The 56,420-nt window shown below is 59.5% G+C and carries 54 protein-coding genes and 4 pseudogenes (1 of these 58 running past the window's edge); 23 read left to right on the forward strand and 35 right to left on the reverse strand.

What is annotated here, in order from left to right; all coding sequences use genetic code 11:
- Positions 1–190: 190 nt before the first annotated feature.
- Both AB4N73_RS12320 and AB4N73_RS12325 read right to left on the reverse strand, forming a co-directional pair.
- Entirely contained in the window at positions 191–643 is a 453-nt protein-coding gene (locus AB4N73_RS12320) for a DMT family transporter (RefSeq protein ID WP_041477232.1), read from the reverse strand.
- Positions 644–646: 3 nt separating this feature from the next.
- On the reverse strand, positions 647–1,132 hold the full coding sequence (locus AB4N73_RS12325) for a DMT family transporter (RefSeq protein ID WP_457262626.1): 486 nt from the start codon (positions 1,130–1,132) through the stop codon (positions 647–649).
- 113 nt (positions 1,133–1,245) lie between these two features.
- Here AB4N73_RS12325 and AB4N73_RS12330 point away from each other — a divergent pair, with 113 nt between their 5' ends.
- Entirely contained in the window at positions 1,246–2,181 is a 936-nt protein-coding gene (locus AB4N73_RS12330) for a LysR family transcriptional regulator (protein WP_095182150.1), read from the forward strand.
- Positions 2,182–2,382: 201 nt separating this feature from the next.
- On the opposite strand, the gene AB4N73_RS12335 is transcribed toward AB4N73_RS12330, so the two are convergent.
- The 3 genes and pseudogenes from AB4N73_RS12335 to AB4N73_RS12345 form a co-directional block, all read right to left on the reverse strand.
- Complete coding sequence (locus tag AB4N73_RS12335; RefSeq protein ID WP_370695145.1) at positions 2,383–3,204, reverse strand: methyl-accepting chemotaxis protein; 822 nt, start codon at positions 3,202–3,204, stop codon at positions 2,383–2,385.
- Between the two features lie 36 nt (positions 3,205–3,240).
- Positions 3,241–4,065 (reverse strand): annotated as a pseudogene (locus tag AB4N73_RS12340) (cache domain-containing protein); the annotation flags it as partial.
- Positions 4,066–4,267: 202 nt separating this feature from the next.
- Positions 4,268–5,584, reverse strand: coding sequence for a Na+/H+ antiporter family protein (locus tag AB4N73_RS12345; RefSeq protein ID WP_206421852.1), 1,317 nt, complete (start codon positions 5,582–5,584; stop codon positions 4,268–4,270).
- 1,553 nt (positions 5,585–7,137) lie between these two features.
- On the opposite strand from AB4N73_RS12345, the pseudogene AB4N73_RS12350 reads away from it, so the two are divergent.
- A pseudogene (locus tag AB4N73_RS12350) lies at positions 7,138–7,284 on the forward strand (HAMP domain-containing protein); the annotation flags it as partial.
- Between the two features lie 102 nt (positions 7,285–7,386).
- Complete coding sequence (locus AB4N73_RS12355) at positions 7,387–8,142, forward strand: methyl-accepting chemotaxis protein (protein WP_370593523.1); 756 nt, start codon at positions 7,387–7,389, stop codon at positions 8,140–8,142.
- A 202-nt stretch (positions 8,143–8,344) separates the two neighbouring features.
- Here the strand turns inward: AB4N73_RS12355 and AB4N73_RS12360 are convergent, their stop codons facing one another.
- Genes AB4N73_RS12360 through AB4N73_RS12375 form a run of 4 tightly spaced genes read right to left on the reverse strand, consistent with a single transcriptional unit; the run spans position 8,345 to position 10,946 of the window.
- A complete protein-coding gene (locus tag AB4N73_RS12360) occupies positions 8,345–9,658 on the reverse strand; it encodes a sensor histidine kinase (protein WP_150741221.1) in 1,314 nt (437 codons plus the stop codon).
- Entirely contained in the window at positions 9,655–10,323 is a 669-nt protein-coding gene (locus tag AB4N73_RS12365) for a response regulator transcription factor (protein WP_016775412.1), read from the reverse strand. Before AB4N73_RS12365 ends, AB4N73_RS12360 begins: the two co-directional genes overlap by 4 nt.
- A 3-nt stretch (positions 10,324–10,326) precedes the next feature.
- Complete coding sequence (locus AB4N73_RS12370; RefSeq protein WP_016775413.1) at positions 10,327–10,638, reverse strand: PepSY domain-containing protein; 312 nt, start codon at positions 10,636–10,638, stop codon at positions 10,327–10,329.
- Positions 10,638–10,946 (reverse strand): PepSY domain-containing protein, encoded by a 309-nt coding sequence (locus AB4N73_RS12375; protein ID WP_016775414.1) that lies wholly within the window; start codon positions 10,944–10,946, stop codon positions 10,638–10,640. Before AB4N73_RS12375 ends, AB4N73_RS12370 begins: the two co-directional genes overlap by 1 nt.
- A gap of 290 nt (positions 10,947–11,236) precedes the next feature.
- On the opposite strand from AB4N73_RS12375, the gene AB4N73_RS12380 reads away from it, so the two are divergent.
- From AB4N73_RS12380 to codA, 4 genes are all read left to right on the forward strand, one after another.
- Entirely contained in the window at positions 11,237–12,316 is a 1,080-nt protein-coding gene (locus AB4N73_RS12380; protein WP_460143513.1) for a patatin-like phospholipase family protein, read from the forward strand.
- Between the two features lie 85 nt (positions 12,317–12,401).
- Positions 12,402–12,758 carry a 6-carboxytetrahydropterin synthase QueD gene (gene queD, locus AB4N73_RS12385; protein WP_460143514.1) on the forward strand — a complete coding sequence of 119 codons (357 nt, stop codon included), beginning with the start codon at positions 12,402–12,404 and terminating at the stop codon, positions 12,756–12,758.
- 305 nt (positions 12,759–13,063) lie between these two features.
- Positions 13,064–14,317, forward strand: coding sequence for a cytosine permease (gene codB, locus AB4N73_RS12390; RefSeq protein WP_460143515.1), 1,254 nt, complete (start codon positions 13,064–13,066; stop codon positions 14,315–14,317).
- Between the two features lie 14 nt (positions 14,318–14,331).
- Positions 14,332–15,567 (forward strand): cytosine deaminase, encoded by a 1,236-nt coding sequence (codA, locus tag AB4N73_RS12395; RefSeq protein ID WP_460068226.1) that lies wholly within the window; start codon positions 14,332–14,334, stop codon positions 15,565–15,567.
- A 129-nt stretch (positions 15,568–15,696) separates the two neighbouring features.
- Here codA and AB4N73_RS12400 read toward each other — a convergent pair whose 3' ends face one another.
- Positions 15,697–16,677 (reverse strand): diaminopimelate epimerase, encoded by a 981-nt coding sequence (locus AB4N73_RS12400; RefSeq protein ID WP_460143516.1) that lies wholly within the window; start codon positions 16,675–16,677, stop codon positions 15,697–15,699.
- A 244-nt stretch (positions 16,678–16,921) separates the two neighbouring features.
- Here AB4N73_RS12400 and AB4N73_RS12405 point away from each other — a divergent pair, with 244 nt between their 5' ends.
- Positions 16,922–18,073: an MFS transporter gene (locus AB4N73_RS12405; protein ID WP_150634866.1), complete on the forward strand. Its 1,152-nt coding sequence runs from the start codon at positions 16,922–16,924 to the stop codon at positions 18,071–18,073.
- A 92-nt stretch (positions 18,074–18,165) separates the two neighbouring features.
- Here the strand turns inward: AB4N73_RS12405 and AB4N73_RS12410 are convergent, their stop codons facing one another.
- The 13 genes from AB4N73_RS12410 to AB4N73_RS12470 form a co-directional block, all read right to left on the reverse strand.
- Positions 18,166–20,592, reverse strand: coding sequence for a TonB-dependent siderophore receptor (locus AB4N73_RS12410; RefSeq protein WP_460143517.1), 2,427 nt, complete (start codon positions 20,590–20,592; stop codon positions 18,166–18,168).
- A gap of 98 nt (positions 20,593–20,690) precedes the next feature.
- Positions 20,691–21,674 carry a FecR family protein gene (locus AB4N73_RS12415; RefSeq protein WP_460143518.1) on the reverse strand — a complete coding sequence of 328 codons (984 nt, stop codon included), beginning with the start codon at positions 21,672–21,674 and terminating at the stop codon, positions 20,691–20,693.
- A gap of 88 nt (positions 21,675–21,762) precedes the next feature.
- Complete coding sequence (locus tag AB4N73_RS12420) at positions 21,763–22,254, reverse strand: sigma-70 family RNA polymerase sigma factor (protein ID WP_122746864.1); 492 nt, start codon at positions 22,252–22,254, stop codon at positions 21,763–21,765.
- Between the two features lie 85 nt (positions 22,255–22,339).
- On the reverse strand, positions 22,340–22,945 hold the full coding sequence (locus AB4N73_RS12425) for an anthranilate synthase component II (protein ID WP_460143519.1): 606 nt from the start codon (positions 22,943–22,945) through the stop codon (positions 22,340–22,342).
- Positions 22,926–24,449, reverse strand: a complete 1,524-nt coding sequence (locus tag AB4N73_RS12430; RefSeq protein ID WP_460143520.1) for an anthranilate synthase component I family protein — start codon at positions 24,447–24,449, stop codon at positions 22,926–22,928. Before AB4N73_RS12430 ends, AB4N73_RS12425 begins: the two co-directional genes overlap by 20 nt.
- Before the next feature lie 156 nt (positions 24,450–24,605).
- Entirely contained in the window at positions 24,606–25,217 is a 612-nt protein-coding gene (locus AB4N73_RS12435) for a glutathione S-transferase family protein (RefSeq protein ID WP_460143521.1), read from the reverse strand.
- 91 nt (positions 25,218–25,308) lie between these two features.
- On the reverse strand, positions 25,309–26,121 hold the full coding sequence (gene murI / locus AB4N73_RS12440; RefSeq protein ID WP_460143522.1) for a glutamate racemase: 813 nt from the start codon (positions 26,119–26,121) through the stop codon (positions 25,309–25,311).
- 31 nt (positions 26,122–26,152) lie between these two features.
- Complete coding sequence (locus tag AB4N73_RS12445; RefSeq protein ID WP_163032909.1) at positions 26,153–26,755, reverse strand: LysE family translocator; 603 nt, start codon at positions 26,753–26,755, stop codon at positions 26,153–26,155.
- 87 nt (positions 26,756–26,842) lie between these two features.
- A complete protein-coding gene (locus tag AB4N73_RS12450; RefSeq protein WP_460143523.1) occupies positions 26,843–27,556 on the reverse strand; it encodes a glutamine amidotransferase-related protein in 714 nt (237 codons plus the stop codon).
- Between the two features lie 45 nt (positions 27,557–27,601).
- A complete protein-coding gene (locus AB4N73_RS12455; RefSeq protein ID WP_460143524.1) occupies positions 27,602–28,780 on the reverse strand; it encodes a 4-hydroxybenzoate 3-monooxygenase in 1,179 nt (392 codons plus the stop codon).
- Between the two features lie 82 nt (positions 28,781–28,862).
- Positions 28,863–29,240, reverse strand: a complete 378-nt coding sequence (locus AB4N73_RS12460) for a c-type cytochrome (RefSeq protein WP_460143525.1) — start codon at positions 29,238–29,240, stop codon at positions 28,863–28,865.
- Positions 29,241–29,857: 617 nt separating this feature from the next.
- Entirely contained in the window at positions 29,858–30,028 is a 171-nt protein-coding gene (locus tag AB4N73_RS12465) for a hypothetical protein (protein ID WP_157115956.1), read from the reverse strand.
- A gap of 113 nt (positions 30,029–30,141) precedes the next feature.
- On the reverse strand, positions 30,142–30,582 hold the full coding sequence (locus tag AB4N73_RS12470; protein ID WP_016775423.1) for a carboxymuconolactone decarboxylase family protein: 441 nt from the start codon (positions 30,580–30,582) through the stop codon (positions 30,142–30,144).
- 189 nt (positions 30,583–30,771) lie between these two features.
- On the opposite strand from AB4N73_RS12470, the gene AB4N73_RS12475 reads away from it, so the two are divergent.
- Positions 30,772–31,131: a hypothetical protein gene (locus AB4N73_RS12475; RefSeq protein ID WP_460143526.1), complete on the forward strand. Its 360-nt coding sequence runs from the start codon at positions 30,772–30,774 to the stop codon at positions 31,129–31,131.
- Between the two features lie 159 nt (positions 31,132–31,290).
- On the opposite strand, the gene AB4N73_RS12480 is transcribed toward AB4N73_RS12475, so the two are convergent.
- The 3 genes from AB4N73_RS12480 to AB4N73_RS12490 all read right to left on the reverse strand — a co-directional run bounded on the left by AB4N73_RS12480 (position 31,291) and on the right by AB4N73_RS12490 (position 34,533).
- Positions 31,291–32,853: a sensor domain-containing diguanylate cyclase gene (locus tag AB4N73_RS12480; RefSeq protein WP_460143591.1), complete on the reverse strand. Its 1,563-nt coding sequence runs from the start codon at positions 32,851–32,853 to the stop codon at positions 31,291–31,293.
- A 187-nt stretch (positions 32,854–33,040) separates the two neighbouring features.
- Complete coding sequence (locus AB4N73_RS12485; RefSeq protein ID WP_460143527.1) at positions 33,041–33,814, reverse strand: aldolase; 774 nt, start codon at positions 33,812–33,814, stop codon at positions 33,041–33,043.
- 11 nt (positions 33,815–33,825) lie between these two features.
- Entirely contained in the window at positions 33,826–34,533 is a 708-nt protein-coding gene (locus tag AB4N73_RS12490) for a haloacid dehalogenase type II (protein ID WP_460143528.1), read from the reverse strand.
- A gap of 109 nt (positions 34,534–34,642) precedes the next feature.
- On the opposite strand from AB4N73_RS12490, the gene AB4N73_RS12495 reads away from it, so the two are divergent.
- The gene (locus tag AB4N73_RS12495; protein WP_425643840.1) at positions 34,643–35,500 is read left to right on the forward strand and encodes a LysR family transcriptional regulator; all 858 of its coding nucleotides are present in this window, start codon (positions 34,643–34,645) and stop codon (positions 35,498–35,500) included.
- A gap of 177 nt (positions 35,501–35,677) precedes the next feature.
- Here AB4N73_RS12495 and AB4N73_RS12500 read toward each other — a convergent pair whose 3' ends face one another.
- Positions 35,678–36,346, reverse strand: a complete 669-nt coding sequence (locus tag AB4N73_RS12500) for a ribonuclease T2 (RefSeq protein WP_252884537.1) — start codon at positions 36,344–36,346, stop codon at positions 35,678–35,680.
- 164 nt (positions 36,347–36,510) lie between these two features.
- Between AB4N73_RS12500 and AB4N73_RS12505 the strand changes: the two genes are divergently transcribed.
- The 8 genes from AB4N73_RS12505 to AB4N73_RS12540 all read left to right on the forward strand — a co-directional run bounded on the left by AB4N73_RS12505 (position 36,511) and on the right by AB4N73_RS12540 (position 42,820).
- Entirely contained in the window at positions 36,511–36,981 is a 471-nt protein-coding gene (locus AB4N73_RS12505; protein ID WP_041477268.1) for a hypothetical protein, read from the forward strand.
- Positions 36,982–37,083: 102 nt separating this feature from the next.
- Entirely contained in the window at positions 37,084–38,781 is a 1,698-nt protein-coding gene (locus AB4N73_RS12510; protein WP_460143529.1) for a copper resistance system multicopper oxidase, read from the forward strand.
- 11 nt (positions 38,782–38,792) lie between these two features.
- Entirely contained in the window at positions 38,793–39,662 is an 870-nt protein-coding gene (locus AB4N73_RS12515) for a copper resistance protein B (protein ID WP_460143530.1), read from the forward strand.
- 32 nt (positions 39,663–39,694) lie between these two features.
- The gene (gene copC / locus AB4N73_RS12520) at positions 39,695–40,069 is read left to right on the forward strand and encodes a copper homeostasis periplasmic binding protein CopC (protein ID WP_041477271.1); all 375 of its coding nucleotides are present in this window, start codon (positions 39,695–39,697) and stop codon (positions 40,067–40,069) included.
- Between the two features lie 3 nt (positions 40,070–40,072).
- Positions 40,073–40,942 carry a copper homeostasis membrane protein CopD gene (copD, locus tag AB4N73_RS12525; RefSeq protein ID WP_460143531.1) on the forward strand — a complete coding sequence of 290 codons (870 nt, stop codon included), beginning with the start codon at positions 40,073–40,075 and terminating at the stop codon, positions 40,940–40,942.
- A 58-nt stretch (positions 40,943–41,000) separates the two neighbouring features.
- A complete protein-coding gene (locus AB4N73_RS12530; protein ID WP_406226861.1) occupies positions 41,001–41,786 on the forward strand; it encodes a transporter substrate-binding domain-containing protein in 786 nt (261 codons plus the stop codon).
- A 177-nt stretch (positions 41,787–41,963) separates the two neighbouring features.
- Positions 41,964–42,398, forward strand: coding sequence for a YeeE/YedE family protein (locus AB4N73_RS12535; protein ID WP_423662343.1), 435 nt, complete (start codon positions 41,964–41,966; stop codon positions 42,396–42,398).
- A gap of 2 nt (positions 42,399–42,400) precedes the next feature.
- A complete protein-coding gene (locus AB4N73_RS12540) occupies positions 42,401–42,820 on the forward strand; it encodes a DUF6691 family protein (RefSeq protein WP_460143532.1) in 420 nt (139 codons plus the stop codon).
- Between the two features lie 58 nt (positions 42,821–42,878).
- Here AB4N73_RS12540 and rimA read toward each other — a convergent pair whose 3' ends face one another.
- The 4 genes and pseudogenes from rimA to AB4N73_RS12560 all read right to left on the reverse strand — a co-directional run.
- The gene (gene rimA, locus AB4N73_RS12545; protein WP_460143533.1) at positions 42,879–43,688 is read right to left on the reverse strand and encodes a S6 modification regulatory phosphodiesterase RimA; all 810 of its coding nucleotides are present in this window, start codon (positions 43,686–43,688) and stop codon (positions 42,879–42,881) included.
- A 139-nt stretch (positions 43,689–43,827) separates the two neighbouring features.
- Positions 43,828–44,700 (reverse strand): methyl-accepting chemotaxis protein, encoded by an 873-nt coding sequence (locus AB4N73_RS12550; protein WP_370695147.1) that lies wholly within the window; start codon positions 44,698–44,700, stop codon positions 43,828–43,830.
- 33 nt (positions 44,701–44,733) lie between these two features.
- Positions 44,734–45,762: pseudogene (locus AB4N73_RS12555) on the reverse strand (methyl-accepting chemotaxis protein); the annotation flags it as partial.
- A gap of 422 nt (positions 45,763–46,184) precedes the next feature.
- A pseudogene (locus AB4N73_RS12560) lies at positions 46,185–46,321 on the reverse strand (Lrp/AsnC family transcriptional regulator); the annotation flags it as partial.
- A 266-nt stretch (positions 46,322–46,587) separates the two neighbouring features.
- Between AB4N73_RS12560 and dusA the strand changes: the two are divergent.
- Positions 46,588–47,562, forward strand: coding sequence for a tRNA dihydrouridine(20/20a) synthase DusA (gene dusA, locus AB4N73_RS12565; protein WP_236169400.1), 975 nt, complete (start codon positions 46,588–46,590; stop codon positions 47,560–47,562).
- Positions 47,563–47,589: 27 nt separating this feature from the next.
- Positions 47,590–48,009: a DUF2388 domain-containing protein gene (locus tag AB4N73_RS12570; RefSeq protein WP_236169401.1), complete on the forward strand. Its 420-nt coding sequence runs from the start codon at positions 47,590–47,592 to the stop codon at positions 48,007–48,009.
- On the opposite strand, the gene AB4N73_RS12575 is transcribed toward AB4N73_RS12570, so the two are convergent.
- Positions 48,010–48,843 (reverse strand): undecaprenyl-diphosphate phosphatase, encoded by an 834-nt coding sequence (locus AB4N73_RS12575; protein WP_236169402.1) that lies wholly within the window; start codon positions 48,841–48,843, stop codon positions 48,010–48,012. It abuts the gene before it with no gap.
- Positions 48,844–49,416: 573 nt separating this feature from the next.
- On the opposite strand from AB4N73_RS12575, the gene AB4N73_RS12580 reads away from it, so the two are divergent.
- From AB4N73_RS12580 to AB4N73_RS12590, 3 genes are all read left to right on the forward strand, one after another.
- The gene (locus AB4N73_RS12580; RefSeq protein ID WP_095182403.1) at positions 49,417–50,157 is read left to right on the forward strand and encodes a winged helix-turn-helix domain-containing protein; all 741 of its coding nucleotides are present in this window, start codon (positions 49,417–49,419) and stop codon (positions 50,155–50,157) included.
- Positions 50,158–50,434: 277 nt separating this feature from the next.
- On the forward strand, positions 50,435–51,094 hold the full coding sequence (locus AB4N73_RS12585; protein WP_460094997.1) for a winged helix-turn-helix domain-containing protein: 660 nt from the start codon (positions 50,435–50,437) through the stop codon (positions 51,092–51,094).
- A gap of 390 nt (positions 51,095–51,484) precedes the next feature.
- Positions 51,485–52,879: an undecaprenyl-phosphate glucose phosphotransferase gene (locus tag AB4N73_RS12590; protein WP_406226863.1), complete on the forward strand. Its 1,395-nt coding sequence runs from the start codon at positions 51,485–51,487 to the stop codon at positions 52,877–52,879.
- A 322-nt stretch (positions 52,880–53,201) separates the two neighbouring features.
- Here the strand turns inward: AB4N73_RS12590 and AB4N73_RS12595 are convergent, their stop codons facing one another.
- The 3 genes in view from AB4N73_RS12595 to AB4N73_RS12605 are tightly spaced (each overlapping or abutting the next) and all read right to left on the reverse strand, a layout consistent with a single transcriptional unit that may run on beyond the window.
- A complete protein-coding gene (locus AB4N73_RS12595; protein ID WP_460143534.1) occupies positions 53,202–55,280 on the reverse strand; it encodes a YjbH domain-containing protein in 2,079 nt (692 codons plus the stop codon).
- On the reverse strand, positions 55,277–56,038 hold the full coding sequence (locus tag AB4N73_RS12600) for a capsule biosynthesis GfcC family protein (RefSeq protein ID WP_323621287.1): 762 nt from the start codon (positions 56,036–56,038) through the stop codon (positions 55,277–55,279). Before AB4N73_RS12600 ends, AB4N73_RS12595 begins: the two co-directional genes overlap by 4 nt.
- Positions 56,035–56,420, reverse strand: the 3' portion of a protein-coding gene (locus AB4N73_RS12605) for a YjbF family lipoprotein (protein ID WP_460143535.1). It continues 280 nt past the right edge of the window; only the last 386 of its 666 coding nucleotides appear in the window; the start codon falls outside the window, past its right edge; its stop codon occupies positions 56,035–56,037. The genes AB4N73_RS12600 and AB4N73_RS12605 overlap by 4 nt, the downstream gene beginning before the upstream one ends.

Here is a 56,420-nt window from a genome sequence, read left to right on the forward strand (position 1 = left end):
GCAAACCGGAGCCGCTGCGCCAGGATCGGTCCCGCAGCGAAGGAACCCCGAGCCCCAGCGAGCGGGCCGAACGCCGGGGCCAAGCCTTTTGGTTACTTTTTGGCGTCTGAAAAAGTGACCCGCTGTAAGAGCGGAACCGTAATCAGCAACACCCGCAGCAACGGATATGTACACAGTCAAACAAATAAAATCACTGCGCCTGCCGCGAACTCCGATACATAAACACCAAAGCCACCGCCAGGCACACCATCGCCAACATCCGACTCGGAGACAAGCCGATCGCCGGATTCCCCAACCAGCCAAAATTGTCGATCAACATCCCCATCCCCAACTGCCCGACAATCACCGCCACCGTCGCCACAGCCGTTCCGACCACCGGCACCGCGCCAACCATCACCATCATGTACACCACACCAAACAGCGCCCCGGTCAACTGCCACTTCGGCACCTCAAGCAGACTCACCGCCTGCGCCGGCTCGAAAAACAGAATCAACAACCCGGTCACCACCGCGCCCACCGCAAAGGTCAGCAGACTGCTACGCAGCACCCCCACCGTTTCACCCAGACGCCCATTGATCGCGGCCTGCACACTCAACACCGCACCGGCCAATACCACCACCACCAACAAAATCACCAGACCCATCACTCACCCCCGCGCAATCAGAACCAAAGCCACCACAATCAAGCCCAACGCCAGCCAGCGCTCGCCGTTGACCTTCTTGCGCGTCGCGCCGAACCAGCCGAAATGGTCGATCAGCACACTCTTGCCGACCTGACCGGACAAAATCGCGATCATCGTCATGGCAATGCCGATATGCGGCGTCGCCAGCGTCAGCACCACCACGTAGATCGGCCCGAGAAACCCGCCGATCAACTGCCAGCGCGGCAACTCGGTCAGCGCCGGACCTTTCTGTGGGCCGGCGAACAGCAAGAGCAAAAACAGGATCGCCGAACCCACGCCGAAGATGCTCAACGTCGCCCACAAATGCCCGACCTGCTCACCCAGCGGCCCGAGCAATCCGGCTTCTACCGACAAGCCCATGCCAGCGAGAATCACCAGCGGCAGCAACAGCAGACGCAACACCGATTTTTTCACCGGTGCAGCAACCACCCCTTCATCCAACGTCTGCATACATAACCTTCCACGCTCAAAAACAATGGCGCGGATTATCGGCTGGCGCCGCTGTGCGATAAATGGGAGCATCCGGACAACACTTTTGCGCAACACGCACAGCGAGACACGGCATGCACGGGCTCAACGAACTCGGATTCAAAGCGTTAAGGCTGTTTGTGGCGGTCCTCGACCACGGCAGTTTTTCCGAAGTCGCCCGCCGCGAAGGGGTCGCGCCCTCCTCGATTTCGCGGCAGATCCAGTTGATGGAACAGGCGCTGAACCAGCAATTGCTCTACCGCCACACCCGCGCCGTCACCCCGACCGAAGCCGGGCGCACGCTCGGCCACCATGCGCGGTTACTGCTGGTGCAATTGGAAGAGGCCGAACAGGCGTTGCAGGAACAGCAAAGCGAACCCACCGGACTGGTGCGCATCAACGCGCCAGTGGTGTTTGGCCAACGCCATCTGACGCCCTGGCTGGGCGAGCTCTGCGCGCGCTATCCGAAGCTGCAACTGGATATCCAGCAAACCGACCATTACGTCGACCCGCTACAGGAAGGCGCCGACCTGCTGTTTCGCATCGGCGCGCTGCACGATTCGAGCATGCAGGCACGCATTGTGGCGCCGCACCGTTTTCAGGTCGCCGCCAGCCCGGCCTACCTCAAACGCCACGGCACGCCGCAGCACCCGGACGAACTCGCGCAACATCAGTGCCTGGCCTACAAAGGCGCGGCCGGTCAGCAGCGCTGGTTTTTCCGCCGCGACGGCGAGGACTGGACGCCATACACGGTCAGAGGCCCGATCACCGGCAACCACGCCGACACCCTGACCCAGGCCGCTCAGCAAGGCCTCGGGCTGGTGATGTTTCCGTCGTGGCTGATTGGCGAAGCGGTGCGCGAAGGCACGCTGGTGCCGGTGCTGAGGGAGTATCAGGTGTCGAACAGCCTGGAACCTCAGCAGATCGCGGTGCTGTGGCCGGGGAGTCGGCGGTTGTCGGTGAAGGTGAGGACGGTGATTGATTTTTTTGTCGAGTGCTTTGGCGAGATTCCTTATTGGGACAGAGCCTGAAGATCAAGAGCCCCCTCACCCTAGCCCTCTCCCTGAGGGAGAGGGAACCGACCGAGGTGTCCCACCTACTGCATCGACCTGAAAAACCGCGTCGACTATGGATTCAAAGCAGGACTTTCAGGTCGGCGTAATCCCCCAATATTCCCCAATCGGTTCCCTCTCCCTATGGGAGAGGGCTAGGGTGAGGGGCTTTTCAGGCCATCAGATACGGAACTGCCCGACCAGCTTGCCCAACCGCTGCCCGAGCTCCGCCAGACTGCGCGACGTTTGCGCGCCCAGTTGCGTTTCATCGGCGACGCTGTCCACCGCCACCGCAATCTGATGCACGCTGCGGTTGATCTCTTCGGCCACGGCCGTCTGCTCTTCCGCTGCGCTGGCGATCTGCGCGTTCATCGAGTTGATCGTGGCGATCAACTGCGCCATCGCGTCCAGCGACGCGCCGGCCTGATTGGCTTGCTGCGAAGTGCCGTCGCCGGCCTCGCTGGAACGGCGCATCGCTTCGACCGCCTGCTGCGTGCCGGCCTGCAAGCGGTCGATCATGCCCTGGATTTCCTGGGTGCTGATCTGCGTGCGGCTGGCCAGTGCGCGTACTTCGTCCGCAACCACCGCAAAGCCACGACCGGCCTCACCGGCGCGCGCCGCTTCGATCGCGGCGTTGAGCGCCAGCAGGTTGGTCTGCTCGGCAATCGAACGGATCACCCCAAGCACGCCGACGATCGAACTGACGTCCTGCTGCAGGCTGTCCAGCGACACGCCGCTGTTGCGGATGTCGTCGACCAGCGCATGAATCTGTTTGATGCTGCCCGCGACCACGCGCTTGGCGCTCTGGCCTTCTTCGTCGGTCTGCTGAGCGGCGACGGCGGCGTTCTGTGCGCTCTTGGCGACTTCCTGGGCGGCGGCGGACATTTCGTTGATCGCCGTGGCGACCTGATCGGTTTCGTGGCGCTGACGCTCCATGGCCTGATCGGAACGCTGCGCCTGTTCCGAGACCTGGGTGACCAGACCGGTCAGTTGCGTGGTCATCTCGGTGATCTGCCGCACCAGGCCGTGGATCTTGTCGACGAAACGATTGAACGAGCCGGCCAGTTCGCCGAGTTCGTCCTGACTGGTGATGTTCAGGCGCCGGGTCAGGTCGCCCTCGCCCGCCGCGATATCATCGAGGTTGGCTTTCATCAGGGTCAGCGGGCGCAGAATGGTGTTGGCCAGCAGCATCCCCGCCGCCGCGATCACCAACAGCACCAGCACCGCAACGCCGACGATGCTCAGCACCACGCCTTGCACGCGCTCCTGCACTTGCGCCTCGACCTGCGCCACTTGCGCTTCGATGCCGTCGAGGTTGACCGAGGTACCGACCGCCATGTCCCACTTCGGCAGGTATTCGGTGTAGCCGAGTTTCGGCACCAGCACCTTGGCGTTACCCGGCAGCGGTGAGCTGTATTGCAGATAGTGGGTGCCGTCCTTGGCCACTTTGACCAGGCCGAGGTTGACGTAGACGCCGTTCGGATCGCGGTTGTCCTTGAAGCTTTTGCCCACGCCGTCGGGGTCGTTGGCCTTGAACAGACGCACGGTCTCGGAGTCGTAGCCGAAGAAGTAGCCATCCTTGCCGTAGCGGATGCCCGAGAGCAATTTGATCGCTTGCGCCCGCGCCGCGTCATCGCCCGGTGCGGCGGCGTCGTACAGCGGTTTGATCGTGGTCATGGCCACGGCGACGTAACTTTGCAGGGTGGCCTTGGCGTCGCTGAGCAGCCGCTCGCGGGTCTGTTCGACCTCCTTGCGCGCCTGTTCCTGGAGGATGAACAGCGTGGTCACGCTGATGACCAGCGCAAAGAGCAGCACCGGCAGAACGGCAAGGGACAGGACTTTAGCCTTGAGACTCAGGCGCATCGGGGGACTCACTCTTTTGATTTTGTTGGCGTGGTTAAAGGCTTTAACGGCACGCCGGGGCAAAAGTTGAGTCTTGAAACATCGCCGCCCCCCCTGTGGGAGCGAGCCTGCTCGCGAAAGCGTTGGCTCAGCAACCTGTGTGTCGACTGACACGACGCCTTCGCGAGCAGGCTCGCTCCCACATGGGGCAATTGTGGATTTTTTAGAGAACCATCGCCGCGATCCAGCCAAACACCAGCAGCGGCAGGTTGTAGTGCAGGAAGGTCGGCACGACGGTGTCCCAGATGTGGTGATGCTGGCCGTCGATGTTCAGGCCGGAGGTCGGGCCGAGGGTCGAGTCCGAGGCCGGTGAACCGGCATCGCCCAGCGCACCGGCAGTGCCAACGATGCAGACGATGGCGATCGGGCTGAAGCCCAGTTGCACGCACAACGGCACGAAAATCGCTGCGAGAATCGGCACGGTGGAAAACGACGAACCGATGCCCATGGTCACCAGCAAGCCCACCAGCAGCATCAACAAAGCCCCGACGCCTTTGCTGTGATTGATCCAGGCCGCCGACGATTCGACCAGCGTCTGCACCTGCCCGGTGGCTTTCATCACTTCGGCAAAACCTGAGGCGGCGATCATGATGAAGCCGATCATCGCCATCATTTTCATGCCTTCGGTGAACAGGTCATCGGTCTCGCGCCATTTGACGATGCCCGACACCGAGAAAATCAGGAAGCCGACCAGAGCGCCGATAATCATCGAGTCCAGCAGCAACTGCACCACGAATGCCGAAGCGATGGCCACACCGGCAATCATCAGGCTCAACGGGTTGTAGTGCACCGCCGTCTGTTCGACCTGTTCGATCTTCGCCAGGTCATACACGCGCTTCTTGCGGTAGCTGATGAACGCCATCGCCAGGCCGAAGACCATGCCCAGCGCCGGAATGCCCATGGCGTGGGTGACATTGATGCCGCTGATGTCGACGCCGCTGCGGGCGACGTTAGCCAGCAGGATTTCGTTAAGGAAGATGTTGCCGAAACCCACCGGCAGAAACATATACGGGGTGATCAGGCCAAAGGTCATGACGCAGGCGATCAGACGGCGATCGAGTTGCAGCTTGGTCAGTACATATAGAAGAGGCGGCACCAGCAGCGGAATGAACGCGATATGGATCGGCAGAATGTTCTGCGAGGCAATCGCCACCACCCACAGCAGGCCGATCAGCAGCCATTTGACGTTACCGCCGCCGGTTGCGTGCTGCCGATCCACCATGGCCAGGGCCTTGTCGGCCAGCGCATGGGCCAGACCGGATTTGGCAATCGCCACGGCGAAAGCGCCGAGCAAGGCGTAGGACAACGCCACCGTCGCGCCGCCGCCCAGGCCGCTGTTGAACGCCTTGAGTGTTGCGTCGATGCCCAGACCGCCGGTCAGGCCACCGACCAGCGCCCCGACGATCAGCGCGATCACCACATGCACGCGCGACAGGCTGAGGATCAGCATGACGCCGACGGCTGCTATGACTGCATTCATTTCACTACCTCAAAAAACACTGCGGGTGAAAACACACCGCCAGACAGGATGAGTCCGCCCGGGGTTGGCCGGCGGAGGTGTACAGAGGGTCTTATTAGAGGGCGCGCACTGTGCCGCAGAGTGGCGGCGGTGTCAAAGCTCTGTGGCGAGGGGATTTATCCCCGTTGGGTGGCGAAGCCGCCCCCGGCAAACTTTAAATCAACCCTGTACGCAGGTGTCACGACTGCTTCGCAGCCGAACGGGGATAAATCCCCTCGCCACAGGACTACAGGACCACAGGACCACAGGACCACAGGACCACAGGCCCCGCATGCGGCAATCGGTCATATTGCGCTCACGGCATAAAGAAAGCCGAAACGCGGCCGCTACAGTGCAAAGTCTCAGATATTTATCGGATAAGGATGTTTTCCATGTCGCTCAGACAACTTTCCATCCAATGGAAAATCACCCTGCTCGCCGGCCTCTGCCTGGCCGGTATCGTGACCCTGTTGGTCGGTCTTTCGCTGTATCGCATGGAACACAGCTCGGCGCTGGTCAAGGCCTCGAGCATGGAGATGCTCACCGAGTCGGCGCAGGCGCGGATCGAGTCGCAAGGTGAAGTGCAGGCCGCCGGCATTCGTCAGCAATTCATGGACGCCTATCAGTACGGCCACGGTTTCTCGCGGCAGGTACTGTTTTTGCGTGAGCAGGCCGAGAAGCGCTTTCTCGATGCCTTCGATCTGCGCGAGGACATGACCCGTCAGGTCAAATCCGCGCTGCAAGCCAACCCGGACCTGCTCGGCCTGTCGCTGGTGTTCGAAGCCAATGCGCTGGACGGCAAGGACGAACTGTTCGCCGATCAGGCTGAACTGGGCAGCAACGACAAGGGCCGTTTTGCCCTGTACTGGTCGCAGCCGACCCCGGGCAAAGTCACCTCGATGGCGCTGCCGGAAAGCGACATGAGCGACACCAGCACCGGCCCCAGCGGTCAGGCCGCCAACGCCTGGTTCACCTGCCCGCGCACCACGCTCAAACCCTGCGTGATCGAGCCGTACTTCTATGTCATCGACGGCCACAAAGTGCTGATGACCAGCATCGTCTTCCCGCTGCAGGTCAATGGCAAAGTCATCGCCTCGCTGTCGGTCGACATCAACCTCAATAGCCTGCAAGCGATCAGCCAGAACGCCAGCCGCAAGCTTTACGACGGTCAGACCGCCGTCAGTATCGTCAGCCCCGCCGGCCTGCTCGCCGGTTACAGCCCGGATGCCGGCAAACTCAGCCAGCGCCTGGATGCGGTGGATCAGGCCAGCGGCAGCGAGTTGCTGCGCCTGCTCGCCTCGAGCACTGGCGTGAGCAGCCTGCACAGCAACGGCCAGTTGAAAGTGCTGTCGCCGTTCCAGCCGATTCCCGACGGACCGGCGTGGGGCGTGTTGCTCGATGTGCCGGAGCAAGTCCTGGTCAGCCGCGCCGAAGCGCTCAAGCAGCAACTGGATGCGAGCAATACCTCAGGCACGCTGATCGAACTGAGCCTGGGCCTGTTCGCCGCGCTGATCGGTCTGTTGCTGGTGTGGCTGATGGCGCGCAGCGTGACCAAGCCGATCCTCGGTGTGGCGCACATGCTTGAAGACATCGCCAGCGGCGAAGGCGACCTGACCCGGCGTCTGGCCTACGACAAGCAGGACGAGCTCGGCCAGTTGGCCGGTTGGTTCAACAAGTTCCTCGACAAGTTGCAGCCGATCATCGCCGAGGTGAAGCGCTCGGTGCAGGACGCGCGCAACACTGCCGACCAGTCCTCAGCCATCGCCACCCAGACCAGCGCCGGCATGGAGCAGCAATACCGTCAGGTCGATCAGGTCGCCACCGCTTCCCACGAAATGAGCGCCACCGCCCAGGACGTCGCGCGCAGTGCCGCCCAGGCCGCCGAAGCCGCCAAGGACGCCGACCGCGCCACCCGCCAGGGTCTGACCGTGATCGACCACACCACCGCGAGCATCGACACCCTCGCCGCCGACATGAGCGCAGCGATGGTCCAGGTCGAAGGCCTGGCCGCCAACAGTGAGAAGATCGGCACGGTGCTGGAGACCATCCGCGCCATCGCCGAGCAGACCAACCTGCTCGCACTCAACGCCGCCATCGAAGCCGCCCGTGCCGGTGAAGCCGGACGCGGTTTTGCTGTGGTCGCCGATGAAGTGCGCAACCTCGCGCGCCGCACTCAGGAGTCGGTGGAGGAAACCCGCCAGGTCATCGAGCAATTGCAGAACGGCACGCAGGAAGTGGTCGGTGCGATGGGCAACAGCCATCGTCAGGCCCAGGGCAGCGTTGAGCAGGTGGGTCAGGCTGTCACGGCGTTGCGGCAGATCGGCGATGCGGTGACGGTGATCAGCGACATGAACCTGCAAATCGCCAGTGCTGCCGAAGAGCAGAGCGCAGTGGCTGAAGAGATCAATAACAACGTGGCAACGATTCGCGATGTGACCGAGTCGCTGTCCGGGCAGGCCAATGAATCGGCGCGCGTGAGCCAGTCGCTCAACAGCCTGGCGAATCAGCAGCAGCGGTTGATGGATCAGTTTCGCGTTTGATGCACAAGTGCGGGGTGTCAGTTCCAATCCCCCCTCACCCCAGCCCTCTCCCCCCAAGGGGCGAGGGGGAAAGGGAGCCGATCTTCATGCCATTCAAGTCCTGAGTTCGACTCGGATTTCAAGTGGGTGCATCTCTCAAGAACAACACAATCAGTCCCCTCTCCCTCTGGGAGAGGGTTAGGGTGAGGGGCTTTTCAAGGGCTCACCGCCGAGGCAGTTCAATCACCACTTTCAACCCGCCCCACTCGCTTTCGCCCAACACCAGCAAACCACCCCACGTTTCGACAATATCCCGCACGATCCCAAGGCCGAGCCCATGCCCGTGGGTCTGCTCATCCAGCCGCGTGCCACGGCTGAACACCTGAGTGCGCTGCTCTTCGGGAATCCCCGGACCGTCATCTTCCACGCTCAGGGCAAAGCCGTCAGACCTTTCGATCACACTCAAGCGCACTTCGGCATCGGCCCATTTGCAGGCGTTGTCGAGCAGGTTACCGAGCAGTTCGAGCAAGTCCTCGCGGTCCCACGGCAGTTGCAAACCCGGCGGTGCGACGTAGCTCAAGGCCAGATGCTCGCCGTGAATCATGTTCAAGGTCGCCAGCAACCCCGGCAGCTCGGCATCGCAATCGAACAACGCGCCGGGCAGCGCATCCCCCGACAACCGCGCGCGATTGAGTTCGCGATTGAGGCGCTGCTGCACCTGCTCCAGTTGTTCCTTGAGGATCCTGCGCAGCTCGGGATGGTCATCGAGCTTGTCGCTGGAGGCCAGGCTGAGCAGCACCGCCAACGGGGTTTTCAGCGCGTGGCCGAGGTTGCCCAAGGCATTGCGCGAGCGCTTGAGGCTGTCTTCGGTGTGGGCGAGCAAATGGTTGATCTGCGCCACCAGCGGTTCCAGCTCCACCGGCACCTGATCGTCGAGTTGCGAGCGCTGGCCCTGCTGCAACTGAGCGATCTGCTCGCGCGCGCGTTCCAGCGGTTTAAGGGCGCGGCGTACGGTCAGGCGTTGCAGGAACAGAATCAGAAGCAACGCCGCCAGCCCGAGGCCGAGGCCGATCTGGCGCATGCGCTGGAAACTGTCGCTGACCGGCGTGTAATCCTGGGCGACGCTGATCGAGATCGACTGACCCAGGCGTCGATAGTCCGAGCGCAGTATCAGCAAGCGTTGCCCGCCCGGGCCCAGTTGCAGGTTGCTGTGCAGCCCCGGGTGTTGCAGCAGCGGCAGTTCCTGATCCCACAGCGAGCGCGAACGCCAGTGGCTGTCGGAGAAATCGATGCGAAAGTAATGCCCGGAAAACGGCCGCTGATAGGCCGGCGACAGATGCCGTTCATCCAGTTGCAGACCTTGCGGGCCGCGCACCAGCGCAACCAGCAGGCTTTCGCTGTCGTTGCGCAGGCCGGCTTCGAGGTAGCGCTGCAAACCGACTTCGAACAACCACAGGCTGGTTTGCGCCAGCACCAGACCGACCACCACCATCACGCTGATCAGACCCAGGCTCAAACGGCGCTGGATTGATCTCATGAAGCTTGTCCGCCGAACAGGTATCCCTGACCGCGACGGGTTTCGATCACGCTTTTGCCGAGCTTGCGCCGCAGGTGATTGACGTGGACTTCGAGGACGTTGGAGTCACGCTCGGTCTCACCGTCGTAGAGGTGTTCGGCGAGGTGGCTTTTCGAGAGGATCTGTTCGGGGTGCAGCATGAAATAACGCAGCAGGCGGAATTCAGCGGCGGTCAGCTGGATGTCGGCGCCGTCGCGAACCACGCACTGGCGGCCTTCGTCCAGATGCAGGCCGGCGGCTTGCAGGGTCGGCTGGTTGGCCTGGCCCTTGGAGCGGCGCAGCAGCGATTGAATGCGCAGGTACAGTTCTTCCGGGTGGAACGGTTTGGTCAGGTAATCGTCAGCGCCGGCTTTCAGCCCTTCGATGCGCTCGGCCCAGGAATCGCGCGCGGTAAGGATCAGCACCGGAATCGCCAGACCGGCGGCGCGCCACTGCGCCAGCACGTCCAGCCCCGGCACGCCGGGCAGGCCGAGATCGAGGATGATCAGGTCATAGGGCTCGCTGCTGCCCTGATACACCGCGTCACGGCCATCGGCCAGCCAATCCACCGCGTAGCCTTGGCGTTGCAGGCCGGCGAGCAATTCGTCGGCCAGCGGTACGTGGTCTTCCACCAGAAGCAAACGCATCGATCAATCTTCCTTGTCTTTGACTAACTCGCCGGTATCGGCCTTCAGGTGCAGCTCGCGCGCCACGCCCTCGACCGTCAGCAATTCGACTTCGTAAATGTACACGTCGTGTTTTTCTTCCAGCTCGACTTCCAGCAGTTTGGCGCCGGGGTAGCGATCCATGGCCTGCTGCAGCACTTGCTCCAGCGGCAGGATCACACCATCGCGACGCAGGGCCAGCGCCTCGTCCTGATCGAGGTCGCGAGCCATGGCCGTACTGCACAACAACACCAGCGCCAGCGCCGTCAGGCGGGTGGCGCGACTATTCAGCTTCATTACGTATCCTGATGATCCCTGAGCACTTCACCATCGACCGCGTTCAACTCCAGATCCCACTTCAGCCCTTTCGGGTCGCGCAGTTCGATCTGGTAAATGAACTTGCCGTACTCTTCCTCCAGCTCGGTCTCGGTGATTTCCGAACCGGGGTGTTTTTCCAGCGCGATGGCGTTGAGCTTCTCGAAGGAGACGATAGTACCAGCGTCGCGCAAACGAAGCGCTTCGTCAGGCCCGAGATCGCGCGCCAGCGCAGTGTTGGCGCCAAGGCCGAGGATCGAGGCAGTGGTCAGGGCAGTCAGGGTTTTCATGGTGTCTCCGAATTCTTATATGTTGCTTAAGGTGGGCACCATAGCGAGGTCAACTTAACTGAAACTGAATGGCCATCATTGTGCCCCATTGCTGGCAAGCACCCCTGTGGGAGCGAGCCTGCTCGCGAAGGCGTAGTGTCAGCTGCAACGATGTTTCTGACCCACCGCTTTCGCGAGCAGGCTTGCTCCCACACTGGTTTGCGTCTGCCCCCCTTGTGGGGCAGGCTCACTCCGACATGGGCCTGCAACATGTGCTTATAATCGCCAGCTTGCTAACGATCGAGACCGGTATGACCGCCATCCACATCAAGTTTCCCGCCCTCACCCTCAAGGCCGGCCCACGGGCCATGGCGCGGATTCGTGCGCAGGGCTTGCACGCCGCAGACGTCGGCACCCTGCCCGGTGCGGCCGGTGGGCCGAAGGCGTTGGGGATTCAGGGGCTGGATCTGGCGTTGTTCGGCGAGTGGCTGCCGGGTGCGCCGCGTGAGCGTTCGCTGATCGGCGCCTCGGTGGGTTCCTGGCGCTTCGCCAGCGCCTGCCTGCCGGTCGCCACCGAAGGCATTCGCCGCCTCGGTGAGCTGTACGCCGAGCAGCATTTCAACAAAGGCGTGACCATGGCCGAGATCAGCCAGAGCTCGCAGCGCATGCTCAATGACCTGCTCGACGGCCGCGATGCGAGCATCCTCGATAACGCCGATTACCGCTTGAACATCATGGTGGTGAAAAGCCAGGGCCGCCTCGCCGAAGACCATCGCGGGCGCCTCGGTCTGGCACTGGGTTCGGTGATCGCCGACAACCTGCGCGGCCGTGCACGGCTGTCGCGGCACTTCGAGCGGCTGATCATTCACGATCCGCGCCTGGCCCCGCCGCTTGATGCCTTGACGGATTTCCCCTCGCGTTTCGTTGCCCTCAATACCGGCAACCTGCGCCAGGCCCTGCTCGCTTCCGGGTCGATTCCGATGGTGATGGAAGGCGTGCGTGACCTGCCCGGCGCCGGCGCGGGTACGTTCCGTGACGGCGGTTTGCTCGACTACCACCTCGACCTGCCCTACAGCGGCGACGGCATCGTGCTCTATCCGCACTTCACCGATCGGGTGATTCCCGGCTGGTTCGACAAGACCCTGCCATGGCGCCGCGCTTCGGTGCAGCGTCTGCAGGATGTGCTGCTGGTCGCGCCATCGAAGGAATATCTGGCGCGCCTGCCCTACGGCAAACTGCCCGATCGCAACGACTTCAAACGCTTCATGGGCGATGCGCCGGGCCGGCAGAAATACTGGCACGCGGCGATGGACGAGAGCCGGAGACTGGGTGACGAATTCCTCGAGCTGACGGCCAACGGTCGCCTCGCCGACCGCTTGCTGACCCTTTAGTCAGCACGGCCAAAGACAAGCTGATAAACTCGCCGCCTGCCCGAATCGCTGCGGCGAACGCCATCTGAACAGAGCCGAAAATACCGTGGAAATCTTCAAAGAGTTTACTTTCGAATCCGCCCACCACCTGCCGCACGTCCCGGACGGCCACAAGTGCGGCCGCCTGCACGGCCACTCATTCAAGGTCGCGCTGCACCTGAGCGGCGACCTCGACCCGCACACTGGCTGGATTCGCGATTTCTCCGAGATCAAAGCGATTTTCAAGCCGCTGTATGAGCGCCTCGACCACAACTACCTGAACGACATTCCTGGCCTGGAAAACCCGACCAGCGAAGTGCTGGCCAAATTCATCTGGAATGAGATGAAGCCATTGCTGCCGGAACTCAGCGCGATCCGCATTCATGAGACGTGCACCAGCGGCTGCATCTATCGCGGCGAATAAGCACCACACATCTCCCCCGCCCCTGTGGGAGCGAGCCTGCTCGCGAAAGCGCCGTTCCAGTCAATTTATTCGGTGACTGACACTCCGTATTCGCGAGCAGGCTCGCTCCCACAAGAGTCCGGCGCCAGGTTTGAATCATCTGCCATGCACATAACAGGCTCGCTCCCACATTGGGCTCCTGGTGCATTCAGTGCACTGCTTTCGCGCTGAAAACCCCATTCGCGTCTACACATTCGGTCACTTGCGCCGCTTGGCACGACCGCTGCAACCCTTCTGCGTCTTCCCCTTCCTGCAAGGACTGCCCCATGACGCAGAACGCCCCCGGCAACGATTACCCGCTCAGTGAAGTCCCCATGCACGCGCGCAAAGGCCTGGCCTCGACGGCGATGGTGTTACTGGGCTTCACGTTTTTCACTGCGACCATGTTTGCCGGCGGCAAGCTCGGGGTCGCGTTCGGTTTCGCCGAGATGATGGCGGTGATCATTGTTGGCAATCTGCTGCTGGGCCTTTACGCCGCAGGGCTGGGTTACATCAATTCGGTGCTGATGGGGCGTTTCTGTTTTGGCGAGGTCGGCAGCAAGCTCAGCGATCTGATTCTCGGCTTCACCCAGATTGGTTGGTACGCGTGGGGCACGGCGACGGCGGCGGTGGTGATCGGCAAGTATTTCAATCTCGATGAAACCACCGTGCTGGTCCTGATGGTGCTGTTCGGCCTCGGCTTCTGCGCTACGGCGTACATCGGTTATCGCGGACTGGAGATTCTCTCGTACATCGCGGTGCCGGCGATGATGTTGCTGCTGATGCTGTCGATGTGGGCAGCGACCGTGAAAGTCGGCGGCTTCGAAGGCTTGCTCAGCGTGGTGCCGAGCGGTTCGCTGGACTGGTCGACAGCGATCACCCTGGTGTTCGGCACCTTCGTCAGCGGCGCAACGCAAGCCACCAACTGGACGCGATTTTCGCGCTCGGCAAAAGTCGCGGTGCTGGCCAGCCTGATCGGTTTTTTCATCGGCAACGGGCTGATGGTGCTGATCGGCGCGTACGGCGCGATCGTCTATCAACAGCCGGATGTGGTTGAAGTGCTGCTGTTGCAGGGCTTCGCCATGGCCGCGATGGCCATGCTGTTGCTGAACATCTGGAGCACTCAGGACAACACCATCTACAACTTCGCCGTGGCCGGCTGCAACCTGCTGCGCACCGGGCGGCGCAAGACCGTGACCCTCGGTGGCGCGGTGATCGGCACTCTGCTCGCCCTGCTGGGCATGTACGACATGCTGGTGCCGTATCTCATCCTGCTCGGCACGGTGATTCCGCCGATTGGCGGGGTGATCATGGCTGACTTTTTCTATCGCTGGCGCGGGCACTATCCGCGTCTGGCCGACGCACGGTTGCCAGCGTTCAACTGGCCGGGCCTCGGGGCCTACGGGGTCGGAACCGTCGCTGCGTTCAGCTCGCCCTGGGTCGCGCCGCTGGTAGGCATTGCCGCTGCCGCGCTAACGTATGTCATCGTCACCGGTGTGCTGGGCGCACGTCGCGTCAGCGCACCACTACAAGACCTATAAAAAGGATTTGCCTGATGCACATCATCAACGCCCGCCTGCGCAACCAGGAAGGCCTGCACGAATTGCACCTCGAAGACGGCCTGATCCACAGCATCGCCCGTCAGACCGAAGCGCCGACCCTCGGCGCGGATGACCTCGATGCCGGCGGCAATCTGGTGGTGCCGCCCTTCGTCGAGCCGCACATCCACCTCGACGCCACCCTCACCGCCGGCGAGCCGCGCTGGAACATGAGCGGCACGCTGTTCGAAGGCATTGAATGCTGGGGCGAGCGCAAAGTCACCATCACCGAAGAAGACACCAAGACCCGCGCCAAGAAGACCATTCAGGCCCTGGCCGCCCACGGCATTCAGCACGTGCGCACCCACGTCGACGTCACCGACCCGCAACTCACCGCGCTCAAGGCCATGCTCGAAGTGCGCCAGGAAAGCCGTCACCTGATCGATCTGCAAATCGTCGCGTTCCCGCAGGAAGGCATCGAGTCGTTCCGCAACGGTCGCGAGCTGATGGAAGAAGCGATCCGCATGGGCGCCGACGTGGTCGGCGGCATTCCGCATTTCGAATACACCCGCGATCAGGGCGTCAGCTCGGTGAAGTTCCTCATGGACCTGGCCGAGCGTACCGGCTGCCTGGTCGACGTGCACTGCGACGAGACTGACGATCCGCATTCACGTTTCCTCGAAGTGCTTGCCGAAGAAGCACGCAGCCGCGACATGGGCGCCCGCGTCACCGCCAGCCACACCACGGCGATGGGTTCTTATGACAATGCCTACTGCGCCAAACTGTTCCGCCTGCTCGGCCATTCCGGCATCAGCTTTGTTTCCTGCCCGACCGAAAGCATTCATCTGCAAGGACGTTTCGACAACTTCCCGAAACGCCGGGGCGTGACCCGCGTCAACGAACTGCTCGAAGCCGGCATGAACGTGTGTTTCGGTCAGGATTCGATCGTCGACCCGTGGTATCCGCTGGGTAACGGCAACATCCTGCGCGTGCTTGAAGCGGGTTTGCACATCTGCCACATGCTCGGTTATCGCAACCTGCAAAGCGCGCTGGATCTGGTCACCGACAACAGCGCCAAAGCCATGCACCTGGGCGAGCGTTACGGACTCGAACAGGGCCGCCCGGCGAACCTGCTGATTCTCTCGGCGGACAGCGACTACGAAGTGATCCGCAGCCAAGGCCTGCCGCTGTATTCGATTCGCGGCGGCAAGGTGTTGATGAAGCGGCAGATGCCGGTGGTGGAGTTCAGTTGAGATTGCGCTGGGGCTGATGGCCTCATCGCTGGCAAGCCAGGCTCCCACAGGTTTTGTGTTGAGCACATGATTGGGCCCTCATGCAAAACCCTGTGGGAGCCTGGCTTGCCAGCGATGGCGTCGGCCGAATCAATCCATCAACCGCGCCGTGCCAAACAATCTGACGCGCAGCAATTCCCCTTGCGAAACCTCAAGCAAAACCGGTGCGGTGCCACCCGGCATGACCACCCGCACTTCTCCCGCCTCGACCCAACCCACCCGCCACGCGGCACACGCGACCGCACTGGCGCTGGTGCCGGATGACGCGGTTGGTCCTTCGCCACGTTCGAATACCCGGGCGAGGATTTGCTGCGGCGACGCCAGCGCGGCCCATTGCAGATTGACGCCCGCCGGGCAGGGATTGCCGGCACCGGTGGGCATGGCATAGGCGATTGCTGTAAGCCGTTGGTTCAGGGTGGGTTCACGCATCTGTTCGTTGCTCGGCAAAGCGCTTGCATCGCTGAGCAGCGTTACACAGTGCGGATTGCCGATGCGGACGAATTGGCTGTGGGTCCAAGTGGGATCGAGTTGCGCCAGGGGCTGGACATGGCTGACGTCGCGATTATTGATTTGAACGCTCTCGACTGCCCGCGCCCCGACGGCTTGCGGGCCGAATCCGGGCTGACCGAGGTCGAGCCAGAAACCGCGCACGCCTTCGACTTCGGCTGGTGTCACCGCCGTATCCAGCTCTTCGCCCTTGTCATGATGAACGCGCAACACTGCGCCCTGCTCCGGCATCAAGCCTTGCTCGGTCAATGCCTGAGAAAAAATCGTCAGGCCGTTACCGCTGCGCTCGGCGAGACTGCCGTCGGTGTTGACGATCAGCACATCGAAAGGCGCAGATGCCTGGAACGGGCCGATCAGCAGGCCGTCACTGCGGTGGGGTTTGCCGTTGGCCGGACGCTGGCCTTCCGGCCAATCGCAGCACAGGGCGATGGCGGCTTCGCTCCATTGCTGCCGAGACCCGGCGCACTCGGCGGCGCTGACCGGCAAAGCAATCCCGGCCTCGCGCAAGGCTTGGGGTGAGACCACAGCGTAGATATTGCCGCGTGCGTCGTAGAAGCTCGTCATGCCTTGTTCCCGTATTCCATGCTGGCGAAAATCCGACTGTAAACCGCAAACCAGTGTGGGAGCGAGCCTGCTCGCGAAGGCGGTGCGTCAGTCGACAATTCCTTATTTGACCCACCGCTTTCGCGAGCAGGCTCGCTCCCACAGGGTAGGATGTTCACCGTTATGCCCCGAAAGGCCTGAGATCGAACCTCAACGCCGTCAGAATGTCACTCGGGATGCAGTTGTTTTTTTGCCAAGGATCGATATGACCAGCCTCAACCCCCAAGACACGTTCGTCCCCGGACGTCTGCAACAGATGTCCACCCGCGTCGCTTTTTTCATCGCTGGCCTCGGCATCGCCGCCTGGGCGCCGCTGGTGCCGTATGCCAAGGCGCGAGCCGGGCTGGATGAGGGCACGCTGGGATTACTGCTGCTGTGCCTGGGTGTCGGCTCGATTCTGGCGATGCCGCTGGCGGGGATTCTTGCCACGCGTTTTGGTTGCCGACGTGTAGCCACCGCCGGCACCTTGCTGATCTGCGCGGCACTGCCGTTGCTGGCGACGGTGTCGTCGATCCCGGCGCTGATCGCCACGCTGTTCATGTTCGGTGCCGGCCTCGGCACGGTGGATTCGACGGTGAACCTGCAAGCAGTGATCGTCGAGCGCGCCAGCGGCAAGCACATGATGTCGGGGTTCCACGGCCTGTTCAGCCTCGGCGGCATCGTCGGTGCGGCGGGTGTCAGCGCCCTGCTCGGCCTCGGCCTGACACCGCTGGCGGCGATGCTGGTGGTAGTGGTTTTGCTGATCGGCGCCTTGCTCAAATGCGTGCCGCACATGCTGCCCTATGGCAGCGAAAGCTCCGGCCCGGCGTTCGCGATTCCCCATGGCATCGTGCTGTTTATCGGCGGCATGTGCTTCATCGTTTTCCTTACCGAAGGCGCGGCGCTGGACTGGAGCGCAGTGTTCCTCGCTCAGGAACGGGGGATCGACACGGCTTATGCGGGAATGGGTTACGCAGCGTTTGCCCTGACCATGACCGTCGGCCGTCTGCTTGGTGATCGCATCGTGCGCAAGCTGGGGGCCACGCGGATCATTCTGTTCGGCGGTCTGTTGGCGGCGGCGGGGTTGTTTCTCGCCACCTTCGCGCCGAGCTGGCAAGCGGCGCTGCTCGGTTATGCGCTGGTCGGCGCCGGTTGCTCGAACATCGTGCCGGTGCTGTACACGGCGGTGGGCAAGCAGACGGTGATGCCGGAGAGCATCGCGGTGCCGGCGATTACCACGCTGGGTTATGCAGGGATTCTCGCCGGGCCAGCGGTGATCGGTTTTGTCGCCCATGCCAGCAGCCTGAGTTTTGCCTTTGGACTGATGGCGGTATTGCTGGTGGCTGTGGCGATTGGCGGTAAAGTTCTGAAGGTCTAAAGCAAAAGATCGCAGCCTTCGGCAGCTCCTACAGGGGATCGGCGAACATCCTGTAGGAGCTGCCGAAGGCTGCGATCTTTTGCTCTTGTGTTTTAAAAACCGACGCTGGCCTGCACGAAGAACGTGCGCGGTGCGCCGACATACATCCCCGAGTTGTTATCGCTGGAGCGGGTGAAGTATTGCTTGTCGAAGACGTTCTTCACCCCGGCACCAAGCTTGAGGTTCGACACCTGCGGACCAAAGTCATAACCGCCGCGCACGTTCCAGGTCACGTAACCCGGGATGTCGCCGTACTGCCCGTCCGCCGTGCCTTCGGTGATGTAGTTGCCGTTGAAGCTGCCATCCGCATTCACACCGGTGCCCGGCGAACGCTGTTTCGATTGGGCGAAGCCGTCGATGTTGTACGTCCAGCGATTGATGTCGTAACGCAAACCGACCGTCGCAACCTGCCGCGAATAGAACGGCAGATCGCGGCCCTTGAAGCCGGGGATCTCGCCTTCATAAGTGGCGCGGGTGTAGGTGAGCCCGGCGTTGGCGGTCAGGCCATCGAGGCGCGGATCGAGTGCGGCCATGTCGTAATGCACCGAGGCTTCAATGCCCTGGTGCTTGGTCGCGCCGAGGTTGGTCCAGCCGACGTCGTTGCTGATGTATTGCAGTTCGTCATCGAAATCGATGTAGAACAGCGTCACCTCGCCGCCCCAGACATCATCGTTGTAGCGCGTGCCGATCTCGTAGGTCTTGGCCTTTTCCGGCTCCAGACCGTTGGCGGTGCTGTCACCCGAACCGCCCTGGCCGAGCTGGAAATACTGCAGGCTGCCAAACGAAGTTTCGTAGTTGGCGAACAGCTTCCAGGCATCGGACAGGTGATACATCACACTCAGCGCCGGCAGCGGTTCGTTGCTTTCGATACTGCGATTTTTCTCCGGTACCGGGCGGCCAGCGGTGTCGAGCACGGCGCGGTCATGCCAGTCGGTGCTGATGTGTTCGAAGCGAATGCCCGGGGTGATGGTCCAGTTGCCGACGTCGATCTTGTTGTCGACATACACCGAATTGGCCTCGGTGCCGCCGGTGCGATCCTGGAACACATGGCCGTCGGAGGTCGGCGTGACCACCGGCTGGTTGTTGACCAGCGCCAGACGACTCGATTCTTCGTGCATGGCCTCTTTCAGATAGCGATAACCGACGCTGACTTCCTGAGTGGTCGGGCCGACATCGAACACCCGCGACACGCGCGGCTCGATGCCCAATGTGTAATAGGAACGCGGGTACGAGCTGAGGGTGCGCTGATCGCGCGCGGCGATGGTGCTGCCGCGAAAGCTGTCGGTGTAATAGGTGAGAATTTCTGCCTGGGTGCGCTCGTCGATCTGGCGGATCCACTTGAACGACACGTCTTTGCGCCGGCCTGTGAACTGGTCGTAGTCACGCACCGACTCGTACGGTTTGTCGTCGTACTGACGCTGGGTCAGGCCGCCGGGCATGTCGGCGCTGGCGTCGTAGTAGTGGAAGTTGAGGCTGAAGTCGTCCTGATCGGTCGGCGCCCAGTGCGTCTTGAGCAGCACGTCGTCGATGTCGTTGCCGTTGTTGCGCTCGCGATAGCCGTGGCCGTTGACGCCGGAGTACAGCAGCGCGACGCCCATGCCGTTGTCGGCGGTGCCACCGACGAACGCGGTGTCAATGTGTTTCCAGCCGCCGTACTGCGTCGTTTCCAGGGTGGTACCGATTTCGCCGGTGGTTTTCTCCGGAATCGCGCGGGTCACGAAGTTGATCACGCCGCCGACGTTTTGCGGCCCGTAGCGCACGGAACCGGCGCCGCGCACGACGTCGATGCTGTCGAGATTGCCAGAGGAAATCGGCGCCATCGACAGTTGCGGCTGGCCGTAAGGCGCGAACGCCGCTGGTACGCCATCGATCAAAACAGTCGAGCGTGGCGACAGGCGCGAAGTCAGACCGCGCACGCCGACGTTGAGGGAAATATCACTGCCGCCGGTGCCATTGGAGTCCTGCACCTGCACGCCAGGCACGCGCTTGAGCACGTCGCTGACGTTCATCGCGCCCTGCTCGACCATCGCTTCGCGGCGAATCACCGTGCGTGCGCCGGGGTGGTTCTGCACCACCGCAGCGTCGGCGTCACCGAGCCAGTCGCCGACCACTTTGATGTCGGTCACACCCAGTTCCAGCGGGCCGTTGCTGGCTGCGGAAGTGGCGGCTGGGGCGAGCGTCACCGAGCCTTCATTGATCTGATAATCGAGGCCGCTGCCTTGCAGCAACTGCCGCAGCGCCTGCTCTGGCGAAAGGTCGCCGTCTACCGCTGGAGCTTGTTTGCCGGCCACCAGCTCGGGGCTGAAAAACACCTGCAGCGAGGTTTGCTGGCCCAGTTCGCTCAAGGCCTGGCCCAGCGGTTGCGCGCGGATATGAATGGCTTCAGCGGCAAACGCCAACGGCATCGCGGCACTGACCGCGAGCGCCAAGGCCAGTGGCAACCAAGGGGATTTTTTATTGTGGGTTGTGGTGATGTTCACGTCGTACGGAGTCCTGTGGATCGCAAGAGTGTGCGGCTGTTAATGCAAACCAGTTGCAGTTGAACAGGAAGACGATGAACTGAAAAAAAACCTGAATGCTATCTGGAAATTATTTCCTGACTGCCATCGGCAAGGGTGCGCACCGTCACCGGCAGGATGCTCGGCAAGGCTTTGAGCAAGGCGTCGGTGTCGTCGGATTTGAACACGCTGGTCAGGCGCAGGCTGGCTACGTTCGGCTGGGTTACGGTCAGCGGCTTGTCGCGATAGCGCGATACTTCTGCCGCTACTTCGCTGAGGCTGGCGTTGTTGAACACCAGTTTGCCGTTGCGCCACGCGGTCAGCTGCGCCGGGTTGACCGCGTAGGCCGGCAGGACTTTGCCTTGGGCATCGACCGCCGTGCCGAGGCCTGCGGTGAGGTTGATGAACTCGTTGTCCGGGGCAGCACTTCCCTGCACCTTCACCGTGCCCTGCTCCACCGCCACGCGGGTTTGCGTGGCATCGCGGCGCACATCGAAACGCGTACCGGTGACCGTAACCCTGCCGCTGCCGGCTTCGACAATAAACGGACGCGAGGCGTCGTGTTCAACGCTGAACATCGCCTCGCCCGCGCTCAATTCGATCACCCGTCGATCCTGCTCATAACGCACCTGCAAGCGGCTGCGACTGTTCAGATCGATCAGCGAACCGTCCGGCAACGCCACATGTTTGCGCTCGCCCGGCGCCGTGGCGAATTCAGCGCGGTAAGCGCCCGGATGATTCAGCCCGCTGAACAGGCCAAGCCCCAGCGCAACGGCGAGGACACTCGCGGCCACGGCATAACGCAACAACGGCCGGCGTTGGCGGCGAGGTGGCGGAGTTTCGGCAAGCGCCTGCAGACGCGACGTCGGCAGCAGATCAGCAGCCGCCCACAAGTCCTGGAGCAGGCGGAATTCTGCACGGTGCTGCGGATGCTCGTTCAGCCAGGCCTCGAAGCGCTGCCGTTGCTCGACGCTGACATTCGGTTCCTGCAAACGCACGAACCATGCCGCCGCCTCGTCACGCACCGCCGCTTGCCCACAGGCGCAATCTCTCGTCTCCATCATGGAATATTCTGTCCGGCTGAGGTTGAGACCAGGCACGCCCCCCTGTAGGAGCTGCCGAAGGCTGCGATCTTTTCGACGTCACACGTCATCATGACTGCAAGCCATCCAGCCGCTCACGCAGATGGCGCAGGGTGCGGATCATATACTTTTCGACCATGTTCTTGGACAGCCCCAGGCGTTCGGCGATTTCTGCCTGCGTCAGGCCTTCGATCTTCTGCCAGACAAAGATTTTGCGGCAGTTGAGCGGCAGCTCGGTGAGCGCGCGTTCGATGGAATCGGCCAACTGGATCGCGTGCATGTAATGCTCCGGATCGCCCGCCGACGACGCACTGTCCTCGACCGCCTCCGACTCCATGACGCCCCGCCGGTCCTCACGCCGATAACCGTCAACGGCGATATTGCGTGCGGTCTGGTGCAAATACGCACGCGGCTGCTGCACCGCCGCCGAATCCGCCTCGAGCACCCGCACAAAGGTGTCGTGCGCCAGATCCTCGGCCTGCGCGCGATTGCGCAGGCGACGAGTCCAGGTGCCGATCAACTCTTCGTAATGCTCGAAAAAGCCGGGTCTGCGGGGACGCATGAGGGTTGGCGACGCGCTGAGGAAAGAGGCGCGAATAGTAATGCTTCCTATTAAGGCGAGGCAATCGATTCCTCGAACAGAGCGCTCAGGGCGCGTACCTGGTCAGCCGGGTTCGCTCAACCAGTTGCAGGTAGTTTGCCAACATCGCCAGACCTTGCGGCGTCATCAATGACTCCGGGTGAAACTGCACCCCATAGATCGGCAGGTCTCGGTGCCGAAGCGCCATGATCTCACCCGGCATGCCGTCGTCATCCAGCACGTGCGCAGTAGCCACCAATTCGCCGGGCAAGACACCCGCCACCAGAGAGTGGTACCGCGCGACTTGCAAGCCGTCAGGCAAGCCGTCGAACAGGTCACGACTGTCGTGACTGATACGGGAAACCTTGCCGTGCAGCACCTGCCTCGCCCTGCGCACCTCGCCGCCGAAAGCAGCGGTAACGCATTGATGCCCCAGACAGATGCCCAATATCGGCAAACGGCCTGCGAAATGATGGATGGCCGCAAGGGAAATGCCCGCTTCTGTTGGAGAGCACGGCCCAGGCGAGACAATCAAAGACTCTGGCGCCAGCGCTTCGATGTCAGCCAAGGTCATTTCGTCATTACGACCCACTTCAACCTCAGCCCCGAGCATGCCCAGGTACTGCACGATGTTGTAGGTGAAGGAGTCGTAGTTATCGATCATTAAGTGCATATGGCAATTCCTGGCGTTGGGCGATCGATTGACAGCGGCCGGCGGCGACCCGCAGCAACTGGCTTTTCTCCAGCGTTTCCTGCCACTCACGATCGGCTACCGAATCCTGCACCACGCCGGCGCCGGCCTGAACGTAGAGACGGGCGTCTTGCAGCAGTGCGGTTCGAATGGCGATCGCCAGGTCGGCACGGCCGCTCCAGTCGAGATAGCCGATCGCGCCGCCATACACCCCGCGAGAATGCGGTTCCAGTTCGGCAATGATCTCCAGCGCCCGCACCTTCGAGGCCCCGCTCAGCGTGCCTGCGGGGAAAATGCTTTTGAGCAGGTCCAGCCCGGTCACGTGGTCCGGCACCTGCCCGGTCACGGTTGAGACGATGTGCATGACATGGGAGAAATATTCCACGTTCAGCAACTGCGTCACCTGCACACTGCCGACGCGAGCCAATCGGCCGAGGTCATTGCGCGACAGGTCAACGAGCATCATATGCTCGGCAATTTCCTTCGGATCAGCGAGCAGTTCATCCCTGAGTCGGTGGTCTTCGACTGCCCCACTGCCCCGCCGGCGTGTACCAGCCATTGGCCGGGTGGCCACCGTTTGTTGCTCCTGACGAAACAACATTTCCGGAGAGGCGCCAACCACCTGGCAGTCGCCCAGGTTCAACAAGTAGCGATAAGGCGTGTGGCCCAGATCGGACAGGGATCGGTACAGCGCGACGGCGTCCTCGTCGAAAGGCAGGCTCATGCGTTGGGATAAAACCACCTGCATCACATCGCCCGCAGCGATGTAGTCCTTGATCCTTGCTACGGCCTCAATGAACGCTGACTTCGGGAAGGCCGATTCGACGACCGGCGTTGTCACCTCGACCACATGCCCGCCAGAGGCGCGCGGTACGAGCAACGGGCGCACATTTGCGATCAGTCGGTTGAGCCGATCCTGCCCACACTGGTAATCGCCCAGCGCCTTCGGGGGTTCATGCACGATGCAATAAGCCAGATGCTCGCGGTGATCCAGCACGACGAGATCCATGCTGATCAATTGCAATACATCAGGCAGCTGAAACCCAGAGGGCTTGCGCGGCACTCGACGCAGACGCGACTCGATGAGCCGAGTCGTTTCGAAACCGAAATAGCCAAAGAACCCACCGCTGAAACATGGCAGGCCCGGGCATTGCGGTATACGAAAGCCCTTCTGCAACTTGCCCAGTTCTGCCAACGGATCAATACAGTCAATCGTCACCGAAATCTGTCCGTCACGGTACAGGCGCAAGACACCCTCATCGAGTTCGACGCGCTGACTGCAAGGCAGGCCAATCACCGAGTACGCCGGCGCGAACACACCCTCGTGCCAGTGGCCGGTTTCGAACAGATAATCTTGCCCGCAGTTGGCTAGAGCCTGATACAGCGCAACGGCTTCCACCTCTGGCGGCAATGACAGGGTTTGCCAAAGCGGCACATGGGTATACCCCGCCTCGCCATAGGCAAAAAAATCTTCTAGGCTCAACATCCTTGTGTCTCCGGTTGATCACGCAGTAACAGATCGGCCAACAGCGTCATAGCCCTGCGATCAGATTTGCCATTGCGATTGAGAGGGATCTTGTAGGGTGCGGTGATGCGAATCGGACGGTTGCGGCCTGCCCCGATACCGGGGCAGGCACAGCGCTTATTTCAGCGGCGTAGCAACAAACTCGGGCAGTTGCTCCACCCGGTCAGCGTAAGCGGCAAGCGCTGTGTAGTTCTGTACCTCGACCAAGTGGGAGACCCTGAACTGGGTGAAGCGCCAGGCGGCGGCCACGGTTACATCGGCCTGAGACAACTGCGCCGTTGCAAGCCAAGGATTGGCGCTGGCTGCAGCCTTTTCCAGAAGCGCCAACGCGGCATGCAATTGCTCGGTGACGCGCGTTTGCCAAGGCTCATAGTGAAAAGCGACCGGTTTGTTGTATTCATACTCTAGCTGGACCGCTTTTTCGCATACCGCGAGGCCGAGCCCGATGAGCGACAGCACCTTTTGATGCTCCGCCGAATCCTTCGGCATCAAACTGCGGTCCGGTGCGACCTGCGCCTCCAGATAATCAAGGATCATCGATGAGTCCATGATCATTTCGCCGTTTTCGCAAATCAGCGTCGGCGCCTTGACCACCGAATTGATGGTTCGAAATTCATCCGTATCGCGAAACACCGAGATCTGCCGATGTTCATGTTCCAGCCCCATCAGCCGCATAGAAACGGCCACGCGCCGAACATAGGGTGATCCCATCATGCCAACCAGTTTCATCGCTTTCTCCTGAAATATTGACTATCCGTTTCATCGCCCCTTCCACTCCGTGTGACACTGGTGAACAAAGGGCGAAACTTGTGGTAATCGGCTATGCATCAATTGGTGCAAACGCCACCCTCGCCCCGTAGAACAACGAGGCTCGTTGTGAAACCGTTGCACTATCGCCTGTCGTCAAGAACCTGTTGCCGCCTGCTCTTGCACTTGAGAGATGAGGATTACTTTTCAGGTACTCCACCAGACTTTCAGCGGCGGCGTCGGACTGGGAAATCAGTCGCATGGAATCCGGCAGCTCGCGGCGCCAGAGGTGTTCAATAATCGGATAATGCGTACAGCCCAGTATGCAAACATCTGGCACCTGTGGAGCAGCACTCAGGAGCGCATTGACATGTTTACGAATCTCAGTGCGCAGCATGTCCTCAGGCACACCTTGTTCAATGAGCAACGCCAGGCCCTGACAGGCTTGTTGGTACACCTTTATATCGGCACGCCGATTATTGATTTGCGACGCAAAGATATTTGACTGAACCGTGTGCTGAGTCGCGAAGACCGCGACGCTTTGCACTGGATAATCACAAGCAGAGTTCGCGATCCTGTCGGCGACAGGTGCAACAACGCCGATCACCCTGCGACCGGGATGAACCTCAGCAAGCCACGTCTGCTGCAATCTTTGCAGACTGGTGGCAACCGCCGTGTTACAGGCGATGACAACTAATGAGCAGCCATACTTGAAAAGGCGAGTAATGGCGGCCTGGGTAAGATCATGGATATCGTCGACTGCATCATTGCCATAAGGTGCGTTTCCATGATCGCCCAAATAGACGAACTGCTCATCGGGCAGGGCCGACTCAAACGCGCGCATTACCGTTAAACCACCGCTGCCGAAATCAAATACGCCAATCAATCCGAATCCCTCCTTGAATACCCGTAAGCTTTCAGATAGTTGTCGCAATGGCCGCAGCGACGCCGATATATAAAACCCCTGTTACGACACTCATTTGGCGTTTTGTGCGAAGAATCTTCGCCGCATGCCCCGCCATGAGCATATACAGTGCATATACTGTGGTAGAGATGAATATTGCCGTCGACACCAATGCAATGCACTGCGGAATATACGGCAAGGCGTTATCGATGAACGTTGGAAACAAGATGATGTTGGTCAATATCCCCTTGGGATTTGTAAACGAAACGATCATCGCTCCGGTAAACATTTGCAGAGGGGTTCGCTTGCGCGAAGTGGCAACTGCAACCTGGGTATGCGAACGCAGCGCTTTAAAAGCGAGATAGAGCAGGTAAACAACGCCCACCCATTTCAGCCAGAACAAAATACCGGGGTTATCTCTTACCAATATCCCTAGACCGGACAAAACAATAACGGCGTGCCCGCCACTGGCCAGGCCGAAACCAATGGCAGCTGGAAACGATTCCTTGAAACCGTGATCCAGGGCTTGTGCCATGGAAAAGGCAACATTCGGCCCGGGAAGTATCGCGGCCGATAGAAATACTACGCAAAACAATATCCAAAGTTGAAAATCCATACCGCGCAATCCCCGCATAAGTCGCGAATTCAAGACAATATTTATTGAAGTTATTCAGTCAGGTTTTGATACTCGGACTTTCAGTTCTCAAGCAGGCGATCCGATCCATTTGGGAAGAAACGCTTTGATCCAGGTCGCCACCGCGCAATCATATTGATGCCAACCGGCAGTATGTTCGGCTGCAGGCCGGGTACCCGGCGCTTTGAGTCGTTCGCCACCGAGCATTGCCCAACGGTCGATCGTCTCGTAAGTCACTTCCGGGTGAAACTGCAGAGCGTAGGCGTTAGTTGCATATCGATAGGCTTGAACCGGAAAGGTCGAACCTTCGGCTAGCTGCGTAGCGCCTGGCGGCAGATCGAAGCCTTCGCTGTGCCATTGATAGACATGGTCTGGAAAAGGAGCGCAGGCGTCAGCCGTTATCTCGTGAGCAGCAGCCAGCGGTGTTATCGGGTAATAACCGGCCTCGGTTATCCCACCATCCAGTCGGTAGACGCGCGATCCCAAGTGCCGAGTCAGCATTTGCCCGCCCAGACAAAGACCCAGCAAAGGCTTGCCTTCCTTCAACGGCTTGGCCAACCAGTCGATCTCGTCGCGAATATAAGCGTCGTTATCATTAGCGCTCATCGGGCCGCCGTAAACGGCCACGCCCGCGTGCTCTGCCATGCACTGCGGAAGCGGATCACCGAATCGTGGTCGGCGGACATCCAGCTCAAATCCCATTTGATTCAGGAGGACGCCTACGCGGCCGGGCGTCGAGTGTCCCTGATGCAAAATAATCAAGACCTTGCGTGTTTGAGCCATTGCACAACTCCATGCGTTCACTGATCAACTTGATCTAGGCCTGATTTAAATCGACGCGGCGAAGGGAGGACTGCCCACCCACAGTTCGGCGAAATTCTGCGCCGCCGGGCCAGTGCCGAGAATGCGATCAAGTTCAGCTATTTGAAGTCGTCTGTGGAATTGAGCATTGTCGTCGTAACGATGCAGCAACATCGCCATCGAATGGGAAAATTGCACATCCCGCCACACCTGTTTCAACGCAATGCCGGAATACGACAGCAACAGATCGTCCTTGTCGCTGGCATAAAAATGCTCGAAGCCACGAGCCAGAATATTGGCATCGGAGACAGCCAGGTTAAGCCCCTTGGCAGCAGTAGGCGGCACGATGTGCGCGGCATCGCCCGCGAGGAACAACCTGCCCTTTTGCATTTTTTCGGCAACGAAACTTCTCAGTTGCACAATACTTTTTTCAATAATGTCCCCGCCGTCAACTTTCTCCGGCCGCCCTTCAATCCGCGATTGCAAGAGATCCCAGATGCGCGCGGCAGACCACTCATTGGGATCTTCGTCCGGAGAACATTGCAGATAAATTCTTGAAACCTTCGCCGAGCGCATGGTGAACAATGCCAGCCCGGTTTCGTGGCTGGAAAAGATGACATCCTTGGCAATTGGCGTCATTTCGGCGAGTACCGCCAGCCATGCAAACGGGTAAGCATGAGAATAACAAGTGAGTGCGTCAGCGATTTGCGGCCGGCAAATGCCATGAAAGCCGTCGCAGCCGACAACAAAATCACATTCAACACTCTGCTGCCTGCCGTCATGTCGGAACGTCACCGAAGGCGAGTTACCATCAGTGCCATGCACTTGGACATCGGCAGCGCCAAACAGCAGCGGATACTCTGTCCGCAACCGTGCTGCGACGAGATCCTTGATGATTTCCTGTTGCCCGTAAATCATTACGGTTTGCCCGGTGAGTGCCTCGAAATCCAGTTCACGGGTAGATCCGTCGTAATGGAACTGCAGGGTGGAATGTTTCATCCCTACAGCATGAACTCTTTCACCCACACCACTTTGTGTCAGGATGCGGACAGTCGCGGGTGTAATCTGGCCCGCACGACTGCGTCCCTCGACGTATTCCCTGGATCGGCTTTCAACAATGATATTGCTGATATTCATCTGCGAAAGCAGTTGCCCCAACATTAATCCAGCCGGCCCTGCTCCAACGATTGCAACCTTTGTCCGCATGGGGTTGTCCCTCTGAGTAATAAGGCTTAAAGCAAACACAATTCAAATGGCCGGGACGCTGCCTTCGCCATCCATGTCGAAATCAGTTCTTCCTGAAAATCACACTGCTCATGTACTGATGCAAATCACGAAGGTCGTTAATACTCCACGCATGTGGCGGTATCTTTACGCCGTTTTCTCGCAATGTTTTCGGGATCAAATTCCCGCTGGGCCGAAGTATCACCGACGAAACGATAACCCCCGGATATTCATCAAGTCTTTTTCTGAAACCTGGCAGAGTAAGATCAGGAGTTGCTGGATTGCTTTTGTTCGCCAAGGGACCTGTCCCTCTGATGTCTGCTCCGTGGCAAACTGCGCATCGCTGCAGATACAGTTTTTTCCCGTTAGCGTTATCCGCGACGGACACGGATGTTTGCGCAGCCAATACCAAACTCAGCAACATAGTGATTTTCTTACTCATATTTTTGATGCTGCCTATTTGTACCGATGGATATGAACGACCTTGTTCCAGCGTAATCAAGGCTTGTCAAAAACCAGACGAAAGACTTCATCCGACATGCAGGCGGCCCACGATAACTTGTTGGTCGCTTCTTTCATTCCGGTTACCAAAACGTATCGCGCGCTTCCAAAAAGAAACGAACGAGTTCCAGGATCTGGTTATTTTCCGGAATTACCGGTCGGTAAGAAATTTTCCCGCGCCGAGGGTTGAAGAATAACTATTGCTACAGCGCAGAAGAAAGACAGAGCAACGATTGACTGCCTTGACGGTAAAGGCATGCGGAGGCGAACAGATAAGTAATGCGATGAGATGAAACATGCCAATCCCTTGAGCCGTTCATAGTCTGATCTATAGCGATGAGTACATCCTTACTCACGGCGACTAATCTCACACTTGTTTCAGAATATGTCAACACCTGATAATCAAATTGACAACACTGAAAATCTCCTGAAGCAATCAAAGTTCTCTGGTCTGAATGGTCAGCGCCAACGCCCAAGCGCTACAGACCATCAGTGTTTCTCCCAAACCCTGAAACCGGCCGGCGTGCATCAGACCCGTGCCTATCAACCAGGCATACATCAAGCCCAGCAACGCGCCTGCCGTACCCAAGCGATCGCCAAAGCGCAGCCGTGATGACTGACCGGTTCCAAGGCACCGGCGCCATGCTGGCCGGTGATGATCACGGTCTGCTTCATCATCGCCACAGCGATGGCGCCCTTGATGCGCAAGAGCGCCGAGCGCACGGGCATTGATGCCCCGCCTGCGGGAGCTGCCGCAGGCTGCGAGCTTTTGACTTTGCTTTTAAAGGACAAGATCAAATTATCGCAGCCTTGCGCAGCTCCTTCAGGGGATTGTGGGCAGCTTAGGCCTGCGGCAGTTTGCGGAAGCCCACTGCCAGGCGATTCCAGCCATTGATGGTGTTGATCGCCACCGTCAGGTCAACCAGTTCCTTCGGCGAAAACTGCGCAGCGACGACTTCATAGTCTTCGTCCGGCGCGTGGGTCAGGCTCAGTTGTGTCAGCGACTCGGTCCACAGCAGTGCGGCACGTTCACGCTCGCTGAAGAACGGCGCTTCCCGCCATGCTGTCACGGCGAACAGACGACGCGGGGTTTCGCCGTCCTTGATCGCGTCGGCGGTGTGCATGTCGATGCAGAATGCGCAGCCGTTGATCTGTGAAGAGCGCAGCTTGACCAGTTCGAGCAGGCTCTTTTCCAGCGACAGTTTCGAGACGGCATTTTCCAGCGCCATCATCGCTTTCATGGCATCAGGGGAAGCGGTGTAGAAATCGGCACGAGGTTGCATGGTGGGCTCCGGGGTAGCGATTGAATGTGTGGCTACGTTAGTCCCCGGGGGTGGTTCGGCAAATAGCCAATATTGCAGAAGAACGGTAGGCCACTTGGCGCGGCGACTGACCGCTCGTCACTCGACGGGCACCAAGGTTTCAGTGCGCAAGACCAATATCAGGTAATCCCCTTTATCAGGAGACGTACCATGATGACGCGCAAATTCACTTCGTTATTGTTGGCCGGCCTGCTCGCCACGGCATCCGCCGCCAGCTTCGCTGCCAATGACAGCACCGATGCGACGGGCACCAAGTCCGGCGGCGCCAGCAGCTCGACCATGCCGCCAGACAGCACGCCGGGCTCGCCTTCCGTTGACAGCAATTCTGGTGGAACCAATAACGGAACTGGCACAGGAACCGGGACAGGGACAGGGACAGGAACTGGTTCGGGCATGGGCACTGGCACGGGCACCAATGGCGGCGCCAGTGGTTCGGGTTCCGGCGCGGGCGGTGGCACCGGTTCGGCCGGCGGCGGCACGGGTGGTGCGGACGGTGGCACGGGCAGCTGAACGAACAAGAGCCATCCCAGATAGTCCTGCTTACATCAGGACCCAATGTGGGAGCGAGCCTGCTCGCGAAAGCGGTCTGTCAGCCAACCTTGATGCAAGCTGACACACCGATTCGCGAGCAGGCTCGCTCCCACTTCTGACGTCTGTTGATTGAAAAAATCAGCGATCCGAACGCATCAACTCGGCAAAACCCTCTTCAGCTGTAAACACCGCCGCGCGATTGCGCCCGGCATTTTTCGCCTGATACAACGCCGCGTCCGCGCGCTGGATAAACACCTGCGGGCTGTCGTTGCCATGCGGAATGAATGAATAACAGCCCAGGCTCACGGTGAGATAACCGGTCGGCGAGCCGCTGTGGATGATGTGCTTGTCGATCACGCTACGGCGAATCTGCCCGGCTATCGCCAGCGCGCCGCTGATGTCCGTATCCGGCAACAGCACAGCGAACTCTTCACCACCGTAACGCACCGCCAGATCCGACTTGCGCTGGCAGCAGGCCTTCACCACTTGCGCAACCTGCGCCAGGCATTGATCGCCAGCGACATGGCCGTACGCGTCGTTGTAGCGCTTGAAGAAATCGATATCGAGCATGATCAGGCTGACCGGACTGACCTGGCGCGCGCCCCGGGCAAATTCGATGTCCAGCGAGCGCTCGAACAAGCGTCGATTGGCCAACCCGGTCAGGCTGTCGTGGGTGGCGATCTGCTCCAGCGCCAGTTGCGCCTTGCGCAGGTTTTTCTCGATACGTTCGCCATCGCGCACTTGATGAATGAACACCCAGCCGAACAGGCCAACCCCGAGAATCACCAGCGCGACAATCACGCTGGACTGATAGGCGCGGTCATACCAGCCCTGCAGAATCGTGTCTTGCGACGTCGCCGCAGAGACCACCAGCGGATACGAGGCGAGCTGTCGATAGCCATACAAGCGGGTCACGCCGTCGACCACGGAGTTGAGCATCGCGGTGCCAGCGTTAGCGTTCGGCAGCAGGGTTTGATAGATCTCGCCGTGTGCCACCGAGGTATTGATCAACGACTCATCAAAGGGCCGTCGCGCCAGCAAGGTGCCGTCGGTCAGCGCCAGAAACATGATGCCGCTGTCATCGAGGCTGAAGCTTTTGAAGAACTGATCGAAGTAGGACATGCGGATGCCGGCCATCAGCACGCCCTGAAAGTTGCCGAGCTGGTCGTTGACGCGTCTGGAAATCGGAATGATCCACTCGCCGTTTTCGCGGCTGCGAATCGCCGGGCCGATGTGCGCAACGGTCGAGGCATTCTGCTGATGGAACTTGAAATATTCGCGATCGGCCACGCCGTTGCCACGAGGCAGATCGGCGAACGAGGTGATGATCCACTGCCCTTCGCGATCGAAGAGAAAGATGCCATGCAACTGATCGAGTTGCTGCGCGCGGCGGGCAAAGATCCGCTGCAACCGAGGGCGCTGCACCGCCCCGTAACCATCGTCCTGAATCCAGTCGACGAGGCTGGTCATCACCAGATCCGCCGCCCGCACGGTGTCCTCGGCCTGCTGCGCCATGGCCCTGGTCAGGTTGCCCGAAGCCATTTTCGCCACCGCCAGATCCTGACGCCGCGACTGCTCCAGTTGCAGGTACAGCAGACCGCACAGGCACAGGCTCACCGCAACGATAAACAGCACCGCCGCTTTGCGTAGCGGCAGGCGCTTGAGCGTGCCGGGGGCTTGATGCGGATCGTGATTGGGGATTGGGGATTGGCAAAAGCATGTCCTGGGCAGGTACGACAGGGGCGCGAGCCCGAAACCCTTGTATGTGTGAGCGTAGCCCACCGGGATGTACCGGGCAAACGCCCGCCTCCCGCCCAGTTATCGGCGCGTCGCGAGTTTGGATGATCGCTTTTCGTCGATTTATTTACGATTGCTTCTTTACGGTTAATCAGTTGTGCAGGGCCAGCCGCCGCATCGCGCTGGTCAGGTGCGCGCGGGCACTTTGCGCATCGCCTTCACGCATTTGTTCATAGGCGCGCTGCGCAATCGCATGAGGCACCGGTTTCAATTCGCGCTGAGTGGCCAGTGCCAGCAGTTGCACCTGCGCGGCGCGTTCCAGGTAATACAGATCGTCCCAGGCTTCGGCAATGCTCGGCGCAGCGACAATCACACCGTGGTTTTTCAGAAAGAGAATGTCGGCATCGCCCATGACGCTGGCGATGCGGTCGCCTTCAGATGCGTCCAGCGCGAGGCCGTTGTAATCCTCGTCCACCGCTGTGCGCCCGTAAAACTTCAGCGCAGTCTGCCCCAGCCACAGCAGCGGCGGGCCTTGCAACAGGCACAACGCGGTGGCGTGCGGCATGTGCGTGTGGAAGGCGACTTTTACCCGTGGCAGTTGTTTGTGCAGGCGCGCGTGGATGTAGAACGCCGTCGCTTCGGGCTCGCCTTCGCCATCGACCACGTTGCCAGCGAAGTCGCAGACCAGCAGATTCTGCGCGGTCACTTCCGAAAAAGCGTAGCCGTATGGATTGACCAGAAACAGATCATCATGCCCCGGCAGCATCGCCGAAAAGTGATTGCAGATGCCCTCCTCCAGACCATGCAATGCGGCCAGTTGAAAGCACGCAGCGAGTTCGTTGCGGGCGGTGATGATCGCTTCGGTGTCCAGGTTCAGCGTTGCGCTTGGTCTGGCTTTGCCAGTGCCGCTCAAGATATGAGCCATGGCAATCCTCCTTAGGTCCAGCCGAGGGATTTGAACAGCGGCAGCACTTGATCGAGGCTGGACAGGATCGCGTCGGGGCGATAGTCGGGCAACAACTGGCGCCCGGTGCCGCGATCGATCCACACGCAACGAAAACCCATGTCCCGCGCCGCCGTGTGATCGAGCATGGGGCTGGCGCAGATGTGCACCACTTCATCCCGGGTCACGCCCAATTGCTCATGAGCGTAGTCGAACAGGCGCGGCGCCGGTTTGTAGGCACCGGCCTGTTGCGCGGTGATCACCCGGTCGATATGGCCGCCGAGCTGCGCAACGTTGCCTGCAATGATCGCGTCGTCGGTGTTGGAGACGATGCACAGCTTGAAGCCCAAGGCTTTGAGCTGCGCGAGGGTGTCGACCACTTCGGCAAATGGCGGCATGTTCGGGATGGCCGCCGCCAGACGCTGACTGTCCTCGGGCTGGCTCGGCAAGCCCAATTCCGCCAGCGCCAGTTGCAGGCCGAGGGTGCTGAGTTCGCGAAAGGAACGGTGCGGCGGCGTTTGTTCGAGACAGTGCTCGTGATGGTCGTAGACTTCGATCAACTTAGTGGCGTCGACTGTGTGCTCGCCCTTGTCGCTGAGCATTTTTTCGACCACGGCTTTCAGGCCTTCATCCCACTGAATCAGCGTGCCGTAGCAATCGAAGGTCAGCCAGTGCGGGCGTGGCGTGTTGTTCAAGGTCATCGGTCGATTCCTCCAGAGTGAGGACTTCAGCTTATGAGCGCGCGGTGATAGTGTGAAATTAAATAAACACGCGATCGTCATTCGCAAATCCACTATCAGGAGCGCCGCCATGCTGGATCTGGAATTGCTGAAAACCTTTGTCTGCGTGGTCGATGAAGGCAGCTTCACCCGTGCTGCCGAACGTGTGCACCGCACCCAATCGACGGTCAGCCAGCAGGTCCGCAAACTCGAGGATCTGGTCGGCCACCCGCTACTCCTGCGCGACCGCACCGGAGTGAACGTCGCGGTCACCGAACACGGCGAACTGCTGATCCACTACGCGCGCCGATTGCTGGCGCTGTCCGCCGAAGCCACGCAAGCGCTGGCCAGCGACGTCGACCTGGAAGTGCTGCGCATCGGCATGCCGGAAGACTTCGACGCCCGGCGCATGGCCCTGATCCTCGCCGGCTTCACCCGCAACCATCCGCAGGCGCGCCTGGAAACCATCAGTGGCATGAGCCTCGACCTGCGCCAACGCCTCGACGCCGGCGACATCGACATTGCCCTGATCAAACGCGAACCCGACAGCGGCCCGGCATGGGCCACCTGGCCGGAACGACTGGTCTGGGTCAAAGGCACCGAATTCGACACCTCCAGCGGTGTGCTACCGCTGGCGCTGTTTCCGCAGGGCTGCCTGTACCGACAACGGGCGATTCGCCTGCTCGATGTGGCGCAGCGACCATGGCGAGTGGCGTTCGGCAGCCACAGCCTGACCGGAATTCAAGCCGCAGTGGCGTCTGGGTTAGGGGTTTCGGTGTTGCCGGTTTCGGCGGTATTGCCAGAGCACGAGGTGTGTAGGGATCTGCCGGAGTTGGCGCCGACGGAACTGGCGCTGGTTAGTCGTGAGGGAGTGTTGAGCGGGATGCAGCGTGGGTTGGTGGAGTTTTTGCGTGGGGAATTGGGGGTGGATGCGGGGGGATTTGCCTGAATCCCCCGGGGATCTTTATTCGGGTTTGTTGATTTCGCGGAGCAGGTCGGCGGTGGGGATGTTCATGGTGTTTGAGTAGTAGCGTGGTTAGTATTCATATTCACATTTCCAAATCCTCAGACCAAAAAAACAGGCGCTCACGGGAGCGCCTGTTTTTCCTGGCTCATTACGGATGGCTCACCGTACCGGCGGCACCCGAATATCCCCCGCCCGACACTGCGTCTTCACCCCTTTGCCACACGCGCCGAACTGCAAATCCTTGTCCATGCACACCCGCACTTCCGACAGCTGCGGGCCGCTGCAAATCACCGCAATGCCATCCTCGGGAATACCCGGATTGGCCTTGCGAAACAGATCGACAATCTCTTGCGCTTCGAAGTAGTACGACGTCGAGCCGAACGGCTGTAACGCCTGCGGAATCTTCACCGCGCCGAGGGCCTGATCGGACTTGTCCAGATAGCCCACCGCGCCAAGACCGCTGCAGGTACCGTGCTTGGACCATTCGTGATCAAGGAGTTTTTTCGTCGGGTACATCGTCAGGCCCTTGCTGGTTTCTGCCGCCGACAGCCTGGTCAGCGGCGGGCAGGATTGCGGCCAGCCGCCCTTGGCGTATTGCGGCCACAAACCGTGCAGGACAAAACCGTAACCCTTGCCGGTGCACTGCGCATCGTCCTTGTGCGTCAGACAAAAGGTCGGCGACCAGGACAGCGCCAGCAGGTAGTAGTCGAACACCCCCGCCACCGATTCGGCCTGCGCTTTGTTCGACGCCGGCTGACGCGCCGAACTCGTGCCGATGCTACCGGCCGTCAGCGCGATCAGCGCCAGAATTGTAAACAGCTTTTTCATTAACCCGTTCCTTGGGACGCCTGCGTCCGTGGTTTTCGTTGTTGGCCAGACCTGGCCAGTGCTGATTTCGACACGCTTGTATTGCAAGCGCATGACGCAAGGCAAGGCCCTGCGCCGTGCAAAGGTCTACGCTGAACAGGCAGACATCCAACAAGGGAACCGACATGAGTAAAGCAGACGAACTCGCCGCCAGACTCAAGCAGACACGGCACACCCAGGCTGATGCGGCGCTGGAAATCGATTGCTGGCCTGCTCAGGTGTACGACTTGTACCACCGCATTGAGGGCTGGCTGCAACCAGTCACCGAAGTAGGACTGAAGATTCGGCGAAATCCTACGCACGTTTGCGAAAGTTCGCCGGATGGCGAAAGCCACGATTACGCCATTGATCAACTGGTGATCGAAGCCAACCATCACAGTTTGATGTTCGATCCGATTGCGCGGTTTACCGAGGATGGTTGCGGACGTGTCGAGATCAAGGTGCCGGGGCGCGATCAGTCGCTGCTGCGCACGGTCGACGAGCATGGCGAGAGTCACTGGTGGTTGCAGACTATCGAGACCGGCCAGGAGCTGGATGCGATTGCGCTGACGGAAAACAATCTGCTGCAAGTGGTGCAGCAAGGGCTGGGCCTGTAACCCGTCCGAGTCAACTGACAAAACTGTAATGTTTGCCTCAGCCAACTGAAAGCTGGGGCTGGCTAGTCTCTCTGTCATGAGTCAGACGGGGATTTCCAGCGCATGCCTTCCATTCTCACAAGACGCACTTTTGTCAAAGGCCTGGCCGCCGGTAGCTTGCTCGGCGGCCTCGGGCTCTGGCGTACACCGGTCTGGGCGCTGAACGGCGCCGCGCCCGTCAACGAACTGAGCGGCAACGAATTCGAGTTGTTCATCGGCGAAACTCCGGTCAATTTCACGGGTTCCGCACGCACAGCGATGACCATCAACGGCAGCCTGCCCGGCCCGCTGTTGCGCTGGCGCGAAGGCGATACCGTAACGCTGCGGGTGCGTAACCGGCTCGCGGCCGACACCTCGATTCACTGGCACGGCATTCTGCTGCCGGCGAACATGGACGGCGTGCCGGGTCTGAGTTTCCACGGCATCGAACCGGGCGGCATGTACGTCTACCAATTCAAAGTTCGGCAACACGGCACGTATTGGTATCACAGCCATTCCGGCTTACAGGAGCAGGCCGGCGTCTACGGGCCCCTGGTGATCGAAGCCAAAGAGCCGGAGCCTTTCCAATACGATCGCGACTACGTGGTGATGCTCAGCGACTGGACTGACGAAGACCCGGCCAGCCTGATGAAGACCTTGAAAAAACAGTCCGACTACTACAACTTCCACAAACGCACCGTCGGCGACTTTATCAACGATGTCGGTGAGAAAGGCTGGGGCGCCACGGTTGCCGATCGCACGATGTGGGCGCAAATGAACATGAACCCCACCGACATCGCCGACGTCAGTGGCGCCACGTATACCTTTTTGATCAACGGCCAGGCCCCCGATAGCAACTTCACCTGGCTGTTCCGTCCCGGCGAAAAACTGCGTCTGCGCCTGATCAACGGCTCGGCCATGACGTATTTCGATGTGCGCATTCCGGGATTGAAAATGACGGTGGTGGCTGCCGATGGCCTGCACGTCAAACCGGTCAGCGTCGATGAACTGCGCATCGCAGTGGCCGAGACCTATGACGTGATCGTTGAACCTGAAACCGAGGCCTATACCCTCTTCGCCCAGGCGATGGATCGCAGCGGTTACGCCCGTGGCACTCTCGCCACACGCGCCGGCATGTCGGCAGCAGTGCCGGCGCTGGATCCGCGTCCGTTGGTGAGCATGGACGACATGGGCATGGGCGGCATGGATCACGGCAGCATGGACATGAGCGCCATGGATCACTCCAGCATGGGCCCGATGCAAGCCCATCCCGACAGTGAAAACAACAATCCGCTGGTGGACATGCAGGCCATGATCACCGCGCCAAAGCTTGACGATCCGGGCCTTGGCCTGCGCAACAACGGCCGCCGAGTGCTGACCTACGCCGACCTGCGCAGCACCTTCGAGGACCCGGACGGCCGCGATCCGGGCCGCACGATAGAGCTGCACCTGACCGGCCACATGGAGAAATTCGCCTGGTCGTTCAACGGCATCAAATTCTCCGATGCCGAGCCTTTACGGCTGAAATACGGCGAGCGCATCCGCCTGGTGCTGGTCAACGACACCATGATGACCCACCCGATCCACCTTCACGGGATGTGGAGCGATCTGGAAGACGAAAACGGCAACTTTCAGGTGCGCAAACACACCATCGACATGCCGCCCGGCAGCCGCCGCAGCTATCGCGTCACCGCCGACGCCCTCGGCCGCTGGGCCTATCACTGTCATCTGCTTTATCACATGGAAACGGGCATGTTCCGCGAAGTGCGGGTGGAAGAATGAAGAGGTCCATCATGACTCGACTCAGCGTATTTCCGCTGCTGCTAGCCGGCACCTCAGCCATGGCCGCCGACGACATGCACGGTATGGATCACAGCCCGATGCCCGGGATGGATCATTCGGCAATGCAAAGCATGGACGACGGCATGATGCAGCCCGCCGCGCCGAGCGAAAGCCGCACGCCGATTCCGTCTGTGACCGCCGCCGACCGCGCTGCGGTGTTCGCCAGCCCCGGCGGTCATCAGGTGCATGACAGCGTCATCAACAGTTACTTTCTTGCCGACAAACTCGAATGGCAGAACGCCGATGACGGCAGCGCTTTGGCCTGGGACCTGTCCGGCTGGATCGGCGGGGATACCGATCGGCTGTGGCTGCGCTCTGAAGGCGAGCGCAACAACGGCAAGACCGAAGACGCGGAAATTCAAGCTCTGTGGGGCCATGCCATTTCGCCATGGTGGGACGTGGTCAGCGGCGTGCGTCAGGACTTCAAACCCGGCGCACCGCAAACCTGGGCCGCGTTCGGTCTGCAAGGCATGGCGCTGTACAACTTCGAGGCCGAAGCCACGGCTTTCCTTGGCGAGGGCGGCCAGAGCGCGGTACGTCTGGAGGGCGACTACGACATCCTGCTGACCAATCGACTGATCCTGCAGCCGACCGCTGAACTGAATATCTACGGTAAGAACGATCCGCAGCGAGGCATCGGCTCAGGGTTGTCCAATACCGAGGCGGGCCTGCGGTTGCGCTATGAAATCCGCCGCGAATTCGCGCCTTATATCGGCGTGACGTGGAATCGCACTTACGGCAACACCGTCGACTATGCCCGCGAAGAAGACGAGGATCGCAGTGAGGCGCGCCTCGTCCTAGGCGTCAGGCTGTGGTTCTGAATTCTTCTACAAAAACAAACCGGAGACCTTGCATGCGCACATTGACCCTGCCCCTGATATTCGCCAGCGGATTGCTCCTGAGCGCCCTCGCCCAGGCCCATCCGAAACTGCTCTCGTCGACGCCAGCCGAAGGCGCGGAAGGTCCCGCGCCGAACAGGATCGAGCTGCACTTTTCCGAGAACCTGGTCACGCAATTCTCCGGGGCCAAACTGGTAATGACCGAAATGGGTGGCATGGCTCACTCGCCGATGCCGATGAAAGCCAAAGTCAGCGCCAGCAGCGATCCGAAAACCATGCTGATCACCCCGCTCGCCCCGCTGCCTGCCGGCACCTATCAGGTGCAGTGGCGCGCGGTGTCCGCCGACACGCACCCGATCACCGGTAACGTCACGTTCAAAGTGAAGTGAACAATGGCGGACCTGCTCAACATCATCCTGCGGTTCGCCTTGTATATCGATTTGCTGCTGGTGTTCGGGCTGGCGTTATTTGGCTTGTACAGCTTCAACACGTTGCTACGGTCCCGTCCGTTGTTGCGGGGCATGGCAGTGACAGGGGCATTGCTGTCAGTGGCCGGGCTGGTGCTGATGACCCGCGCCATGAGTGGCGAAACACAGCTCGCGGCGTTGTGGCCGCACCTGCAGATGATGGTGTTGGAAACGGACGTCGGCCTGGCGTGGGCACTGCGGATGACAGCACTGGCCATCGTGGTGATCCGACCGGGTCTGTGGCCAGCGTCGTTGGCAGGCGCCATTGCCCTCGCTTCGCTGGCGTGGAGCGGGCATGGCGCGATGGACGAAGGATGGCTGCGGTTCTGGCACTTTCTCAGCGACATCTTGCACTTGCTTGCGGCGGGAGCGTGGTTGGGTGCCTTGCTGGCGCTGGTGTTGATGGCGAGCGGGCGGATCGGTGACACACGCCTTCGCCTGCTCGCCGATGCAGTGAAACGCTTCGAATGGGTGGGCGCGTTGATCGTGCTGACGGTGTCGGTCACCGGCGTGATGAATTATCTTTTCATCGTCGGCCCAAGGCTCGACGGAGTGCTGTTCGGCACCTACGGACAGCTGATGGCGTTCAAGGTGCTGGTGTTTGCCGTGATGCTGGTGCTGGCTGCGTTGAACCGCTTTCATCTTGGACCGTCACTGCAACGATCGCTGCGCGACGGCCAGCACCTCATCGCCGCGAACGCGCTGCGGCGCAGTGTCGTAATGGAGTTGGCCCTTGCCCTGTTGATCGTGGCGCTGGTGGCGTGGCTCGGCACATTGAGTCCGGACCCGGGATGACACCCGTGGAAGGCTTTCACTACACTGGGTCACCTTCCCTTTCAGAAGCCCGATCTCAATGACAACACTAAAAAGCACGATGATCCTCGGCGGCCTGCTGACCCTGGCGACTGGCGCTCACGCCGACCCGGCCTCGTCCCACCTCGACAGCATTCAGCAACAAGGCCAGTTGCGCGTCTGCACCACCGGCGACTACAAGCCCTACACCTTCAAGCGTAGCGACGGCGACTTCGAAGGCATCGACATCAGCATGGCCCGCTCCCTGGCCGACAGCCTCGGCGTCAAGGTGCAATGGGTGCAGACCACCTGGAAAACCCTGATGCCCGACATGCAGGCCGGCAAATGCGACATCGGCATGGGCGGCATCTCGGTCACACTGGAACGGCAGAAAAAAGCCTACTTCAGCAACACCCTCGACACTGACGGCAAAATTCCGCTGGTGCGCTGCGCCGACCAGTCCAAATACCAGACCATCGACCAGATCAACCAGCCCAACGTGCGCCTGGTGGAACCGGCCGGCGGCACCAACGAAGCTTTCGTTCACGCCTTCCTGCCCAGAGCGCAACTGGCCCTGCACGACAACGTGACGATCTTCCAGCAACTGCTCGACAACAAAGCCGACGTGATGATCACCGACGCCTCGGAAGCGCTGTATCAGCAGAAACTCAAACCCGGTTTGTGCGCAGTGAATCCGCATCAGTACATGCAGTACGGTGAGAAGGCGTACTTGCTGCCGCGCGATGACATCAGCTGGAAACTGTATGTCGATCAATGGCTGCATTTGAGCAAGGTCACTGGCAAGTATCAGCAGACGTTGAGTGAGTGGATTGCGGTGCCGCAGTAAGCCAAGGAACCCGGCCGACGCGCGCATTGAGGGAACGGTTCGCTCAATGCACGCGTTGGAAAAAATGGCAGCCGTTATTCAAACAGCACACGGTTGCTACACTGAAATCACAGCGACACGTGCGCATCTGCCGCGATGCATACCGCACATCCACCGCTACTGCGCTTGAGGCGTCCCATGAATGTCGACTGGCTCAATTTCACGCCTTGGTCTTCCCTCGCCGGCGGCGCGCTGATCGGCCTGGCCGCGAGTCTGTTCGTGGTCGGCAATGGACGTATTGCCGGCATCAGCGGCCTGATCGGCAGCCTGCTGCAGCGCAACCGTGAAGGCGCCAGCGAGAAGGCGCTGTTCATCCTTGGCCTGTTGGCGGCGCCACTGCTGTGGGGATTGTTCAAGGCGTTACCGCCGGTCGAGTTCCAGAGCGGCTGGTCAGGGCTGATTCTCGCAGGGTTATTCGTAGGGCTTGGCACACGCTACGGCTCAGGTTGTACCAGCGGCCATGGCGTTTGCGGCATATCGCGCCTTTCGCCACGTTCGATGCTCGCCACTGCCTGCTTTATGCTCAGCGGGTTCTGCACCGTATTTGTCCTGCGCCATCTGACGGGAGTCTGAACGTGCTCAAACTCAATGCATTCCTGGCCGGCCTGCTGTTCGGCGTCGGATTACTTCTGGCGGGCATGGCCAATCCGACGAAAGTCCTGGCGTTCCTCGACGTGGCCGGGGCCTGGGATCCCTCGCTGGCATTGGTCATGGTGGGCGCCATTGCCACCGCTATCGGCCCGCTGACCTGGGCACGCCGGCAACGCAAATCGGTACTGGGCAACCCCATGCAACTACCCGTCCGAAAAGAGCTGGACCGACGTCTGGTTGGTGGCAGCCTGCTGTTCGGGGTCGGTTGGGGGATAGCCGGCATCTGCCCTGGCCCGGCAGTGACCATCCTGTTGACAGGCCACTGGCAAGCAATCGTTTTCGTATTGGCGATGCTCGCAGGCATGGGGCTATTTACGCTGCTGGAAACCCGACGCAACCCGTGACCGCAGAACAACCGACATTAAGGCGCAGGGCACCCACGGCAGCCAGTGTTGGTGGTGATCAATGTTTTGCACAAGATCGCGGATTGGATGATCTCCCCTGCCACGCACTCGTCGAGATCTGCGCCAATGATTTAAAGGCCGGCCTGGCGAACCAGTAGCCCTGCATCAGGTAAATGCCGCAATCGGCGAGAAAGTCTCTTTCCTCGGCATGTTCTATGCCCTCGGCGATCACTTCCACGCCCAACTCTCTACACATGTTCACCACGTTGCGCACGATGGTCTGGCGTACGCGGTCACGGTGAATATTGCGGATCAGCGCCATATCCAGCTTGATCAGGTCTGGCTGAAAATCCGCCAACAAGTTAAGGCCGGAATAGCCTGCGCCAAAGTCGTCGATCGCCGTCTTGAAACCAAACTCACGATACTCACGCAAGATATTCATCAAATGCTTGTTGCTTTCAACGTGCTCGCCTTCCACGGCCTCAAAGATCAGCCGCTCCAGCGGAAAGCCGTATGTGCGCGCCGCTTCCAGCGTGCTGCGAATACACATCTCCGGCCGGTAAACGGCATTCGGCAGAAAGTTGATCGACAGGTACTGCGTCATGCCCAAGTCAGCCGCCGTGGAAATCGCCCGCACACGACACAGTTGATCGAATCGATAACGGTTCTGATCGTCCACCTGCTCCAGGACAGACAAGGCGCCTTCACCGTTTACGCCGCGAACCAACGCTTCATGGGCAAACGTCGTTTGATCGCGCAGATCCACAATGGGCTGGAAAGCGAAGGCGAAATCCATCTCTGGCACACCTTTGTTCCTACAGCCCTGGCAGCCACCGGGAGACACTATTGATTTTGGAAAGTCGGTCATGACACCCCTGATAACGGGTTGTAACCTTCCATGGTGATAAATGATCAGTTGCAGGATTGCGTCATCTGCAAACCAGGCAACAACTGCAGCCCTGCGGCGCCTGAATATGCAAAGGCGCCGCGTGCTCGACGTTAAATGGTCAGGTGCGGAAATGCGCGGTCATTCGCTGCAGGTCCTGCCCCAGGGACGCCAATTCGATCGTCGCCGCCGCACTTTCTTCGCTGGCGACAGCCGACTGGTCAGCCACATCACGCACACTGACAATGCTGCGGTTGATTTCGTCGGCCACGGCACTTTGCTGCTCGGCGGCGGCCGAGATCTGCAGACTCATCTCCTGGATCGTACCGATGGACTGATTGATCTCGGTAATCGCCAATTCGGCCTTCTGCGCCAGTACCACCGTATCGAGGGTGCGCTCGCGGCTTGAGGTCATCAGCGTCGCGGCCGCTTGCGTGCCTTGTTGCAGGGTGACGATCAGCGCTTCGATTTCCTTGGTCGAGTCCTGCGTGCGCTGTGCCAGCGAGCGCACTTCGTCTGCTACCACAGCAAAACCACGACCCTGCTCTCCCGCCCGCGCGGCTTCGATAGCGGCGTTCAACGCGAGCAGATTGGTCTGCTCGGCGACGGCTTTGATAACATCGATGACTTTGCCGATCTGCTCGCTGTCCTGAGTCAGCACGTTCATCGCACCGCCCAACTCCTCAATGGCCATGGCAAGTTCGCTGATCTGCACCGTCGCCTGCTTGACCACCGTGCTGCCATGGCGCGCCTGCTGATCGGCGAGGGTCGCGGCAGCGGAGGCATCGGTGGTGTTACGCGCAACTTCCTGCACCGTCGAAGCCATTTCGTGCATCGCCGTGGCAACTTGATCCACTTCACTTTTTTGCTGACGTACACCTGCGCTGGTCTGCTCGCTCATGGCCGAGAGCTTTTCCGCAGAGGTGGAAATCTGCGTGACGCCATTGCCGATACCTTGCACCAGCGTGTTCAGGTTCTGCGCCATCTCCTGCATCGCATTTTGCAGATCGCCCAACTCATCTTTGCGCGCAGACCTGGCCTGGACCGTCAGGTCGCCTTTGGCAATCCGTCGTGCCAGATCAACCGTCAGCGCTAGCGGCGCAGTGATCTGGCGCGAGATAACCACCGAAGCCAACAGCCCGATCACCAGCGCCAACGCAGTCAATACCGCCATCTGAATAAAAGCCGAATGCTGATCCTCATGCGCAAGGCGCTGCTGGGTGTCCATCAGGCCACTCATGATCTTGTCCATCGCCTTGCTTTCCTGGTCGACCTGCTCGCGCATGTTCTGCTTCTGCTCAAACAGCCCGGCCACTTCCACCAATACTTCGCGATAACGCCGCATGCCGGAGTGGGCTTCTTCCAGTTGGCTCGACAGCGCCGTCGGCAGGCTGGTGCGCGCCTTGCTGATATCACTCAAGAAGCTATCGATGGTTTCCATCAGCAGTTTTTTGTTCACGTCATTGGGCACCGCGATGTAACGACGCAACATCAGGCGAAACGTGGTCATGCCATTGCGCAAATCGGCCACCGTGCGCAGCTCCCGAACGCGTTCACCATCGGCAGACGCCAAGGCACTGGTCGTGGTGCCTTCAAGCATGCCGGCAAAAGTTTGCGCGTACTTGTCCGACAGCGCCGTCAGCGGTTTCAGCGCATCGGTGGTCGACTGATCGGCAGCGATCAGCCGTTTGACCTTCTGGTCGTAGGCAACAATCGTGGTTTGCAAAGCCTTCAAAGCTTGCTGGTTTTCAGCGCGGGTCAAGGTGTCCAGCGCCTTGCCCACAAGGCCCTGCAAGACATTCAACTGCGCGTTATAGGACTCGGCGAAGGCTGCGTCAGCGGCGGCTTCGTACTGTTTCTCGGACAGACGCATATTTTGCGTAGCGTCATTCAACGTGCCGATCAGACGCGTCGTACTCAAGCGATCAACCAGCACGCTGTTGCTGTTATAGCCAATGAAGGCAACCGCCAAAACGGCCAGCAGAAGAATGCCGAAGCCGGTTCCCAGCTTGCGGGAAACTTTGATGTCACCGAGGAAATTCGATGCTACTGCCATATTCAGCCTCAAACGTCCTGACGCGAAACGCCAGGCACAAAAAAATTGATCTCCGGTAACCACAGTCACCGTCCAGACATTCGGGGGTCGTCATCCAAGGCGTAATACGGGACGCTCCAGCTGTCCCGGAAATGCAAATGCCGATGCTGTTGAAGCGTCGAAAAGAGACCCGACGCGAGCACCGGCAGACAAACCCAGCACGTCGCAACAGAGCATTTGCACGCTGGATTTATCGTTTCAGCAAAGGTGTCTGGAGGGATGCTATTAATTTTGGGAAAACTTGTACAACTTTATATTTTTGTATAATCGTTGAACTTTTTGAGCGGCGTGATGACGCATTGCCATCATGATTTGTGGCACATCGCTATCGGCGTGAAACGGGGGCTGAAAATGCGCATTCAAACGCTTGGCGACTCAATCCTTTACCAGGTGGGAACGGCAATACGCCTACCGGTCGTGGCCTCGCGCAAGCACGGGACTCAATAGAGGCAATCCCCATCTGACGCCGGAGCACCTGCTCGATGAAGTTGCTGGAGCTATCAAGATCCTCTGCCAGCAATCCAGATCGCGTAGTCCGTTTCCGGGGCGAAAATGTGGCTGTCTTGGTAGACTTGCACTCCATTCCGCCGGATGCGGTGTAGCGCATGCTGCCATCCGCCAGTTTTCATGTCCTGACAGCTGCCATAAACGAAAGTGGTACGCATTGGCTTCGAATTGGTACATCGTACCAACCAGATGCTGAACACCCTTGAAAACGCCCAAAAGCACGCCGAAAACACGTTGAGTAAAATGGTCCAGAATCAGAGCTTCAGCCCAGTAAAATCCATGCCTGAGCCGTCTCGCCGCTTCAGTGTGGCACCCATGATGGATTGGACGGACCGCCATTGCCGTTTCTTCCTACGCCTCCTGTCGAAGAACGCCCTGCTCTACACCGAAATGGTCACCACCGGCGCACTCCTCAACGGCGATCACGAACGTTTCCTGCGTCACAACGAAGCCGAGCACCCGCTGGCGTTGCAGCTCGGTGGTAGTGTTCCGCTCGATCTCGCCGCCTGCGCGCGCATGGCTCAGGAACACGGTTACGACGAGGTAAACCTGAACGTCGGCTGCCCGAGCGATCGTGTGCAAAACAACATGATCGGCGCCTGCCTGATGGGGCATCCGCAGTTGGTGGCGGATTGTGTGAAGGCGATGCGTGATGCGGTGTCGATTCCGGTAACGGTGAAGCACCGCATCGGCATCAATGGGCGCGACAGTTATGCCGAGCTGTGTGATTTCATCGGCACCGTCCGTGATGCCGGCTGCACGAGTTTTACCGTGCATGCGCGGATTGCGATTCTGGAGGGGTTGTCGCCGAAGGAGAATCGTGACATTCCGCCGTTGCGCTATGACGTCGCGGCGCAGCTGAAGGCGGATTTTCCGGAGCTGGAGATTGTGCTGAATGGCGGGATCAAGACCATGGAGGCCTGCCATGAGCATCTGCAGACGTTCGATGGCGTGATGTTGGGGCGTGAGGCTTATCACAATCCGTATTTGCTGGCGGAGGTCGATCAGCAACTGTTCGGCAGTACCGCGCCGGTGATCAGTCGGGCTGAGGCGTTGGCGCAGTTGCGGCCGTATATCGCCGAACATCTGCTGGCCGGTGGGGCGATGCATCACATAACTCGGCATGTGCTGGGCCTGGGCACCGGTTTCCCCGGGGCGCGGAAATTCCGTCAGTTGTTGTCGGTGGATATTCACAAGGCCAAGGATCCGCTGGCGTTGCTGGATCAGGCGGCTGAGTTGCTTGAAGGTCGTTGATTGATGGATTGAGCGTGCGGGCGACGCATGAGCGTTGCCCGGTGTTTTGATGTACTGACAGGATGTCTTTCGTTTATGCCCGCGTTTACTTGTTCAGGTTTCAAGCGTTTCACCCTCCTCGCTTTGTTCAGCTTCACCTCCAACGTTTATGCGCACTGCGATGGCTTTTGCATGGGCCATACCGATACGCCGTGGGAGGTGACGCAGTTTTCCGGCTTCACTTTGGTGTCTTTGATCCTCGCACCTATTTCGTCTAGCCAGGAAACCACCGACAGTCACAAGCGTGTTTACTCCGCCGAGGAGCAAGAAGACGCGCGACTCTATCTGGCCAGCGACGGCATGCTGCAGGCCGCATATTTCACCTCGGCCTTGCAGCGCTTTCGTCAGGAGTCGTCGGATTCGACGTTAAACGATCTCGCCGTGGCGGCGTTGATCAGCGCGCAGTGATCAGGCGGCCGCTGCGGCGCTCCAGTTCACCCAGCCAAACAGCCAGGTTGCCAGAATCAACAAACCAAAACCGATCCGGTACCACGCGAACGCGGCATAGCTGTGGTTGGCGATAAATTTGAGCAGGCCACGCACTGCGATCATCGCGAAGATGAAGGCGGTGACGAAGCCGAGGGCGAAGACTGGCAGGTCGTTGGGTTGGAACAGGTCGCGGTATTTGTAGCCGGAATAAACGGCGGCGCCGACCATGGTCGGCATGGCGAGGAAGAACGAGAACTCGGTGGCGGCTTTGCGCGACAAGCCGAAGAGCAGACCGCCGATGATGGTCGAGCCGGAGCGCGAGGTGCCGGGAATCATCGCCAGGCACTGTACGAAACCGACCTTCAACGCGTGAGACCAGCGCATGTCATCGACATGTTCGACGCTGACCACATGGCTTCGCTGTTCGGCCCATAACATGACGATGCCGCCGACAACCAGGGCGACGGCAACGGTGATCGGGTTAAACAGGTATTCATGAATCGCGTCGGCGAACAACACACCGAGGACAACGGCCGGGAAAAACGCGATCAGCAGATTAAGGGTGAAACGTTGCGCGTTGCGCTCGGTGGGCAGGCCTTTGACGATTTCGAAGATCTTCGGACGAAACTCCCAGACCACCGCAAGAATGGCCCCCAGTTGAATAATGATGTTGAACGCCATGGCGCGTTCGCCGCCAAACTCGAGCAGGTCGGCGACAATAATCTGGTGGCCGGTACTCGAGATGGGCAAGAACTCGGTCAGGCCTTCAACCGCGCCTAATATCAATACCTGGAAAAGGGTCCAGAAATCCATTAATCCTCCGTCAGAGCACTCAGGGTGAGCGACCAGTCAATAACACTCAGGGGTTGAGTATCTGAACTACACAATTGGCGCATATAAAGATCTAAAGAGATCGCAGCCTTCGACAGCTCCTACATTTGGAATGCATTTCCATGTAGAAGCTGCCGAAGGCCGCGACCTTTTGATTTCGAAGAATAGGTTTAACGGACTGCCACACTCAAGTCATGTTAGTAATCGTCGGCCGACGAACTAAACGGAAAAAATTTACATCTATTACAACAAATATTTCAGTTCAGATATGAAGTGTGATCAACTTCACACATTGTTGACATGGCCAATCAGTGGCAAAAGGACATAGACAACGCCATCGTCACAAGCTCAAAATAGTGGCACCATTGCATATAGCCATCACTTATCCATTAGTTCACAAGCCCGAGAAAATCAACTAAAAGCCTGAAAAGCTTAGTTATTGTTAGAAAACTCGGGAGACACGTCTAAAATCCGCGCAAATGTTACCAATTGTCAGTCACAGATGAGAACCGGTGCTTTAACATCCCGATGTCAGCACCTAATTCGAGTCAACGCATGATGCTCTCAGGGAACTTGGCGACGAGAAGTCCGCGCCCGACAAATGATGAATCCGGTGTTCTTGCGCTGGGTCGTACACTGGGTGTGGCTGATCATTTGAGATCGCTGATCGCAAAGCACGTGCAGCCCGATATGACTCTGGAAACAGGTGCTTTCACTAGTTCATATAAGCAGCACGGTTACATCGGTTCCTACCGCGCCATTTTCGTCATCATCGATAATCCACAAGCTATCGAAGAAAATCTGGCCCTGGTGCAGAACCTGCGCGATGACAACTTGAAGCCACTTATTTGCGCAATTGTCACCGGCCGCGGTGCCGTCAACAAGATCAAATATTTCCTCGCCGGGGCGGATGCCTGTATCAAGCTCAACACATTGAGCGATGACAGCGAAGACTTGCTCGCGGAGTTCTTCAACAGCGAAGACTGGCAACGAGATATCAATCTCACGCTTGATCCGACGCGGATCTGCCTGATGGACAGTCGGCGCAAACTGGATATCTCTTTCGCCGAGATGAAGATCCTCGAGGCCTTTGCGCACACCGGCAATCACATTCTGAGTCATGATGAAATCGCCAGCATCATGGGCCTCAACAGCAATTTCTACGATCCTCGGGCACTGGAAAAATCAATCAGTCGCTTGCGTGGAAAAATCAAGGACATGTATGGTACAAACGCGATTCAGAGCATCCGCGGCTACGGCTATCGCCTGATGCGGGGCCTGATATCGACTGCCTGAGTCTCGGGCAGTCTTCCCTTTTGCATACGTACGAAGGATCGTCTGATGCAGCCATATCGTTCCAATTGCGCCTCATACTTATTAAAACTCAAGCACTTGAATGAGCACGGCATCACGCCACATAACAATAAAACTCCATAACATAGCAGCAGATCGAGTGGAATTTATCGATGGCCATTTTCGGCCAGAACCCTGCCTACGATTACTTCCGAGGAAGTCATTGCTCGCCTGCCGATTTATCTTTTAGCCAATTTTGGTGTGTATTTAGGAGAGAGACATGGAAACGAGTACAACCCTCCCCAGAAAATATTTTGTTGTTGTGACGCACAGCACAACGTCGCAACGTGAACTGGAAAGCATCTTGTCCAGTGAGCGTTTCAATTCGTTTGGCACGTCGCAGGCACAAATGTTTGTTGAAGGTGTTGCTTCGCCCTCTTCCGCCCCGATGGTCATGGAGTTCAGTTACCCAAGCCTCAGCCGAAAGAATGTTGCGCGCAGTATCGAACATGATACTCAACGCATACTGGCCACTCTTGAAAATGAATGGCGAGCCGCGCAAACAGACAATCCGTTTCAAAGCTTCCCGACACGCAGTGCAGAACGCGCTCATATCTCCAATGTCAGCGAGAGCACTGAGCCTTGCAGCGACACCTGGCATCTTGACGATGAACAAGGCGTGTTGCTCAAGGACAATGTTGCGATCAGCCTGACTGGCCTGGAAACCGCTCTGATCAGGAAAATGCTGAGCCACGAAGAGCGCGTGGTCAGTCGTGATGACCTGATCATCAGTATTGGCCGGGAACCGGAACAATACCGTGGCCTGGAAATGTGCCTGAGCCGGTTGCAGGACAAGTTCAAGAGTGCGAGTAATGGCGAGCGATTGTTCCGTGCCGTAAGAAATCGCGGATATTGCCTGATCCAGGAAGTCGTAGCGTAATCACCGGCGCCACTAAAACCGAGACAAACAGATATAAAGTGCGACTACAACAACAAGAAGAGCACTCTGTCTGGTTTTCCCTCCCTGATTCAATAAAAGCTTCCCTGCCTCCACCCTGCAACAGTAACAAATACCCCCTCGCCTTTTCATCCCCCGCTCTACGACCTTTTCTAACAGCCATCTATTTAATTATTAAAAAGTTGGCACGGTGCCATCTTGTTAGAACTCGTCAGACACCATTCCCGGCAATAACTTAGTCTATTGGCTGACGACAGTTCGGCTCTCGATGTTGTTACCTCAAGACACTCGCTAAAACAAAAACAATAAGTCTGCATAACAACTCGGCTTTCAACTGTTGAAACCTGAATGGACGTCTTTTGGGGATATCGTATGGATCTTTCTCTCAGTATTAATCGAAGCACGGGCCTCAAGGGACTGACCTTTTGGGGCCAATGGGCGCTGGCACAGGCTTTCGTTGTGACGCTGCTGTTCATTCTCGCTGAACAGCACACCGGCACCGTCGCGTTCTACTACCGAATGTGCGCCACCCTCGCCATCCTGGCTTCGGTGCCGGCTTACACATTCAGCGGCGTTTATCGCAAACGCGACAACTACCTGACCGGCCTCGGCCGCTTGTTCATGGGCTGGTCGATGACCATGGCCGCGCTGGCGTGCATCGCGTTTGTCTGCCAGGCCGATGAGCTGTTTTCCCGTCAGGTGATTCTGAGCTGGGCGGTGTACGGCTTCCTCGGTCAGGCGTTCCTCTACGCGCCGCTGCATGCGTTTTCCAAGTTCTACCAGCGTTCGCGTAAAAGCGAACACCGGACGCTGATTGTCGGCACCGGCGAACTGGCGTTGGGCCTGGCGCAAAAACTCAGCCAACTGGAAAACCTGCCGCTGATCGGGCTGGTCAGCAACGGAGACAAGCCCGCTCTCGGCTCCGATGCACCGCGTATCGTTGGTGCTCAGGACGAGTTGCTTGAGCTGATCGAGGCCCACGACATCCGTCGTTTGTACATCACCCTGCCCCTGTGCGAAGCCGCGAAAATCGAAGCGATGTATGTCGATTTGCTCGGCGCCAACGTCGATGTGGTGTGGGTGCCGGACTTGAACAGCCTGACCCTGCTCAACCACTCGGTGAAAGTCGTGGACGGCCTGCCGGCGATTTACCTGAACGAAAGCCCGCTGACCAGCCGCCCGACCGCTGCTCTGAGCAAGAGTCTGGTTGAGAAAACCGTGGCGTTCCTGGCGATCATTGCGCTCAGTCCGCTGCTGTTGATCATCGCTCTGGCGGTGAAAATCAACTCGCCCGGCCCGGTGTTTTTCAAGCAGGACCGCCATGGCTGGAACGGCAAGGTGATCAAGGTCTGGAAATTCCGCTCGATGCGTGTCCACGATGACCGCGAAGTGAAACAGGCCAGCCGCAATGACTCGCGCATTACCGCAGTAGGTCGTTTTATCCGCCGTACTTCGCTGGATGAGTTGCCGCAGTTGTTCAACGTGTTGCAGGGGCACATGGCGCTGGTGGGGCCACGGCCGCATGCGGTGGCGCACAACAATTACTACTCGGGCAAGATCCTCGCTTACATGGCGCGTCACCGAATCAAACCGGGCATCACTGGCCTGGCACAGATCAGCGGCTGCCGGGGTGAGACCGACACCATCGACAAGATGCAGAAGCGTGTCGAGATCGACCTGCAGTACATCAACAGCTGGTCGTTGTGGCTGGATCTGAAGATCCTGGTGAAGACGCCGTTTACGTTGTTGTCGAAGGATATTTACTGAGGCTCAGCGCTGCAGATTACAAGGGGACGAAAGTCCCCTTTTTTGTGGGCGGGATTTTGGTAACCAGTATCGACTACCGGCACAAACCTTGTAGGAGTGAGCCTGCTCGCGATGGCGGTGGGTCAGTCAATGACGATGTCGGCTGACACGAAGCTATCGCGAGCAGGCTCGCTCCCACAGGGATTCGGGCGATGCCCTGGATGTGTGGCGTGACGCCGATCAGTTGTGGGAGCGAGCCTGCTCGCGAAAGCGGTGTGTCAGGCGATGGAGATGTTGGATGTGCCGGACCATCGCGAGCAGGCTCGCTCCCACAGACCAGCGCTTACTCGGTAATCTTCTCGAAGTTGCGATAGAACATGTCCCCTTCCCGGCTATCCGTCATCGAGTGCAGTTGATAGCTGCGGCTCAGTCTGGCGCCGCCATCTCGGGTCAGTGGCGCCCAGACCAGGTTGGCGCGGCGCATGGTCGACATGCTCATCATCTCGTCGAACGGGATCGACAGGTACAGGCCCTTGTCGAAACTACCTTCGCCATATTCCGCGCTGCTGGCCGTGGTGATGGTTGCCCAGGCACCGACGCGCACGCCATTGAAGAACTCACGCGAGATATCCACGGTCGTGCCCCAATCCCCGGCCAGATAACGACCGACACTGACCGCCGCCAGCGTATCGAATGGCAGGTCGGTATAGCCGGTGATATGCCCGGTCACCACCGAGTAATCGCGCAAGGCAAAGCCCTGATCGAAATCACGCTGGCGCACCCAGTTCAGATCCGCACCCAGCGACCAGCGCTCGCCGGTCGGGCGGAACAACACTTCCGCGCCGACGCCGGCAAACATCGATTCCAGATAGCCGCCGTACACCATGCCGTACAGGTCTTTATCCAACTGCTCGGCATGGCTGAGCTGAAACAACGGCATGGTCGTGTTTGAGGTGGTCAGGTACTGGCGCAAATCCGTGCGCACGCGGGGCAATCCGCTCGGCGCGTCGTAGACGAATTTGTCGAAGTTGTTGACCAGGTTGGCGCTGAGCAAACCGCTCCACCAGGTGTTGCGGTTGAAGCGATATTCCGCGTCCGCATCAGCACTGAATTGATAGAGCAAACCATCCGGGCCGCCGACGTTCTGCTTGAAGCCCAGACCCACGCCGTAGCTGAAATGCTGCGGCGCTTCGGTGTAGAGGGTCTTCTCATTGCGCGGCATCGCCGGGTTGATTTCGGTGGTGCGATGCAGCGACTCCAACGGTTCTTCATTGTTGATCACTTCGCGGAAGGTCTGGCGCGGCAGGCTGGTTTCTTCCAGCGGCAAGTCATAGCGCTTGTTGACCACGGTGAACCAGTCGATGTCGTCGTTGACACTGTTGTCGAGAATCCGGCTCGCGCGGCCAACGGCTTTGGACGAATGGAAATACCGCTGCTGCTCGCCGTAGACGATCAGTTCGGAATCGCGCTGACTGATGCGCTCGACCTTGTACCCGGCGTTCTGCTGCAAACGCCGCGACACATCGGCCCAGTTGACCTGTTCCATCGAGGTCGTCGGCGCCTTCGCCGGCAGCGGTTCGGGGGTCGGATCGTAGGTCTTGGCCGGCGCCTTGCGGCTGACGAAATTGGTGTGAAAGGTCACGCCGAACATCGCCGTATTGCCCCGTTCCCAGGCAGCGCTCAGATCGATCGAATCGGTCACCTTGAACACCGCGCCAAGGTTGATCGGCGAGTCCTGTTTGATCTCGTTGTCCTTCGGCTCGTTCTTGTAGTCGTTGCCTTCGAATTCCAGCTTCAGGCTCAGCCGATCCCACGGCGTCTGGTAGCTCACGCCACCGAAGAGTGAAGGCTTGCCACGAAAGTACGCGCCGGAGTTGACGTCGCCGGTGCCTTCCAGCGCCGGGCGCGTGTCGAAGCGATTGCTGACGTAGCCCAGCGGGTTGTCGAAGTCGCCGCGATTACCGATGTAGCCCCAGGCGATGCCAGCACTGAAATCGAAATTGTCGAAGCGCTTGTTGGCGACGAAGAATTCGCTGGAGAACAAACCGGTACCACCGATATCTCGAAAGCCCAGCGCCACTTCCGGCGCCCAGTGGCTTTCCTGCCACAGGCGTACTTTGGCGTCGACCGCCTTGTCCTTGTAGCTTTGGCTGCCGCTGAGGGCCTCCGAGCCGTACGGCCGGTTGGTGATCGCGGTGTAGCGAAACGAACCTTCTAGCCAGTCCAGCGGTTGCAACGACACGCTGTAGCGGCTGTACGGGTCGGTGCGGTTGGCATTGACGCTCAGCTCGCCGGCCGGGGCCATGCGCGCCGTTGGCGTCTGCAACAGACCGGTGCCACCGAAGTCATTCTGGGTGATGCGCGGCTCGGCGTGGGCCAGACCGCAGGGCAATAACAACACAGCTGCAAAACGTAACTTCAACGAACCACCTCGGCCAGCTGCGTGGCAATGAATTCGGCCAACTGCTGATTCAATTCAGGAAGAGGCGGATCTAGATCATCATTTTTTATCGGCACCAGAATCCTGCTGCCGGCCACCGGAAACTGCCCGGACTCGCGATTCCAGTGCGCGATGCCGACGCGCCGCGACACGCCGTTGGGCTGGATCAACCACAGGTAATCGGCCTCGGCATCGTCGAGAATCGAGCAGCCTTCGAGATATTCGCGGGCCTCCTGCAATGGCTGGTACGGCAAGTGACATGGCTCGGTGACCGCGCCCAGCACCTGCACTTCATCAACCCGTTTCGGATAGATCAGCCGATCGCCGTCATCCAAGCGAATGTTGCGCGCGAAGCCGACTTCCACCGCCACCGGATCGAGGTCAGCGATCTGCCGTCCGGTCACTGGCATTTGTCGGATTTCTTCAGCAATGCGCTGTGCCAATGCCGCGCGGCTTGGCCGATCAAACAGCGTCGCCATGCGTTGCAGCACCTCGAGATCGAACAACACGCCGACCTTGAGCCGTGTCTGTTCCTCGACCAGCGACTGGCGCAACAAGCCGCCCGCCAGCCAATAGCCTTCGGCATTGGGCACGGCTTCGCTGATCACATCGAACAGGCGTCCACCCGGCGGCAATGCAATCGGACCGGGATTGGCGACGTCGCCGGACACAGTGACGGCGGCCTGACTCGCTCCAGCGATCAGCAAAAGGCCCGCTGCCAAAATGCTAAAGCGCTTCACGGCAGATGCCTGCGATCAGGCGTCAGCTGAACCAGCTTCACGCGCAATTGCGAGGTCAGTTGTTGCTCGCTTTGCAGAATGAAACCGTCGCGCGGGTCGACCCAGTAACGGTTGGTCGCGCTGAGGCCGATGGCTGGCGCGTCAATCTGTTCATCGACGCGCAGCACCGAGTAAGCCTTGTCGAGAATCTCCAGGGTCTCGGTGGAACGGCGCGAAAAGCGGCTGTTGACGATCACGCCGACTTCCTGGCCCTTGTACAGATCAATCCAGCGCTGTGTGGTGAAACCGTCGGCGACGTGATGCAGACCGTGCTTGAACGGCGAATCATCGGCCAGCCGTGTGCCATCCAGGTCGCCTTGCAGACCGAGGCCGATACTGCGCA

It is taken from the genome of Pseudomonas sp. S3_B08 (genome assembly GCF_054667725.1).

What these genes read in the sequence shown, in the direction of transcription:
- AB4N73_RS12320 (WP_041477232.1), bottom strand. Translation starts at nt 643, where the DNA reads ATGGGTCTGGTGATTTTGTTGGTGGTGGTGGTATTGGCCGGTGCGGTG.
- AB4N73_RS12325 (WP_457262626.1), bottom strand. Translation starts at nt 1,132, where the DNA reads ATGCAGACGTTGGATGAAGGGGTGGTTGCTGCACCGGTGAAAAAATCG.
- AB4N73_RS12330 (WP_095182150.1), top strand. Translation starts at nt 1,246, where the DNA reads ATGCACGGGCTCAACGAACTCGGATTCAAAGCGTTAAGGCTGTTTGTG.
- AB4N73_RS12335 (WP_370695145.1), bottom strand. Translation starts at nt 3,204, where the DNA reads ATGACCACGCAACTGACCGGTCTGGTCACCCAGGTCTCGGAACAGGCG.
- AB4N73_RS12345 (WP_206421852.1), bottom strand. Translation starts at nt 5,584, where the DNA reads ATGAATGCAGTCATAGCAGCCGTCGGCGTCATGCTGATCCTCAGCCTG.
- AB4N73_RS12355 (WP_370593523.1), top strand. Translation starts at nt 7,387, where the DNA reads ATGGAGCAGCAATACCGTCAGGTCGATCAGGTCGCCACCGCTTCCCAC.
- AB4N73_RS12360 (WP_150741221.1), bottom strand. Translation starts at nt 9,658, where the DNA reads ATGAGATCAATCCAGCGCCGTTTGAGCCTGGGTCTGATCAGCGTGATG.
- AB4N73_RS12365 (WP_016775412.1), bottom strand. Translation starts at nt 10,323, where the DNA reads ATGCGTTTGCTTCTGGTGGAAGACCACGTACCGCTGGCCGACGAATTG.
- AB4N73_RS12370 (WP_016775413.1), bottom strand. Translation starts at nt 10,638, where the DNA reads ATGAAGCTGAATAGTCGCGCCACCCGCCTGACGGCGCTGGCGCTGGTG.
- AB4N73_RS12375 (WP_016775414.1), bottom strand. Translation starts at nt 10,946, where the DNA reads ATGAAAACCCTGACTGCCCTGACCACTGCCTCGATCCTCGGCCTTGGC.
- AB4N73_RS12380 (WP_460143513.1), top strand. Translation starts at nt 11,237, where the DNA reads ATGACCGCCATCCACATCAAGTTTCCCGCCCTCACCCTCAAGGCCGGC.
- codB (WP_460143515.1), top strand. Translation starts at nt 13,064, where the DNA reads ATGACGCAGAACGCCCCCGGCAACGATTACCCGCTCAGTGAAGTCCCC.
- codA (WP_460068226.1), top strand. Translation starts at nt 14,332, where the DNA reads ATGCACATCATCAACGCCCGCCTGCGCAACCAGGAAGGCCTGCACGAA.
- AB4N73_RS12400 (WP_460143516.1), bottom strand. Translation starts at nt 16,677, where the DNA reads ATGACGAGCTTCTACGACGCACGCGGCAATATCTACGCTGTGGTCTCA.
- AB4N73_RS12405 (WP_150634866.1), top strand. Translation starts at nt 16,922, where the DNA reads ATGACCAGCCTCAACCCCCAAGACACGTTCGTCCCCGGACGTCTGCAA.
- AB4N73_RS12415 (WP_460143518.1), bottom strand. Translation starts at nt 21,674, where the DNA reads ATGATGGAGACGAGAGATTGCGCCTGTGGGCAAGCGGCGGTGCGTGAC.
- AB4N73_RS12420 (WP_122746864.1), bottom strand. Translation starts at nt 22,254, where the DNA reads ATGCGTCCCCGCAGACCCGGCTTTTTCGAGCATTACGAAGAGTTGATC.
- AB4N73_RS12425 (WP_460143519.1), bottom strand. Translation starts at nt 22,945, where the DNA reads ATGCACTTAATGATCGATAACTACGACTCCTTCACCTACAACATCGTG.
- AB4N73_RS12430 (WP_460143520.1), bottom strand. Translation starts at nt 24,449, where the DNA reads ATGTTGAGCCTAGAAGATTTTTTTGCCTATGGCGAGGCGGGGTATACC.
- AB4N73_RS12435 (WP_460143521.1), bottom strand. Translation starts at nt 25,217, where the DNA reads ATGAAACTGGTTGGCATGATGGGATCACCCTATGTTCGGCGCGTGGCC.
- AB4N73_RS12445 (WP_163032909.1), bottom strand. Translation starts at nt 26,755, where the DNA reads ATGGATTTTCAACTTTGGATATTGTTTTGCGTAGTATTTCTATCGGCC.
- AB4N73_RS12450 (WP_460143523.1), bottom strand. Translation starts at nt 27,556, where the DNA reads ATGGCTCAAACACGCAAGGTCTTGATTATTTTGCATCAGGGACACTCG.
- AB4N73_RS12455 (WP_460143524.1), bottom strand. Translation starts at nt 28,780, where the DNA reads ATGCGGACAAAGGTTGCAATCGTTGGAGCAGGGCCGGCTGGATTAATG.
- AB4N73_RS12460 (WP_460143525.1), bottom strand. Translation starts at nt 29,240, where the DNA reads ATGAGTAAGAAAATCACTATGTTGCTGAGTTTGGTATTGGCTGCGCAA.
- AB4N73_RS12465 (WP_157115956.1), bottom strand. Translation starts at nt 30,028, where the DNA reads ATGCCCGTGCGCTCGGCGCTCTTGCGCATCAAGGGCGCCATCGCTGTG.
- AB4N73_RS12470 (WP_016775423.1), bottom strand. Translation starts at nt 30,582, where the DNA reads ATGCAACCTCGTGCCGATTTCTACACCGCTTCCCCTGATGCCATGAAA.
- AB4N73_RS12475 (WP_460143526.1), top strand. Translation starts at nt 30,772, where the DNA reads ATGATGACGCGCAAATTCACTTCGTTATTGTTGGCCGGCCTGCTCGCC.
- AB4N73_RS12485 (WP_460143527.1), bottom strand. Translation starts at nt 33,814, where the DNA reads ATGGCTCATATCTTGAGCGGCACTGGCAAAGCCAGACCAAGCGCAACG.
- AB4N73_RS12490 (WP_460143528.1), bottom strand. Translation starts at nt 34,533, where the DNA reads ATGACCTTGAACAACACGCCACGCCCGCACTGGCTGACCTTCGATTGC.
- AB4N73_RS12495 (WP_425643840.1), top strand. Translation starts at nt 34,643, where the DNA reads ATGCTGGATCTGGAATTGCTGAAAACCTTTGTCTGCGTGGTCGATGAA.
- AB4N73_RS12500 (WP_252884537.1), bottom strand. Translation starts at nt 36,346, where the DNA reads ATGAAAAAGCTGTTTACAATTCTGGCGCTGATCGCGCTGACGGCCGGT.
- AB4N73_RS12505 (WP_041477268.1), top strand. Translation starts at nt 36,511, where the DNA reads ATGAGTAAAGCAGACGAACTCGCCGCCAGACTCAAGCAGACACGGCAC.
- AB4N73_RS12510 (WP_460143529.1), top strand. Translation starts at nt 37,084, where the DNA reads ATGCCTTCCATTCTCACAAGACGCACTTTTGTCAAAGGCCTGGCCGCC.
- AB4N73_RS12515 (WP_460143530.1), top strand. Translation starts at nt 38,793, where the DNA reads ATGACTCGACTCAGCGTATTTCCGCTGCTGCTAGCCGGCACCTCAGCC.
- copC (WP_041477271.1), top strand. Translation starts at nt 39,695, where the DNA reads ATGCGCACATTGACCCTGCCCCTGATATTCGCCAGCGGATTGCTCCTG.
- copD (WP_460143531.1), top strand. Translation starts at nt 40,073, where the DNA reads ATGGCGGACCTGCTCAACATCATCCTGCGGTTCGCCTTGTATATCGAT.
- AB4N73_RS12530 (WP_406226861.1), top strand. Translation starts at nt 41,001, where the DNA reads ATGACAACACTAAAAAGCACGATGATCCTCGGCGGCCTGCTGACCCTG.
- AB4N73_RS12535 (WP_423662343.1), top strand. Translation starts at nt 41,964, where the DNA reads ATGAATGTCGACTGGCTCAATTTCACGCCTTGGTCTTCCCTCGCCGGC.
- rimA (WP_460143533.1), bottom strand. Translation starts at nt 43,688, where the DNA reads ATGACCGACTTTCCAAAATCAATAGTGTCTCCCGGTGGCTGCCAGGGC.
- AB4N73_RS12550 (WP_370695147.1), bottom strand. Translation starts at nt 44,700, where the DNA reads ATGCAGGAGATGGCGCAGAACCTGAACACGCTGGTGCAAGGTATCGGC.
- dusA (WP_236169400.1), top strand. Translation starts at nt 46,588, where the DNA reads ATGCCTGAGCCGTCTCGCCGCTTCAGTGTGGCACCCATGATGGATTGG.
- AB4N73_RS12570 (WP_236169401.1), top strand. Translation starts at nt 47,590, where the DNA reads ATGAGCGTTGCCCGGTGTTTTGATGTACTGACAGGATGTCTTTCGTTT.
- AB4N73_RS12575 (WP_236169402.1), bottom strand. Translation starts at nt 48,843, where the DNA reads ATGGATTTCTGGACCCTTTTCCAGGTATTGATATTAGGCGCGGTTGAA.
- AB4N73_RS12580 (WP_095182403.1), top strand. Translation starts at nt 49,417, where the DNA reads ATGATGCTCTCAGGGAACTTGGCGACGAGAAGTCCGCGCCCGACAAAT.
- AB4N73_RS12585 (WP_460094997.1), top strand. Translation starts at nt 50,435, where the DNA reads ATGGAAACGAGTACAACCCTCCCCAGAAAATATTTTGTTGTTGTGACG.
- AB4N73_RS12590 (WP_406226863.1), top strand. Translation starts at nt 51,485, where the DNA reads ATGGATCTTTCTCTCAGTATTAATCGAAGCACGGGCCTCAAGGGACTG.